This window comes from Corynebacterium lactis RW2-5 (assembly GCF_001274895.1).
Classification (GTDB): Bacteria; Actinomycetota; Actinomycetes; order Mycobacteriales; family Mycobacteriaceae; genus Corynebacterium; species Corynebacterium lactis.
On record NZ_CP006841.1, the window covers coordinates 2,645,099 to 2,702,769 of the forward strand.

Consider the following 57,671-nt stretch of genomic DNA (forward strand, 5'->3'; position numbering starts at 1 on the left):
CGCCCGCGAGAGGCACGTCTACCATCCGCAGTTCGCCCAGCTCATCGGCCACGTCAATGACGACCTGGTTCCGCTTGCCCTTGTCCACGTACTGCACCAGGCCGCGCACGCCCCGGCGCAGCAGTTCCAGGTCATCCGGGGTAATGCCTTCCCACCACTCAGGGCTGACCGCCTGCTCCAGACGCTCGGATTGCTGCGCGATTGCCGGCACGTTCAGCTTCGTCAGCAGGTTATTGGCGATGTGCTGCACTCGCCCACGCTTGTTGTCGCTGATCTCCTTGCCCTCTGCGAGCGCCACCTGCATGGTGACAATCAGCAGGTCAAAGCGCTTGGCAAACTCATTCTCACCCGCGCTCTTAAAAGGCAGGTGCGCGAGCCGCTGCTCCATCTCAGCCAGGTCCGCCGAGGCCAGGTTGTCCCAGCTCGCTTCACGACGGTACTTTGCCAGCACCGGGCGATCCACCGGCCGGACCAGCGCACTTGTGTCCGGAACATCATCCAACTGCCGACGTAGGAGGGCTTTGGTGTCGTGGGCCAGGGGGCCGTCGGCAAGCGAATCGAGCATCCGCAGGCGCTGGGTGAAGAGGCGCTCGGACAGGGATTTTTGGCGGGAGCCTGCGGTTTCGGTGTAGGAAATCTCGCTGGTGAAATAGTCAAGGTTGCCGCAGTAGTCGAAGACGAAGAACTCGGTTTTGTGCTGCCCTGGGCCGAAGAGGTTCTCGCACAGGCGGGTGCCTCGGCCCATCATCTGCCAGAACTTGGTTTTGGAGTAGACGGGTTTGAAGAAGACAAGGTTGACCACGGAGGGCACGTCGATGCCGGTGTCGAGCATGTCCACGCTGATGGCGACGTCGATACTGCCGGGTTTGGTAGAGCCGAAGTTGTCGATCAGCGTTTGGGCGCGACTGTTGTCGTGGGTAATGACGGCACAATTAAGTACCGGGTTGATGTCAACGAGGTGGTCGAAGATGAGCTCCGCGTGTTTCTTGTTGCGGGCGAAGATGATGGTTTTGCCCAGGCGATCGGCGCCTTCGACCTTGATGCCGTTTTCCAGCACCTGGCGCAGCACCAGCTCGATGGTCGAGTGGTTGAAAAGCTTGGCATTGATCTCATCTGCGCTGGCGCCCTCGGGGGCTTCGATTGGGTTGCCGTCATCGTCGGTGCCCCAGTCGAGATCATCGAGCTGGAGTTTTTCTTCGTCGCTGAGTTCGTCGAAGTTGATTCCGCGACGCAGGATGAGCGTCTCGCCAGCATAGGGGCGGAAGGGCACAAGGTAGTTGTCCGCGACGGCTTCGGCCAGGCTGTACTCGCCGGTGGGTTTGCCGTCTTCGAGGTGGAAGAGGCTGTAGGTGTTGTGGTCGACTTCGTTACGCGGGGTGGCGGTAAGGCCAAACAGGAGAGAATCGAAGTATTCGAAGATGCGCTTGTAGCGGCGGTAGATACTGCGGTGGGCTTCGTCGACGATGATGAGGTCGAAGGCGTAGGGGCTGAATTCGGTGCCTAGCTGGGAGATAATGGTCTGGTACGTGCAGACGTACACGGACCCGATGCTGCCGGGGTTGTCGAGCAGGTTGACTACTCCGGACTCGCCGTAGAGGGCGTGGAAGTTCTTGGCAGCCTGGTTAACCAGTGCTTTCCGGTCAGCGAGGAAGAGCACGTTCTTCGCCCAGCGGGCCTGCTGCATCATTTTGGTCAGGGCGATGGCGGTGCGGGTTTTGCCGGTGCCGGTGGCCATGACTAGCAGTGAGTGGCGGTGCCCGGCTTCGAAGTGTTCGGTCACTGCGCGGATGGCTTTTTGCTGGTAGTTGCGCCCGGCGATCGACTGGTCGATGTCGGTTTCGCTTAACGGCGCGCGCAGGGTGCGGTTGTGGATGATGCGGTAGAGCTCGTCGGCGGTGGCGTAGCCCTCGACGCTGCGGGGTGGGTAGCCGTGGCCTCCGGGAAGGTTGGCGGCATCGTCCCAAAGCTTCACGACGTGCCCGTTAGCGTAGTAGATTAGCGGGCGCTGACCATACTGTTTTTCCAGGTCGTCGGCGTATTGGCGGGCCTGCTCGCAGGCGGCACTGGCCTCAATCGCGGGCTTCTTGGCCTCCACGACAGCCAGCGCTTTGCCGTCGCTGCCGTAGAGCACGTAGTCCGCGCGTCCCGACGGCAGCGTGACCTCGTAGCGCACATTCCCCGCCGCTGGGGTGAATCCGGCCTCCGCCAGCATGGGGTCGGTGATGTCCCGCCGGGTCTGGGCCTCGCTGATCGCGTAGCTTGCCGAGGTATCCACCTGCCCGGCGTTGCTCTGCGCCACGACGAGTTCCTGGCGGGCGTTTTCCAGGGCCTGCTCTAGCTGACGTTTGAGTTCTTCGTTGGCGGCCTGGAGCTCGTCGATGCGTGCTTGGCCTTCGAGGGCTTCGGCGCGGGCTTTGCGGAATTTTTCTTGCTCACGCAGGTGGGATTGGCGCTCTAAGAGACGCTGGGCGCGTTCCTTGGATAGCAGCAGCGCGGATTCCTTCGCGGCATTGTCGCGTGCGGCAAGTTCGGCGGTGAGTTTCTTTAGTTCCGCGTTTCGCTGTGCGTCAGTGGCGGTGTTGTGCTTTGGGGCTTCGAGGAGGATTGACTTGTCGAAGGGCGCTGCAGGGAGTGCCTTTTTGCCTTGGCCTGCGACGTTAGCAGCCGCCCAGGCGAGGAGATCGTAGAGGTGCGCGACCACGTTGATGGCTACTTCTGGCGCGAGGTACTTCGGATTGTGCGCCGCGAGGTTTCCGATTTTGCGGATTGCGTGGACCTTGGACTGGATGATGTCTGGCACGTTGCGTCGGAACTGCGGGCTGCGGGTGAGGTCGCTGAAGGTTCCCTGATCTGCAGGATCCGAGGGAGCCGTGCCGCCGAAGAAGGCGCCGATGTGGCGGACGACCTGCTCTGCGACGAAACGTGTCTGAACGGCTGCTGCTCGCGGGTTGGAGACTGCCGCTTCCTCCGCGTGTCGACAGTCCATGAGTAACGCGGGGAAGACGGCGCCGACGAAGCCGAAGTTGCTGGGCTTCGGCTGGCGGGCGTGGTTGGCCGAGGAACTGCCCGAAGCGGGCGTGCTGTCAGACGGCGTCGGAGGAGTCATCGGCGTCCTTTTGGTCAATCGGGTCAACGTCAACCATTGGTCGACGAGGCTATCTATTCAACAGGGTTTAGTTTAATCACCCAAAGGGATTCCACTGGTTGCGGTGTCGAATGAGTGTCCGAGGGATGTGAAGTTTTTGGCGGTGTCCCTTTCAGCGAGTAGAGGATCACATCCGAAACATACAATGTAATGATGCTGCACGCGTTTGTTGACGAGTCGGAGTCAAAAACCGACTATTACTTCCTCTCGGCTTTGATTCTCGACGACCAAGGTCTGTCTACACTCAACACGCGCTTGGCTAATTTGCTCGCGGAGGAGACTGTCTCAGATCACTTAGCGGGAGTTGAAGAGCTACATGGATATGAGATGATGCAACAGAAGGGCGACTGGAAAGGCGTTCCCTTTAGGCTCGCTACGAGCATTTATCGCAGGGCACTTACCATCACCAATGAATGCAGTCTTGCGCTCTACATCGAGGGAATCGACCGCAACCGGCTCTCCCGCAAGTACGACCGGCCGTACGATCCACGCGATCTTGCTATCAGCTACACGCTTGAAAGAATTAACGAGTTCAGCCAACGCAATGGGGATACAGCCAGCGTGTATCTTGATGATCATCACACGGCCGACGAAGCTAGGAAGAACTTCGTAGCCCAACAACAAAATGGCACTTTTGGTCTTAAGTCTTCGAAACTTGAGCAGATTCACTCTTTCGACTTCTTTGACTCAAAAGAGCATTGGGGCCTTCAAGCGGCTGATTTATGCACATACATCGCAAACCGTCATGTTGTTCAGCCATCTTCGAATCCGAAAGTCATTAAACTGCAGAACATTTTATGGTCGCAGCTAGAAGATGTTGTTTCCGCAGGTCGACTTCGTATATGGCCGTGAATCGCAAAATCCCGTAAGGCAAAGCCTTGACGGGATTTTGGAGATGCGGAGTTGCCTACAAGTGGACAATCTCTGCAACTCGGATTCTACGTTAGACACCCAGCCAACATCAACAGGGCTCACGTCTAAAACCGAGATGGCCCGGGCTGAAAAACTAGACCATCTGACTTGAGAGTGTCTTCCGTGACAGCCCCGGTTGGGGCAGGAAGACTGGAGAGCATGAAGAAGTTCTCGAAGCACACACCCGAACAAATCGTGGTGAAGCTCGACAAGGCCAGGTCCTTGAAGGAATCTGGCAGCACCGTGGCAGAGGTTTGCCGTGAGCTTGGCATCAGTGAGGCAACGTATCACCGGTGGCAGAGACAGTACGGCGACATGACTCGCAGTGAAGCACGGCGGTTCAAGGAGCTGCAGGAAGAAAACGAGAAGCTCAAGCGGTTGCTTGGGGAGGCTGAACTCGAAAAGTCGCTGCTTAGGGAGTTAGCAGAGGGAAAATTCTGACCCCGGCACGCAAGTACAAAGCGATTGACCATGCCCTATCGTTGGGGTACTCAGTGCGCTTGGCATGCCGCGTTGTCGGGGTTTCCCGCGGGGCGTACTACAACGCCCGACGCCACACAACCGGGCCTTCTGCCACCGACAAGCACGCCTCGTTGCGCAGCTGGTTGGTGACCTTCGCTGCATCCCATCGTCGCTGGGGCTACCGCCGCGCGTGGGTTAAGGCTCGTGAGGCCGGGTTTGACTGCGGCCGCGATGTCGTGCGCCGCATATGGCGCCAGGAGGGTCTGCGGGTGTTTCCACGCAAGGCTCCCAAGCGGCGGTGTCTGCCCCTATCCACCCCTCGGGTTGAGCCAGCTGCGTGTCCCGGTGATGTGTGGGCATTGGACTTCCAGTTCGACACTGACTACCACGGTAAGACGTTTAAGATCTGCAACGTCATCGATGAGTTCACACGTGAGCACGTGGGATTCGAGGTCGGGCGGTCTATTACCGCCGTGTCAGTCATTGAACTGTTGAGCAATCTTGCTGCCTCCAGCGGTGGCCGTCCGCGAGTGTTGCGCATGGATAACGGCCCTGAGTTCATCAGCCACGAGCTGAACAAGTGGGCGGACAAGGAGGGCACTGTTGAGGCGTTCATACCACCAGGAAGGCCATGGCACAACGGATTCGTGGAGTCGTTTCACAACCGCCTCCGCGATGAGCTACTCGAAGACGAGATGTTCGACGACCCGGCCCACGCCAGCCACTGCCTCAGGTTGTGGTCGAAGGGCTACAATACGTGTCATCCGCACTCAAGCTTGGGCTTTGTCCCGCCAGCGCAGTACGCCAAACAATGGCACCTAACCCAGGGAGGCCCTCAAGCCGCCCGGTCCTAGATTTCAGCCCGCTCCAATTCCAAACTGGAAAAAGAACGGCTGTTGCACTGTTCCTTTTGAACTCTTTGGACCGATTAGAGCTTCTCGAACAGATGTGGGTACCGGCGTTTCATTGCTGAACTCAGTTCTGGATCTACTAGCAGCGATACCAGCTGGGATAAAGCATCATCTGGATGATTCTCATCAGCTTGATTCAGGATTTCGGCGAGCTGAGCCTGGAAATTGTTATTGAGTTCCTTGATGTCTTGGAGGGTCTCGCGCCCGGCACGAGTGAGGGCGTGAAGAGTCGCCCGTTTGTCCTGGTTGGACTGAGAGGCAACAGTTAGGCCTTTGGCCGCCAGGGTTGCCAGCAGTCTGCTAGGGCTTCCCGATTCGCAAATCAAATATTCTCCGACTTCTCGAGTACTCATAGGGCCGTGCGCACCGACAATTTCGATAGCCTCAGCCTGCGAGCTGGTAACTCCAAGTTCAGATAGCTTGGCGTTGAGTTGGCGACCGCCTTGGCGTTGGAGAGCCAAAATGAGGTAGCGAAACTCTTCAGGATGTTCTGCGAGGGTATTCATAAAGGCGCTTATTTGTTGTCGAGGATGCGTGCGAGACGGTTGAGACGTTTGTCAGGGACAAGGGATGCCTCGTGGTCACCTATGACGGTGCAGAGAAATCCACGTTGAGTGACGGTGTGAGTAACTCTAGTACTACCTCCTTGAGGCTTAAGCGTGAAGGTGGAGTGTTCAACGAGCCCGGGGATAGTGATGCCGAACTCCAAACAGTGGTGGTTTGGTTGGGCATAAGTAAGGGTTCCTTTGAGAAGCTTTTGGACGGTAATGGGGTAGGCCCCATTGGGCCCTGCAGGGCCAACATGAGTAAAGGCCGGATTCCAAGTGGGGAGTTCTTCGACTTCAAGCAGCGCTTCAAGGATGCGTTCCGGGTGATGATTCAATATCGCAGTTGCAGCGGTTTTCGTTATATATGACACGTCATGAGGGTATCCCATCTTTGACGGCGACAATACACCAAACCACCATTAAACCCCTGTTAAATAGACCTTAACGCTCGAAATTTGACGAATCTAGTTCCCCGGTAGACAGATTACGGGAAACATGTATATATATTATTGACACACCATGCATGTTGTGTCATGTATATTGTTTCCCGAAAGGACAACTCATGGCTCACGCACTAACCACCAGTCCGTACCCCGGCGGCACTAAGACCATCAAGCGCCTCAACGCTGAGATGCAACTGTCCAGCATCGAATATGTTGTGTCCATCTCTTTCCCTTTTTCGAAGGCTCTGGAAGCTCACGAGCAGGCTGTCGAAAGCATTCGGCCGTCAGCCCCTCGAGGTGACGTACGTAGGCGGAAACTCAGCGAGGCCGTCGCAGTTTTGAACGGATCGAAGAAATAAAAGGGCACGAATCATGTTCATTTCTTTTGTACAGCGACACGCCAAGCTGGTAGCGCTGATTTGGGTGGTGCTATTTGCACTCGGAGGTCTTGGTGCAGCGCATCTCAACGATTCAGTGAAAGCTGGCGGATTCAACGACCAAAATGGTCAATCAATAGCGGGCCAAGATGTCAACCGTCAGGCATTTGGTGATGCCGAAAATGAATTGTCGGTAGTTCTTAAGTCAGACAAGGAAATCACCGATTCCACCCTGGATGCCGTCGAAGCCTCGATCAAGGACCTTCCAAACATCGATAAAATTGTCGACGGACGGCAGGTGCCACAATTGGTATCTGGTTCTAAGCAGACTCAGATTATCCAAGTGGGCGTGAGCGCGGACAATACCACTACTCAAAATATGGTGCCCGATTTACGCGACACTGTCTCCAAGGTCGTCGATGACACACAGGTAGAAAGCCATGTCACAGGCACTGCCGCCCTTGACTATGACCTCAACATCCAATCTCAGCAGGATGCACTTCATGCAGAAATGATTGCCTTCCCGCTTTTGATTTTCGTGCTGTTGATTATTTACCGAGCAATAGGCCCTACGCTGGTCACACTGACCATTGCAGGAGTCTGTTTGGTAGGCACTCAAGGCATGGGCACTGTGCTCTCGAAGTCTATGGATGTCTCAAATATGTACATCACCGGCGCCTCTCTCATTGGCCTGGCAGTGTCTGTTGATTATTGCCTGTTCCTCATCGCCCGGTACAAAGAGAACTTGCTCAATGAGCACAACAAACCAGAAGCGTTGCGTCTGGCAACACACACTGCAGGGCATGCAATTCGTTTTGGCGGGCTGAGTGTAATTGCGGCGCTGTGCGCACTGTTTATCGCCCGCAATATGGTGTTTTCCTCAATTGCACTAGCAGGCATCATCGTGACCACCATCGCACTATTGGCACTGTCAACCCTGGTCCCGGCAATGATCACGCTGCTAGGAGACAAGCTATTCTTCGGCAGGCTACCAGGCTTTCGAGACGTCGCCAGCTCGTACAACGAGAAGACGTCGGGCCTGCTAAAGATTGCGCTGACGAAGCCTGCACTCGTTGCGCTTGCTGTTGTTATTCCTCTGGTTGCATTTGCCACACCGCTTAGCGCGATTAAGTTGCAGGTCCCGGTGGCTAGCGCCTCAATCCTTCCAGAGAATATGGATAGTCGTGCGGGCATTGAGGCCATCGAATCCGAGCTTGATGCACGTGAGCTCTTTCCTACCTCCGTAACCTTCAAGGGAGCCGACGGCGAGTCTGTTACGAATGTTCAAACACGCGCCGCCGCGCTAGCCAATAAGTTGGATGAGATTACGACTGCTGATCAGGTACTAGCCCCCGGCACACCGCAAGCTGAATTCTCTCCATATCCGCTCACCGGTTCCAAAGACGGCGTGAACTATGCCCGCGTCATAATCACCTCCACCGGACTTCCGGATTCCGATGAAGCTCATGACATGATTCACGACATCACCGAGCTGACCAAGGACGATGCCGGCGTGTACGTCTCCGGTGCGACTGCGCAGGGCAGCGACTTTGATCGTCTCGTGGAAAAATCCATCCCCTGGATTATTGGTGTGGTGCTCGCTATTTCCTTGGCACTGCTGGGCTGGGCATTCCGCTCATGGCGCTTACCACTGCTGGCACTGCTCCTCAATGGGCTAGTGGTCTCTGCTGCGATGGGACTGCTCTCAGGGCTGTGGCGGGTATTTACTGGTGAGTCGATTAATTCCGTAACACCCATCGTTATCTTCGCCATTGTCTTTGGTCTGTCGATGGACTACATGGTCTTGATGGCCTCTCGCATGAAGGAAGAGTTTACCGCCGGCGCTGATCACACCCAGACCATTGCTCTCGGCGTGACGAAGACTTCCAGATTAGTAATTTCTGCAGCAATCATCATGATTGGTGTGTTTCTGTCATTCATGGTCGCCGAAATCAGCATCGTTCGCGAGCTCGGCCTTGGCTTGGCGATGGCCGTGGCAATGGATGCGCTGATTGTACGTCCCCTGCTGCTCCCGTCAGTATTGAAACTGCTGGGTTCTCGCGTGTGGGGATCTCCTCGAGCCGAGGCTGTGCCGCAATAGATGTAAAGGCTGTAGTCTTCTGCTGCCCCAAATGAAGGTCGGCGGAACCAGACGTGTTGGCTTAGCCTTAGTCAGCAAAACCGATAAAGGTCGATAGCAATCGGCGAATTCCCTCGAACCAAGCTTCCCACCCAACTTCCCACTCGACATAACACTGTGGGAAGTTAAGTGGGAAGTTAGGTGTTATGTTGGCCTCAAACCGGATTTACCTGCATTTTTACCCATCTTCCCCCCTGTATCATCCTGTAATTCCATCCCCCCCCACACTCAGCGAGAAGTTCCTTGCCCGGCAATCATCCGATAGCGCTGCTTCGGACTCCGCACAGGCTCAGTTCGCTCGACCAAACCTTCATCGATTAGCGCGTTGACAGCTTTCTGGACAGCGGTGCGACTCAACTGGGTTTTCTCCACGAGCTCAGTCGTCGAGGAAGAGGATTCCCCCTCCAGGATTGCCAGTACATGATCTCGCGCAGTCGTGTATCGCTCCTGCGTAGCAACTCGTCGCCGTCGGAAAATGATAGTGAAGCTGTCGAGCCGATTGATGTACTCAGGTTTGGGCATAAGCGCATCTTGTAAGGACTGGTTGATCGTCGCGATGCCCGTGCCACGGTTTTCGGCCACACGCCCTGCTTGTTTTCCCTCACTCGGCAGGGAGACTTCCTCCAAGAAGCTGGAAATCCGCTGGTTGCGGGTAGAGCTGACGCCCGGCTCGCCCAAGTGCCGGACCGTTACGCCTCCATACAAGCCACCGGGGCTCGTAATTTCGAGGCGATCGACAAACATATTGATTTGCACCTGGCTACCCTGCGCCGACGGCGAGTAATCGCGGTGCATCAGCGCGTTTACCAGTGCTTCGCGTACTGCAATCGGTGGATAGTCAGGGAGATCAGTCCGGAATTTTTCCCCGATCATGGCGCCGGTGCGCATGTTTCTCTTCACTATGTCGACGCCGGCGTCGACAAGCTCAGGAATGGTACCGGTCAGTGTCGCGCTGTCGAGAAGTCGCAGACCAGTGGTGATGGCGCCTTTGCTCGTGCCCGGAAAGAGCGCGAATGTCACGGTCAACCGTGGAAAGAACTCTTGGGGATAGTCACCCATCACTAACAGGGCAGCCAAGGTGGGGCTGTCATCCTTAGTAATTCGGAGCCGCCTTAGCGCTACTTCGCGTCCATCCTTGAAGGTCTTGGGGCGGCGCTGCTTTTGGGTTTGCAGATAGTCTTCGAGCGCGTCAGGGGCCAAGTCATCCACCGTGGCATCAACAACTGGCTCTTCATCCCATTTTGGCTGGGTGTGCTCTTCGATTAGCTTGTCAATTTCATAGTTAGAGAGTTTGGTATCCCCCTCCCCCGTCCGGATGTAGCTGCCGCCGTACCTCCCCTGGTCGGTCACATAGCAGGGCTTATCGACGGGACTGAACTCCTCGATTTCTGCGACGACAATGCTGGTTCCCTCGAAGGGAAGTATCGAAATTTCTGGCCTTACCGGTGGCGTTAGTTGGCCGCAGCGGGTCTCGAGGGCATCTTGATTCTTGAGTGCGTCGAATTTTTCAACGGGGATAAAGCCAGATTTTTCGTCGAGCCCGACGATGATTACCCCGCCACCGGCGTTGGCAAATGCACTGAGAGTCTCCCGAATAGACTTGCCGACGTTGCTTTTCACTTCGACAGACTGAATATCCGAACCCACCAAACGTAGGTTCGCGATGATTTCTTTCAGGTGACTTTGGTCCATGATGGCTCCGCCCAACAAGCTTCACACTCAACTTCCCACTTAACATAACACTGTGGGAAGTTAAGTGGGAAGTTAGGTGTTATGTTGTACCCAAACCGGTTTTACATGCACTTTTATCCGCTGAGGCACAGATTTCGAGCCCGACTCGACCACAGGATTCTCGGCCAATGCTCGCGACGCACCCAACGCGGCCAATCACCAAACATGGTTACGCCTTAAACATGTTCACAAAACGTGTCGAAATTTTCGCGATTCTTCGACACGTTTCCTGGATATGGTTACGCCGTAACCATATGTATTCATCACTCGTTATTGCTTCGAAGCTTCAACTTCGACACGAAAAAGACGGGTTAATAGACAACTCCCCCGAGCCTACGAGACTCAGGGGGGTGAGGGATTTTGCACTGACCTACGCCAGTGCACGACGTCGCCATGATAGCGCAGCATCAAGGTAATGAGGCAAAGGTCTCATAGCCACGCAGTTAACGAGCTAGAGCTCTCCAGCGAACGCTCGCGTTGCGAGAGACTGATGGAGTTCCTGGAGAAGATTTATTTTCTTGTTCAACGCATCAATTTGGGTATCCACTTCCATGCATGTTGCAGAAAGGTTTAATCGAAGCCTCTCGTCCGTTGGATATGGAATTTCGAAGCTCTTGACTATCTTCAGATTTAGATTCGGCTGGGTTCCACCCCGACCGGATGCTCTGAGTTTTTCATAACTCGCTTTAACGAGATTGAAAACGTACCTATCATCAGCGCTTTCGATTGGCGTAATAGCTGCGCAAGCCTGATTCGTTGCCATGTCGCGAGATAGAAAACCCGCACGTCCCCTCGTTGCGCCTTGCCCGTACATGGCAACCAGTGTCGTTCCCGCACGAAACAAACGGCAGTTAGTTTCCTTCAGCGCTAAATCCGAAATATGTTCCTCGGTGTCTGTTATCTCGCTCCCTACGACTTCTCCAGTCTTAACCCAAGGAATTGTCCCTTCGTAGTAGGACTTGTTCTTTCTCAGCGGCGTGGCGCCAGTTGAAACTTCAGCGATTTCATTAAGACTGATGAATTTCGAGCAACTAGTGCTGAATTCGTAAATCACCTGAGAACTAAGCTTTTCAAGAGCAGCAATTTGGTTGCGTAGGCTTTCCAACTGCCGCGCCGAGGCCTCCAAAATCCCCGCAATCCTCTTCTGCTCCTCGAGAGGCGGGAGGGGGATTTTAATTTCTTTGATTTTCGCGGCCGTGGTTGAAGGGTACGAAATCCCAGTGGATCTATTTACGCACTCACCTATAAATGCATCAGTTTGAGTGAAATAAAAGAGATACCCTGAGTCGATTTGCGCTCCGGCTCTCAACACGCAAAAACCGGTGCTTCCAATCTGCTTATGCAGTGATTTTGGTACACGAGCCACAGCGTTCAAGTTGGGGCGGACAGTGGATACCAAAACATCACCTTCGAGAAGAATCTGCTGCGCCCTACTAGGTGCAGATTCTCCTTCAACAAGTACCGTGCGCTCGATTACCTTTGAAGATGCGGACACCGACGAAATATCTACATAATTGAGCTCGTCGCTTCTATCCCACTTTGAGATCCGTTTTTCACATACCTCCCCCAGCTTCACCATCGGCCACTTGCTCATTTTTCGCCCCCTAGCAGCGCCTTCAGCTCCGCCATTCCCTTGGCGATCTCCATATCCAGCGCCTCGATGTCCGCAATAATCTCCATCGGGTCGCGGGTCTCCACGTCCTCGAAAACAATCTCCTTGTACCTATTCATCGACAGGTCGTAATCGTTTTCCGCAATCTCCGCCACCGGCACGCAGAAACTCTGCTCCGTCCGCGCGCGCTCCAGCTCACTGCCCTTACGCTCGGCAAATCGCTTGACGACGTCCGGCAGGTTGTTCTTCGCATGCTGCTCCTCCGTGAGCGTCACAGGCTCCGGACAATCTCCCGGAACCTCCGGGTCCACTAGCCGCGAAAGCGGGGTAACGCCGAGCAAGTGCTCGTCGAGAAGCGCCGTGCGCTTATCGTCGAGCGAGTAGCCGTCGGCAAGCACTTCGTAGAACCACACGCTATCGGTGGCCGGCGAGTCGGTGCGGGTGAAGCACAGAATCGCGGTGGACACACCGGTGTACGGCTTGAAGGCGCCCGACGGCAGCTTGATTACGCCGTCGAGGCTTTGGTTTTCAACCAACTCCTTGCGCAGCGCCTTGTGCACCTTCGTGGAACCGAACAGCACACCCTCGGGGACGATGACGGCGGCGCGGCCACCAATTTTCAGCAACGACAGGAAACGGTTGATGAACAGCAGCTCCGTCTTCTTGGTCTTGCCGAAGGAGCGCAGCTCGGGGTCGATGTTGTCATCATCAGTGGAACCGGCAAACGGTGGGTTGGCAAGGATGAGGTCGAAGTTGCCCACATCCTCCGCGGGAATCTTCGCCAACGAATCGCGGTAGGCGATATTCGGGTCCTTGAAGCCATGCATAAACATGTTCATCGCCGAGATCCGCACCATAGTGGAGTCGAAGTCGTAGCCGTAGAAGGTGCGCCCGGAGAACTTGGCCTGCTTGTCCTTCTTCAGCAGCTCGTCGGCGTGGTGCTCCTTCATCCACAGCGCCGCGTTAACCAGGAATCCGGCGGTGCCGCAGGCGGGGTCGATGATGCGATCGTCGGGGGCCGGGTGCATGAGTTCCACCATCAACTTAATGATGTGCTGCGTGGTGCGGAACTGGCCGTTCTTACCCGAGGTACTCAGCTGCGCCAGCAGGTATTCGTACAGGTCGCCCAGGAAATCCTTATCGCGGAAGTCCAGATCGTTCATCAACGCCACCACGCTGCGCAGCGTGGTCGGGTTCTCGATGCCGAAGGTGGCGGTGGCCATGTGCTTGGACATACCGGTGCCACCCAGATTGCGCAGGTGGTCGAATACGTCGCCGGCGATTACATTACGCAGCGCGACGGGGTCGGTCTCCGCGATGAGATTCTTCCAGCGTAAGCGCTGCTCCTCAGCGTTAAAGATATCCTGCGACTCCGGCACCGGCACACCGATGGCGCGCTTTTTATCGATGTCATCCTGAGCCAGGTCGAGCTGACGCATATAAATCAGGTACGTCATCTGCTCGATAACGCTCATCGGGTTGGTAATTCCGCCCGACCAGAACACGTTCCAGATGGCGTCGACCTTTTTCCTAAAATCTGCCGTAGTCACGCCGCTAACTCTACTGGCGACGGCGGATTGAGCTGTGGATTGGCCTACCTCTCAGAGTCAGAGTCGAACGAACGTCCAAGGGCTGGCATTGAGCCAGCACCGCAAACCCTACGCCCCGAGGAACCCTTCAATGCGCCCCTTAGCAGTCTGCAGGTTGCGGTCCCATGTCGGCCAGTCGTGAACACCGGCATCTTCGTATTGGAAGGTTGCTTCCAATCCTTCTGCACGTGCCTTGCGCTCGAACTCCTGGGTGGACAGATGCGCAAGCCGCTCAAGGGCAATGCCGCCGACGCTTGGGCGAGCGTCGTAAAGCGGGGCGGGATCTCCCGGCACACCAGGCTGTCCCGCAGAGGAAGTAATCAGCAGATCCAGACCCCTCATCTTCTCAATGTTCAGGTAGGGATCGTTGCGCTTACGCTCCGGAGAGAACGGGCCTCCCCACATATCGAGGGAGTTGTAGCCGCCGGCGCTAAGCTGCGCGGCTGTAATCGCGGTGTTCATGCCCGGCGCGGTCGTGTGCAGATAGCCGGAGAATGCGATCGCCTGTCCGAACTGCTCACGGTGGTTGTACGCCAGCGACAAGGCAGCCGACGCGCCCATAGACAGGCCCGCAATCGAGTTGCCGGTGCGCGAAATTCCGAACTCGTTCTCCAGGTACACCGGGAGTTCCTGCGTCAGGAAGGTCTCCCACTTGTAGTTGAAAGGCCCACGCGCGCTTACCGACGGCCTCTTCCAATCGGTGTAGAAACTCGCGGTGCCGTCACCGGGCATAACCAAATTGACGTTGGAGCCCTCGAAGGTGCGGGGAGCGTTGCCCTTGGCCACCCAGTCCGACTTGTTTTCCGGGGCCCGGAGACCGTCGAGGAGGTAGAGGGCCTTGTCGCCGCCGTTGGTGGAAGCCACGATCTGCACAGGAATATCACGGCCCATAGCGGGCGAAAATACCTGGCAGGTCTGGGTGTAGTACTGGTACGCATCCCACTGGCAGCCCGGGCGCAGGGCACCTCGGTCACCTGCGGCGGTGGCGGTAGGTGCTACGGCAAAAGCTGACGCGGCAACCGCAGCGGCGGATACCATCGCTGCTGCTTTACGATGCTAACCACGAATCCCCGAGAACTTCTTCACGCCCGTTTTCTCCTCACATTTCACTGGCCTTTTTTGCAGACAAAACATACTAGCCGCATACTACGGGCTCCACACAGACCAGGACAAGAAAATCCGGGTTAAATAAACCCGCGCTGGTCTATCTCAAGCCCGGATTGCGTCCTTTTGCCGGCACCACCGCGAGGGCCACCGCAAAGACCACAATCAGCAGCACGCTCCACCAGGCGGTCGCGGACGCGACAAAGGGATTCGACGACGTCGACAGCGCGTAGACATCGAAGGGGTAGAAGAACACCACCGATACATAGGGCCACAGCGCCGCCACGCATCCGGCAGTCACCGCCGCGCCGATAAGAACGCCGGGCAGGGTGGCCGTCGGCAAGTGGAAGCGGGAAAACCAGGTCAGCAGGCCGAGCCCCGCGGCGATAACCAGGGTGATAGCCCACAGGTAGTAGTGGTGCCAGGCGAATGGGGAAACCACGCACGCGGCCAGCCCAATCAAGCTCAGGGCGATGGCCACCTCGCCGAGGCGCAGCGCCCGGCGCGCCGCGAAGGCAGCGGCAGCAGTCACGAACACGGCCAGGACCAGCCACAACGGCGTGCTGTCGATACCGAAGTCCCTCATCAGCGAGACCTGGATGGACTGCGAGGTGACGTTCTTCAGGCCACCAAAGCGGGTCGTGTCGGTCAGCACTTTCGACCAGTACTCCCCGGACTCGGGCACGAACGCGAATCCGAGCGCGACCGTGACAAAGAAGGTGACGCCGGAGGTGATTGCCGCCCTCCACCTGCGCTGCAACAGGAATAGCAGCCCGAAGAACGCCGGATACACCTTCAGCGCCGCCGCGAGCCCCACGCCGATTCCGGCCCACCAGGAGTCCTCACGCCAGCCGTTGGCGCGGATTGGGTCCCAGTGCCTGCCTCCGAGGAAATCCAGGGCGACAAGCCCCATGACCAGCACGTTTACCTGCCCCCAGTAGAAGCTGGAGCGCACCGGCGCAAACGCAAACGACGCCGCAACCAGCAGCACCGCGCACAGCACGCCGCCGATCCCCAGCCTCGGCAACACCGATGCGCCCCTCCCCCGCTTTCCTACGAGCACAGCGGCCACGACTGCAATCAAAATCAGCAGCGAGGCGACCTGCCAGATTGTGCTCGCAACCCCGAGGGGCAGCTTGGCGTAAAGGGAGGCGAGCCAGGCGGCAAAGGGCGGATAGGTGAAGGGGAGCTTGTAGCCCTGACCCCAGTTCGTCACGACAAAGGGGTCTTCATACACGCTCAGCCCCTCGCCCAGCGAGCGGCCCGCATAGTAGTAAACCTGGAAGTCCATCGGGGTGCCGAACAGCGAAAACATGTCAGCCTTGCGCACCGTCTGGTCCGGCTCGATGGTGATTTCCGGGTAGCTCGCAAGCGGCTGAGTAATCCTGGGGTCCAAGTTGGCGCGAAGTACCGCAACTATCACGCCGACCAGGACTGCGACGACACCCGCGATGATCCCCCTGGACAGTCGGCGCGTTACTGTACGTGCAGCTGTACGCGTTGTCGCACGCACTGCCGCACGCGCCTGTGCGCCTCCGTTCACGTCCGCCACCGTTAGCCCCGCTTACCTCATTAATTGCATTAAATCCGTAGCTAACCTAGCGCATCGGCCGACACCGCGCGGGCTTCTTTCGCTCCCCTCCAGGTGATAATTGCGCCAGCCGCCGCGATGAGTACGATGCCCACTGCCATAGACCATGTGACCTGGTCCCCCGAAAACGCCCAGCCCAAGATCGCGCCTATCACCGGGTCCAGGGCGAAGAGCGTGCCGACGACCGCCGCCGACACAATTCCAGCGGCGATGGTGTCCATAACGTAAGGAACAACGGCGCCAATGAAGCCAGAGATGACGATGATGCCCCACATTGAGCCGTCGACAAGCGGTGCAGCGGGGACGGAGAAAGGCGCGAGTACTACCGCGGCAACAACCACAGACAGTGCTAGGTCGGACATGCCTCCTCCCTCAGTGTTGCCCATACGGGCGGAAAAGAGCGTGTAGGTGCCGAAGAAAATCGCACCGACGGCTGCGTAACCAATGCCTACAATGTCAAGGTCATTAGAGGGCTGCGCGATTAGAGCCACTCCGACAAATGCGGCGATGGCCCACAGTCGGGAGCGCCACATCTTCAAGCCCAGGAAGGACACGACGCAGGGGCCGAGAAAGTCGATGGTGACGGCAACGCCCTGGGGCAGACGCGCAATGGCCTCGTAAATCATCATGCTCATCATGCCCATGGCGATGCCATAGACCACGATGTTGATGACTCGGGCGCGGGTCATGCCGGTTAGCTTCGGGCGGAATAGCGCCACCATAATCACGGCGGCGGCGGTCATACGCAGGCCCGATACACCCGGCGCACCGACCGTGGAGAGCATATCCGTGACCAGCACGGCCGCGGCCTGGGTTCCGATTGATCCGATCAGAACCAAAACGACAGGGGCCACCGGCAAGGTGAGAAACCTGTTCACACCCCGCAGCAATGGCCCCTGGATATTCTCGCGCGACACGCGAGCAATACTAGTGCCCGCGCTCCTGTTCGATGGCGACGCCCTCGTTGAAGAACGGCGCAATCTTGTTGTCGTACATGGACAGCGCGGAGCCGATGGCCATGTGCATGTCCAAGTACTGGTAGGTACCCAGGCGGCCGCCGAAGAGGACCTTGTTGTCGCGGGCCTCTGCTGCGGCGAGCTTGCGGTAGGCCTCCAGGCGCTCGCGGTCCTCCGGGGTGTTAATCGGGTAGTAGACTTCGTCGCCCTTGTTTGCGAAGCGGGAGTACTCCTTCACAATGACGGTCTTGTCCTTGACGTACTCGCGCTCCGGGTGGAAGTGACGGAACTCGTGGATGCGGGTGTAGGGAACCTCGGCATCGTTGTAGTTCATCACGGAGGTGCCCTGGAAGTCGCCGGTGTTCAGCACTTCCATCTCGAAGTCGAGGGTGCGCCAGCCCAGGTCGCCCTCGGCGTAGTCGAAGTAGAGATCCAGCGGGCCGGTGTAGACAACTGGAGCCTCCGGGGAGGCCGCGCGTAGATTTTCGCGGACGTCGAACCAGTCGGTGTCAACGACGACGTCGATTTTATCCGCGCTAGCCATCTTCTCCAGCCACGCGGTGTAGCCGTCGACAGGCAGACCCTCGTAGGTGTCATTGAAGTAGCGGTTATTAAAGGTGTAGCGCACAGGCAGGCGAGTGATATTGCCGGCCGGCAGGTTCTTCGGGTCAGTCTGCCACTGCTTGGCGGTGTAATGCTTAACAAACGCCTCGTAGAGCGGCCGACCAATCAAGGAGATTGCTTTTTCCTCAAGGTTTCTCGCCTGACGCGGATCCAAACCGTCGGTCTGGTCCTTAATCAGCTGGCGGGCCTCATCCGGGGTGTAGTACTTGCCGAAGAACTGGTTAATCAGGCCGAGCCCCATTGGGAACTGATACGCGGTGCCCTTGTACATCGCGAATACGCGGTGCTGGTAGTCGGTGAAGTCGGTGAACTGATTGACGTAGTCCCACACCCTCTTGTTAGAGGTGTGGAATAGGTGCGCACCGTATTTGTGCACCTCAATGCCGGTCTCCGGCTCAGCCTCGGAGTAGGCGTTGCCGCCGATGTGGCCGCGACGCTCCACGATCAGGACGCGCTTGCCCAGCTGGGAAGCGGTGCGCTCAGCTACGGTCAGACCAAACAGACCGGAGCCCACGACAATGAGGTCGTATTCCTTCGCCTTGACTTCGTCGAGGGACTTGGCCACGAAATTGCTGGTGGTGTTCTCTTCGCTACTCACGCCATAAAACTTATTCGATTGCGCGGAGTTTGGGGTGGGCACACGCGGGGACGACACTGCGGACGACGCGCCAGATTAGGCCGACTGACCACACCGTTTAACAAATTGCACGTTTGTTATACGTGTCAACACTAGATTTTTTTAGTCACACTGGTAACATTCTTCTCAGCATTTTCAGTTGCGCAGCAACTTTTCCCATCTTTTTCCCAGTTTTTTGGAGCTTTCACCGTGCCAACTCGCCGTCGCATCACTGCCCCGTCGATGGGCCGCCGCACCTTCCTCTACGGCCTCGCCGCCACCGCCGCAGCAGCGCCGCTCGCATCATGGGGAATCCGCCAGGCTCCTACACTGGTCGAGTCCTCCGGCGCCGCACCGATCGCCGCCCGTCTGTCCACCGCTCCGCTGGCTGACTCCGTGACCATGCTTATCGACGACGCTGCCGTCGGCACGCAGTCGATCGCGGATGCACTGCACCCGCTGCGTGGCTTCGTCAAGGACATCACCCGCGACGAGCCCTTCTCCCAGTTCGCGCTGACCTGGCCGGGCGAGCTGAATCTGGAGCTCTACGTCCGCGCCGAGCGGGAAGACGGAACCTTCGGCCCGTGGTTCCACGCCGACTCCCACGGCCCGATGGGCGGAAACACCAACGCGTCCGGCACCGAGCTGCTCTTCATCGAGCCGACCCGCCGCGTGCAGGTCTCCACGATGGGGCTGAACCTCCTGGAGGGCCTTGACCCCAGCGGCATCGTCGGCCTGGACCGGCTCGACCTGAAGACCCTCGGCCAGAACCTCGAGGGACTGCTCACGGGTGCCGCCGCGCAGGCCCTGAACTCCGTCGAGGCTGTCTTCGTCGACGGCCTCGCGCAGCCAGGTGACGCCATCACTCCGATCGCCTACGATTCCCCAATCGCCGGCGCACCGAAGGTTATTTCCCGCGCTGGCTGGGGCGCCGATGAGTCCATCCGCGGCCTGGATCCGTCGTCGTACAGCACCTTCAAGGGCTCGACGATTCACCACACCGCGGGTTCGAACAACTACACCGAGTCCCAGGCTGCGGGCGTCGTCCGTGGCATCTACGCATACCATGCGAAAACCCTCGGCTGGGGCGACGTGGGATACAACGCCCTGGTCGACAAGTTCGGCAACATCTACGAGGGCCGCTACGGAGGACTGGACAAGAACATCGAGGGCGCGCACGCCGGCGGATTCAACGACGGCACCTTCGGCATCTCCGTCCTGGGCAACTACGACCAGCAACCCATCCCGGCCGCTGCCGTCGCAGCACTCGGCGAAATGGTCGGTTGGCGCATGAAGGTCGCCGGCGTGGATCCGATGTCCACCGCCACCCTCACCAGCGCCGGGTTCTCCCGCGCCCGCTACTCCGCAGGCGAGTCCGTGTCCCTGCCCGCAATCTTCGGACACCGCGACACCGGCTACACCTCCTGCCCAGGCAACCTCGGCTACCAGCAGATGGACGACATCCGCGCCGCCGCAAAGGCCAAATTCGACGGCGGTTCCGTTGCCCCGGCTCCGGGTGAGGACTCAGGAAACGGCACCGCCGCGGAGTCTTCCGATGCGTCGGCTACTCCGAATGCAGCCGACACCACCGGCACCGCGGCGGAAACATCTGCCGTACCGCAGCCCGCCGAAGCCATCCAGCAGTTCATCACCGAAGGCCTGCCGGCCAACCCGACTCAGGTCGCACAGGCTTTCTTCGCCCCTCAGAGCTAACCCAGCTAGAGCCCCTCACCAGCCCCGCCCCTGCTAGGTAAAACTTCCCCTCACACCCAGGAGTTTTGACAGTGTTTAGTCGGTTCAGTCGCCGCCGCATCAATCGTCGCGCAAACGCAAAGAAGTCACTGGTGCTGACCTCTGTGGCCGCGCTCGCCGCAACGCCAGTCCTGGCAATCGGTGCGGGCAAGGCCTTCGAGCTCGTCCAGGACGGTGGCTCCGGCCCCGTTGACGCAGCCGTGAAGACCGTCTCGCTGGCGAAGAGCGCCTCCGTCCTCGTCGAGGACGCGGCAATCGCCACGCAGGGCCTCATCGACGACGTCCACCCGAACCGCGGAGTGGTCAAGGAGATCACTTCCGATACGGAGTTCTCCCAGTTCGCCCTGACCTGGCACGGAAGCGCCGACGTCGCCAGCTTCGTCCGCGCCCAGCGCGCCGACGGCACCTGGTCCGACTGGTTTGAGGCCGACCCCGAGTACCCCGCCGAGGGCAACGGCAACGGCCTAAACGGCACCGAGCTCGTATTCATCGAGCCCACCAAGCGCGTCCAGGTCTCCACCCACGGCTTCAACATCTTCGGCCCCGGCTCCGGTGTGAATTTCGAGGACATTGAGGGTGCCGACAAGCTGGACCTGTCCAAGCTCGACATCAACGTCGGCGACGTCTCCCACGATGGATCTCCGTCCGCCCCGAAGGCAGCCGGAGAGGCCGCAAAGAAGGCAACCGAAAAGGTCGGCGAGGCGGCCAAGGCCGTCGGTGAAACCGTCGAGAGTTTCTACCAGCAGACCCCGGATGCCGCTCCCGAGGACGCCCAGGACGACCCCGCCGCACCGAAGGAGACCGGCACCGTGGTGCCGTCGGCAGGCGACTCCCCTTCGGCCCCCGTGAAGTGGGCAGACATCACCCCGGTCGCCGATGAGCTGCCGCTCGACCAGGTCGACGCAGTGCTTATCGACGGCCAGGCCGCGGCATCGGCAATCGACCCGATCGTGGACGCCAAGAACGTCACCGGTATGCCCAAGGTGATCACCCGCGCAGGTTGGGGTGCCAACGAGTCCCAACGCTGCCAGGGTCCTGACTACGACGATAAGCTGGTCGGCGCGACCGTTCACCACACGGCGGGCTCGAACAATTACACGCAGGCGCAGGCCGCCGGCATTGTCCGCGGCATCTACCAGTACCACGCGCAGACTCTGGGCTGGTGCGATATCGGATACAACGCCCTGGTCGACAAGTTCGGCAACATCTACGAGGGCCGCTACGGCGGGTTGGACAAGAACGTCCAGGGCGCTCACGCCGGTGGCTTCAACACCGGAACCTTCGGCATCTCGATGATGGGTAACTACACCTCCGTGGCCCCGAGCCAGGCGATGATTAACGCCGTCGGCAACATGATTGGTTGGCGCTTGAAGGTCGCCGGAATCAAGCCAAAGGGCTCGATGCAGATGACCTCCGGCGGCACGAACTACTCCAAATACGCCTACGGCACCCAGGTGACCTTGCCACACATTTTCGCGCACCGCGACGTCGGCAACACCACCTGCCCGGGTGATGCCGGATACGCCCAGATGGACTCTATCCGCAATATCGCGGAGAAGAAGTTCAACAACCTGGCCAGCGGAAATACCGAGAACAAGAGCCCGACCGGCGAGAGCAACCTGCAGGTTCCGAAGGACAAGCTCGAGGAGATCGCCAAGGGTGTCGGCATCGACACCGACACGGTGAGCAACAACTCTTCCGAGAAGAATGAGAAGAAGTCTTCTTCCGCATCGTCATCGTCGTCCTCTTCGACCTCGACCACTTCCTCCGCCGAGCCCACCAGCAAGAGCGCTAGCAGCTCGGCTAACAGCTCGGCCACGACTAGCTCGGGCGCGTCGGCAGCTGACAACGAGCCGTCGGCAAGCGGAAGTGCGAGCGAAGGCACAAGCGGAAGCTCCGAGCCGACCACAAGCGCGGACTACGCCCTGGACTACATCTCCGGAGCGCGCTCGATGCTCGCCTCCGCGCTAGGCATGCTCGGCGCACCGGGCCTCGGCTCAACCGCGGATGCTGTCCTCGAGGCTGTCGGACGCAGCGTTGAAAACGGCCCGTCCATCGCTGACCTGCCGATTCTGGTGGAGAAGATCATCTCGATCAACGAGCAGAACGACCTGGCCGCGGAATGGCGCAAGGTCTCCGAGGAGCTCGGCTCCGTACTCGGATATGCGATGTCCGGCATCCAGAACGGCGCGACCGTGTCCAACGGCGACGGCAAGGCGGATCCGCTGCGCTACGTGAAGTTCTCCAACGGTGTCATCACCGATTCCGAAACCACCGGAACCCACGCTATCTGGGGCAAGATTGCCGACGAGTGGGCGAAGCAGGGCTTCGAGATTGGCAAGCTGGGCGCACCGACTTCGACACAGACCGTCGATGGAAACACCGAGCGCGCTGAATTCCAAAACGGAACAATTACGCTAGACCGCAGCACAGGAGAGACCAAAACTGAGCTGAAGTAGCGGCGCCGAGTGGTGCTGAAAAGTTAGTAAGATTGCCCTGCCCTGGCTATTCGATAACCTTGAGTTCACGGAGTCGATTTTCCAGGTCAGGGCCTTCAATCTTTCCGGAGAATTGATAGACAACTAGCGATCCATCAGGCTGTTTAACTCCGACAAAAGTCGAGGCATCACCAGCGCTAACCGCGCGAATCTGCATTCCTTCCGGGGCAGATGCATCAATTGGCACTTCCTCCAGAACGGACTTTCCACCGAAGAATTCTTCGGCAGCCGCCTTATCCTCAACCACCTGCGCCAATTGCAGGCTTGCTACGGGGTTCGACAAGGTAGAACAAGTAACACCCGGAAACTCCGGCATATCACCGGTATAAATGGAAACAGAGTAATTGAAGCAGTTCGGATTAGCATCTCGCAATACCGGACTTATTTGTTCAGGGACTTTCGCGGGAGACAAATGGTCGCCCTGCATAGCGCCCGAACCTGTTTTTGCGCCGCCATTGCTATTGGAAGCTCCATTATTACCGGCTAAATCTGCCGGCTGAGATATTGAGGAATTTGGCGAGTCTGAGCCGCTGGAGAATACTGACTTCTTGACCGAAGTAGCAATCATGGCGGCGACGACAACGACTACCAAAATCGCTACAAAGAGTAAGAGCTTTTTCGGCGTCGACATTTTTTCGAAATAACCCAGCTGCTGGGCATCCGAATTACTTGCTGCATTGCCAGAATTCGATGTCGCCTTATCTTGCTCGCCGGAGGAGTTTGTTTTCTCCAAGTTCTTTTCGCGCAGCGCCGTCACAGACAGAACTGTGCCGCGGCGCTTTGGGGGAGCGGGAAGGGAATCGGGGCCATGAGTTTCTTCCGGCGCACCCGGGTAAATTGTTCCGTTAGGAAGCTGCTGCATTGTCACCACCACCTGCTATTCGCAAGTACCGGCACCACATTGGTGCGAAACTTTTCGGTTTCCCACTGTTCAGCCCGAGCCTGTGCCACCACTTGGCTCCAGGAGTCGTAGATGCCTGTAACGCCCTTTTCCGGTGTCCGACTCAAATCAGCCTGCTTGTAAAAGGTGAAAATCCAGTTCAGTGCGGAGAGAATTCGCCTGGCGCCCCGCTCACCAAATCCATGCCATACGGCACGCGCCTCGAGGCTGTGCAGCTCGAGGTCCAATTCTTGTTCGTTCCTAAAACCGAAGTAGGTCAGCTTTGCAAGCGGGACTTCTTCAACCTTTTCCTTGCCTGTACCCAGGATGAGGCGATCCGTAGTCACGGCACAGGCCGACGAAAAGCCAGGTGCCGTGGTTTGGACGATTTCGAGTGCGATTTCGTTAGGGCCAAGGACGGCGGCCAAATCCTTAGCGAAGTTGGTAACTTCCTCTCCTCCACCACATCTTTCTACTGCGGCTCTGAGAGCTTCCTCTGAGATGCTACGGTTCATGGCCCAAACGATAACACTAATTCGAAAATAACTATCGCCATTTAGCCGACTGGGAGACACGAGCGAATATTTGAGCATTATTCACTTCCGCACGACAATTTTTAAATCTCCGCTCCTATCAGGATTTTATGCAGCAGCGCACTCAAAATCACCTATTTAATTTTTCTCTGCTGCTAAACTCGGCGGCTATGGCAGTGACTACCAAACCGGCAAAATTCCAATCCGAAGTCTTCGAGGTTTTTTCGTGGTCCACAATGGATCCTGACCCGGATCAAGTGCGCCGGTCGAGTTTCGGCCTGCCGTACCGAGATGACAATCCTATTGATGCTCCAGCGAAACTTCATCCGCTATTTCAGGATGAATTGAAACAAATTTTGCGCTCTGCCTGGGGAGTCAACAATGCCGATGATGCCCGGCGAATTGTTGAAAGAATCCTAGGTCCGGGGATGCACACCCCGATTTTTGACGCTTTTCTCCAGCTAGGCGAGGAATTCGTTCGATTCCACCAGTCCAGCGCGTTGGTAGGCGAATCCGAAAAGCTTCTCAACAACCACATACTGTTCCTCGAACAGCTTTTCAGCGCCAATGGCATCCCGCCTACGGATGCGGCCGAATACAAAAAGTGGATTGAGCTGCGCCTCAATCCGGCTTTCACTGCTGTCCTTCCACCTACTGTTCCGCAGACCACTAGAGCATGGGATCTTCTCCGCATTGAAGCTTTCGCAGGACGCTCGGTGTCCTGTGGTTGGATGGAACCCGACGAATACGAAGACATTGCCGCTCGCACGGTCCGCGAACTTCAGGCGTCCTTTGCAACCTGGTCAGATGTCGCACGCAGCTTTTGGTGGGGTCGCGCCATGTGGCTTTGTGATGAAATCCAGGACATCCCTGCCGAGCTCTGCCAATTCAACAAGATTCTCACTGCAGCGCTCAATGACAAGAAGTCCCCGTGGGTTCGAGTCCCTCTGCATCCAGACGCTGACGAGCTTGAAGCAAAGATTTAGCTAATTTCTTCCTAGTCTTCGCTTGACCAGGCTCGGCTCCGCCCGGAGCAAGCGACTGTCGCGCAGGGGCTAGAACCAGCGTTCCAGAACCTGCGCGACACCGTCATCATCATTGGTGGCGGTGATTTCGTTTGCCACCTGCTTGACGGCCTCGGCTGCGTTTCCCATAGCCACACCGGTACCCGCCCAGCTAAGCATCTCGATATCGTTCGGCATATCGCCGAAGCAAACGACATCCTTCGGCGCCGCTCCGACAAGGTCCGCAACGTATTTCAGCCCTGCGCGCTTGGTCACGCCCGGCGCCGACACCTCCAGAAGGCCGTCGGGCATGGAGTAGGTCACGTGCGCGCGCTCGGGATCGATAACGGGACTGACCAGCTCAAAGAGAGCAGCGCTATCCATACCGGAGTTGCGCAGCAGCAGCTTCGTGGCCGGGGCTCCGAGAACTTGCTCCTCGGCCACCTCACCGTGCTCGATGGAGTCCCACGCGTGATCGTAGGACGGCGCGACGACGAAAAGTTCCTCGATGGCATCGTGCGCCGAGTGCCCGGCGCGCTCCGCCGCGATCCCCACTCCACCGACATCCGCGGTCGCCTCGCGCGCCGCGTCGACCACATAGCGCAGCGTCTCCGACTGCAGCGTTTTCGCCGTGATGACCTCGTCTCGGCCAGCATCGTAGATGACCGCACCGTTGGCGCACACGCACAGCGGACGGACGGGAATCTGTTCCAAAACGGGTTCCAGCCAGCGCGCGGGGCGGCCAGTCGCCAGCACGAGCGGGGTGCCGCGGCGCAGCATCCTCGCCACTACCTCCCGCAGGCGCGGGGTGACGCGGTCGCGGGAATTGATAAAGGTGCCGTCGATATCCGAGGCCACCAGCAGCGGGCGGAGCGTCTCGAGTCGAGAGAGTTCTAAGCCGGACTCAGTCACTGTGAACTACTTGTCGCCCTTCTCGAAGCGCTTGCGCAGAATCTCCAGCGCCGCCGCGACACCGCCGTGCTCCGCCGTGTCGACAACCCAATCCGCCGTGCGAATCAGCGGCCAGTCCGCGTCCACCATCACCGCCGGGATGCCAACGTACATCAGCGCCTCTGCAAAGTTCTCGCGGCCTGCGAACAGCATTGCCTCGCCGGGCTTGCGCGCCAGCTCCCTCAGCGCGACCGCAACGGCGTTGGTTACGGACTGCGGGCTGGCATCCTTCTCGATTGCCACCTCGTATGGATCTGCCGCCGAAATCGCAGACAGGTCCGGAACCTGGTCAACTTCATGCGTCACGACAATCGTCGCGCCCGCCTCGGCCTGCTCCAGCAGCGCCTTCGCGGTGGAGTCGGGGATCTGGCCCGCGTCGTCGGCAAGCGCGGTGGCGTAGTCCAGGATGATGGTTTTCGGCATCCCGTGGACCAGTTTTTCGACGCGCTGCGGGAGTTTATCGCGGATTAACTTCGACTGCGCGATTAGGCGGAATACGTTCTGCTGAGTCTGCTCGAAACTTGCGATGGAGGCCTCCTCCAGATGCTCGTACGCCTCCTTGAAGGCCACGCGGATGGAATCGGTCGCCGCGCGGATGGACTCCGCGCCCTCTTTCGCTCCCTCCGCGACCTCGTCGGCCATCTGCTCGACCGACTGGCGGAACTGCGCCATCATCGCGCTGGTCTGCTCCTTCGCCTGCAGGCGGGCGCGCGCCGACTCCTCGCTCATCGCGGCCGTCGCATCGCGCAGCTGCGCCTTCGTCTGGTCACCGAATTCGCGTGCCGACGCGCTGAACTCCCTACCGGACTCCCGCAATTTCTCAGCGAAGGCAGCGAGATCCGTGCGCAGATGCCGGATGCGCTGACGCTCGGCCTCGACCTTGAGATCCTCGGCCTGAGCTTCCTCGAAAGTCGGGGCGCCGCCGCCGAGGCGAGCCGGGACCCAGTACGCACCGGTCGGGAGCGGCCCCTCCGCCGCGGCGTACTCGTCCCAGAGTCGACGGACGCCCTCGTCCATAATCTGGTGGAGTTTCTCAGTGGCCTCGGCAGGGTCGCCCTCAGGGTGCCACGGCGGGAGAACAAGCATGTGGATTGGGGTATTGGTGCGGCCAAGGCGCTTCGGATATCCCTTGGTCCACACGCGCTGGGAGCCCACGATGAGCACGGGCAGAATTGGCTTTCCAGTGCGCTGCGCCATGCGGATTGCGCCGGACTTGAGGTTCTTGACCTCGAAGCTGCGGGAAATTGTGGACTCCGGGAAGATACCGACGAGCTCATCGTTTTCCAGCAGGCGGACGGCGTGCTCGAAGGACTTCGAACCGTCGGTGCGGTCGACCGGGATGTGCTTGAGCGAGCGCATGATTGGACCTGCGACCGGGTGGTCGAAGATCTCCTTTTTCGCCATGAAACGGACGTAGCGGCGGAACTTGCGGAACGGCAGGCCGACGTAGGTGAAGTCCATGTAACCCGTGTGGTTAGTCACGACGACTGCGCCACTGTCCTTCGGGACGTTTTCCATGCCGGTAATCGTGAATTTCAGCCCTTGGGCGAAAAACACGGTTCGGGCGAGTCCGATGACGGCGAAGTACACGGGATCCTTAAACATGAGTTTCACTCTACAATCCCGCGCTGGCCTGCGAGGAGTAAGGAGAAGAGTCGCGCCGGAGATGGCCCGTCGGCTGCGCGGTGCTGAACATAGTTTCGTGGGGAAACAACAGGTATTTGTTTGCAGGAGTGACTGAATTGCAGCGTGGTGAAGGCCTCTCGACCGCCCTTACTGCGCACAAACACACCCCTTTATAGGGGAGTTGGTGACGTGTTTTCGAGACGGCGAAAATCAGCTTTTTCTCACTTTTCCGTCAATACATAAAGCGTTTTTGTGTAACCCTATCGGGCGGCCGCAGCCGACACGCGGGCCGCTTTACACCGTTACACTGGACTTTTTGCAAAGGTTCCCAGGCCCTTGGATCAATCCCCGTTTTTGCCTGTAAAACGTTACTTTTACCAAGCTGAGCAACCGCTGAGCACCTGACCAAATACCCACCTATTTAATAGTTACGTAACCGTAGGTTATCTATTCCACACGGCCCTCAACTTTGTTAGCGTTGGGAAGTGACAGCGGAAGTCTCGACGACCGCAAACCAAATAATTTGGGTCACCCAGCCTTTAACCCGCGCAGGTTATTCGGCGCCGGGACCACCCAAAACTCACTACCTGCTCCCCCACCCCGGGAAGGATTGGAAAATGTCAGCCCCCAAGGCATCTGCCCCCTCCGCAGTCCTCAATAAGGAACAGCACGCAAAGGTCTGGGAGAAGTTCGGCTCCGAGCATTACGACGTCGTCATCATCGGCGGTGGCTCCGTCGGCGCCGGCGCCGCCCTCGACGCAGCCACCCGAGGTCTAAAGACCGCCGTCATCGAGACCCGCGACTTCGCGGGCGGCACCTCGAGCCGTTCGTCCAAGATGTTCCACGGCGGCCTGCGCTACCTGCAGATGCTCGACTTCCGCCTCGTCGCGGAATCCCTGCGTGAGCGCGAACTGTCGATGTCTCACCTGGCTCCGCACCTGGTCAAACCGCTGCGCTTCGTCTTCCCACTGACCCACCGCCTCTGGGAGCGCCCGTTCATGGCCTCCGGCTTCTTCCTTTACGACGTCATGGGTGGCGCCAAGAAGGTGCCGATGCAGAAGCACTACTCGCGCAAGGGAACGCTGAAGCAGGCTCCGGGCCTGAAGCACGACGCTGTCGTCGGCGGTGTCCGCTACTACGACACCCTGGTCGACGATGCCCGCCACACTATGACGGTCATGCGCTCCGCGGCGCACTTCGGTGCCGACGTCCGCACCTCCACCCAGGTTGTCTCCTTTGAGAAGGACGGCGAGCGCATCGTCGCCGCCAACCTGCGCGACACCGACACCGGCGAGACGACCACGATTCGCGGCAGCGTCTTCGTCAACGCCACGGGCATCTGGTCCGACGAGATTGAGAAGCTGGCCGACGTCAAGGGCAAGTTCCGCGTCCACACCTCCAAGGGCGTCCATATCGTCGTTCCGAAGGCAGCCCTCGACGGCTCCGTCGCAATGACCTTCGTGACCGAGAAGTCCGTCCTCTTCGTCATCCCGTGGGGCGACTACTGGATCATCGGCACCACCGACACCGACTGGACGATGAACCTGGCCAACCCTGCGGCCACCCGCGCCGACATTGACTACATCCTCGACCATGTCAACGCCAAGGTCCGTCGCCCGATTACCTACCAGGACATCGTCGGCGTCTACTCGGGTCTGCGTCCTCTGGTGGAGGGCGACTCCGACTCGACCACTAACCTGTCCCGCAACCACGCCGTCGCGCACGTCGCACCGGGCATGGTCTCCGTCGCGGGCGGCAAGTACACGACTTACCGCGTGATTGGCGCCGACACCATCGACGCCGCTATCCAGGACGTTCCCCGCAAGGTTCCGGGCTCAGTCACCGCCGACGTGCCACTGCTGGGTGCCGACGGCTACCACGCCCTGAACAACCAGATTCCGCACTTGGCAGAGTACTTCGGCATCACCGAGAAGCAGGCCGACCACCTGCTCAACCGCTACGGCTCCCTGATCTACGAAGTTCTCGCACCGGCTGCCGAGGACAAGTCCCTGCTGGAGCCGGTCGAGGCCGCTGAGCAGTACCTGCGCGCGGAGGTCCTTTACGCTGCGACCCACGAGGGCGCACTGCACCTCGACGACATCCTGGAGCGTCGCCTGCGCGTCAGCATGGAGTACGCGCACCGCGGTGTCGACAGCGCCCGCTCGGTCGCCGAGCTGGTCGCCCCGGTTCTCGGCTGGGACAAGGAGACGACGGAGCACGAGATCAACACCTTCATCGAGCGCACGGAGGCTACCCTCGCCGCCGAGCGCGAGCTGACCGACCAGGCCGCCAACGAGATTGCATCCAAGGCAGTTGAGACCCGCGCGGACGTTGACACCAGCCTGGACCGTTAGTCCATAATCGGACCGCCAATCCGGACATTGTTGCTGGCAGGGCCGAATCCGGTCAGCCCTGCCGCCGGGGCGCCACTCCCCGGTAGCACTTCCGAGTCTTTACACCTCAGTGTGACCTGGATAACATTGCGGCCACGCTGAATAACCCCGTGGGTAAGGGCGCCGGCGAAATTGAAAAATCTCGCCGGCGTTTCTTTTACCCACACACTTAACCGATTCAGCACATTTTCTACCCCTTGTGCAGATCTTTTTGCCCTGACCCACGACTTAAAAACCGATAAAAGCGAGACCGTTGAGGTCTCGATACGGCGAAACATTTAGCCCTCGACCGAAGCGAGCTATACGCATGGAAACCATCACGGCATCCCAAGCATTTTTCTGGGAATTTTTCGGAACATCAATCCTCTTACTCCTTGGTAACGGAGTCTGCGCGGCCATCAACCTTCGCACCTCAATTGCTAGAAACGCAGGCTGGCTGGGCATCGCCCTCGGCTGGGGCCTCGCAGTCTACGCCGGTGCCTCCATCGCAGATGCCAGCGGAGGCCACCTCAACCCAGCTGTCACGCTCGCCCTCGCCATCAAGGGCTCACTGAGCTGGGGATTAGTCCCTGCCTACATCGCCGGCCAACTCATCGGCGCCTTCGTCGGCGCAATCCTCGCCTGGGCTGCCTTCAAGCAGCTTTTCGATGCCAACGCCTACGACGATGCCGGTACCCCCAGCGGCGCCAACTCGGCTACGACCGGCTGCTTCTTCACGGCTCCCGCCCACCCCAACAACTTCTGGAACGCAGTCACCGAATTCATCGCAACCTTCGTGCTGCTGTCCTTCATCCTCTTCGGCCCCTCCGGCGGCGAGCTCGGGCCGCTGACCTACTTCGGCGTCGCATTCATCGTTGTCGCCATCGGCCTATCCCTGGGGTCCCCCACCGGATACGCCATCAACCCCGTCCGAGACCTCGGCCCCCGCCTGGCCTACGCGTTCATCCTTCCCATCAAGGGAAAAGGTGATGCGAACTGGGCATACGCATGGGTTCCCATCGTGGCACCGATGCTGGCCGCAGCGGCCGTCGGCATGCTTGCCGTAGCCGTCGGTTAAGCGGAGGATGGGAACTAGAAAAGCCCAACCCCGACCACTCCAACACCATTAGGATTTTTCATCATGGATTACAAGAATTACGTCGTCGCCATCGACCAAGGAACCACATCCACCCGCTGCATAGTCTTCAACCATGACGCCGAGATTGTGAACGTCTCGCAGATGGAGCACAAGCAGATTTTCCCCGAGGAGGGCTGGGTCGAGCACGACCCACAGGAGATCTGGACAAACACCCGTCGCGTTGTCGGCGAGGCTCTAGCGGAGCTCGACATTTCCTCCAAGGACATTGAGGCCGTCGGCATCACCAACCAGCGCGAAACCACCATCGTGTGGGACAAGAACACCGGCGAGCCCGTCTACAACGCAATCGTCTGGCAGGACACCCGCACCGGCGATATCTGCAAGCAGCTGATGGGCAACGAAGGGCCTGACCGCTGGCGCGAGGAAACCGGCCTGCGCATCAACTCCTACCCGGCGGCCCCGAAGATCAAGTGGATTCTCGACAACGTCGACGGCGCCCGCGAGCGCGCCGAGGCCGGCGACCTACTCTTCGGCACCATCGACACCTGGCTGCTGTGGAACCTCACCGGTGGCGCCGAGGGCAATGACGGAGAGGCCGCCGTCCACGCCACCGACGTCACCAACGCCTCCCGCACCCTGCTGATGGACCTTGAGACGCTCAAGTGGGACGAGGACATTTGCGCAGAAATTGGTATTCCAGTGTCAATGCTGCCGGAGATCCGCCCGTCGGTAGGCAACTTCGGCCAGGTCCGCTCGCGCGGCACCATGGCTGGTGTGCCGATCACCGGCATCCTCGGCGACCAGCAGGCCGCGATGTTCGGCCAGGGCTGCTTCGAGGAGGGCGACACCAAGAACACCTACGGCACCGGCCTGTTTATGCTGATGAACACCGGCGAGAAGCCGAAGTGGTCCGATCACGGGCTGATCACCACCGTGTGCTACCAGCTTGCCGACGAAAAGCCCGTGTACGCGCTGGAGGGCTCGGTCTCCATGGGCGGCGCCCTAGTGCAGTGGCTGCGTGATGAGCTGCAGATGATTCCGAACGCCGCGTCCATCGAGAACAAGGCCAAGAGCGTCAAGGACAACGGTGGCGTCTACATTGTGCCGGCGTTCTCCGGACTGTTCGCACCGCGCTGGCAGCCGGATGCCCGCGGCGTGATTGTGGGCCTGACCAGGTTCGTTAACCGTAATCACATCGCGCGCGCGGTGCTGGAGGCCGCCGCGTACCAGACCCGCGAGGTCCTCGATGCGATGGTCGCCGAGTCCGGCACTCCCATTACGTCGCTGAGCGTCGACGGCGGCATGACCATGAACGAGTTCCTGATGCAGTTCCAGTCCGACATCCTGGATGTGGATGTCACGCGCCCGAACAACATCGAAACCACCGCCCTCGGTGCCGCCTACGCGGCGGGCATGGGCGTGGGCTTCTGGTCGAGCCTGGACGAAGTCAAGGCGCACATCTCCATTGACAAGAAGTGGCGCCCGAAGATGGAGGCCGCCGAGCGCGACCGCCTGTTCCACCAGTGGAACCGCGCCGTCGAGCGCACCTACGGCTGGGTTGAGGATCCAGAGGCCGAGGAGGCCGCTGCTCCTAAGCAGTAGCTAGAGCGGCAGCTCACTGAGAGCGATTGAAGTGGGCGGTCAACGTGACCGCCCACTTCAGCTTTAGACGAATCCCCCGCCCCCAAGCGTTTTCCGGCGACTTTAGCGCACACTCGTGACTGTAGAGCAGCCGAGAGCGTGGTCTAGAGTCACTACCCAGCGCTACAGTGCCGGAATAGCGTTGCAAGCCACAACAAGCCGCCGCAAAAGCGCCCAGTTACTTCTTCTTAACTGGCTCCAGCACTTCCTTGCCCATCATGAACGGACGCAGCGCCTCCGGAATTACCACGGAGCCATCGGCCTGCTGGTGGTTCTCCAGGATGGCAACCAGCCAGCGAGTCGTCGCCAGCGTGCCGTTCAGGGTGGCGCAGTACTGCGTCTTGCCATCTGCATCGCGGTAGCGAGTCTTCAGACGACGCGCCTGGAAGGTGGTGCAGTTCGAGGTCGAGGTCAGCTCGCGGTACGTGTTCTGCGTCGGCACCCAAGCCTCGGTATCGAACTTGCGCGAAGCCGAGGAGCCAAGGTCGCCACCGGCTACGTCGATAATGCGGTACGGAACCTCAACAGCGGCGAGCATCTCGCGCTCCATATTCAGCAGCTTCTGGTGCTCTTCCTCCGCCTGCTCCGGCGGGCAGTAGGAGAACATCTCCAGCTTGTCGAACTGGTGCACGCGCAGGATGCCGCGGGTGTCCTTGCCGTAGGAGCCCGCTTCACGACGGAAGCAAGACGACCAGCCCGCATAACGGCGCGGGCCCTCGGACAGGTCGATGATCTCATTGGAGTGGTAGCCGGCGAGCGCGACCTCAGAGGTGCCGACCAGGTAGAGGTCGTCCTCCTGCAGGTAGTAGATCTCGTCGGAGTGGGCACCGAGGAAGCCAGTTCCGGCCATGGTTTCGGGCTTGACCAGCACCGGCGGGACCATCAGCTGGAAGCCATGCTCGGTGGCCTTCTGAGCTGCCAGGTTCATCATCGCCAGCTGTAGCATCGCGCCGTAGCCGGTGAGGAAGTAGAAGCGGGAGCCGGAGACCTTCACGCCGCGCTCCATGTCGATTAGACCCAGCGAAACGCCCAGGTCCAGGTGATCCTGCGGTTCGAAATCGAACTGCGGAATCTCGCCGATTTCCTCCAAGACAACGAAGTCGTCCTCGCCGCCAGCAGGGGCGCCGGTGACGATGTTGCCAATCATGTACTGCAGGCGTTCGACCTCAGCTTCGGCCTCCTTCTGAGAGGCCTCGGCAGCCTTGACCGCGTCGGAAAGCTCCTTGGCCTTCGCCAGCATGGCCGGGCGCTCCTCCTTGGAGGCCTGACCAATCTTCTTGCCGAAGCCCTTCTGCTCCGAACGCAGCGCGTCGGTGGAGGCGATAACTTCGCGGCGCTTCGCGTCAGCTTCGAGCAGCTGGTCGACGAGCGCCGGGTCCTCGCCACGAGTCCGCTGAGACTCGCGGGCAACTTCGGGGTTTTCGCGGAGGAATTTGAGATCAATCACGACACCTAGAGTACCTGGTGACGTCGGCAAGCAAAGGAAAGGCGGCGCGTAAGGGGCGCTAAAACCGCTAGCCGAACAGGGCGCCGGCCCCGGAGGTGACCAGCGTGATGCCCAGCGCGAGGAAGATGACTCCCGCCGCCGAGTCAATCCACGGCCCTGCCAGCACCATTCGCTTCACGACGGCATCTGTGGAGACCACGAAGGCGATGAGAGAGAAGAAGGCGACCTGAGAGACGATCAGAAGTAGGGCGCAGAAGACAAGGACCCAGCTCGGCGCCGAAGCGGGAATGAACTGGGATAGCACCGCCGCGAGGAAAAGGACAATCTTCGGGTTCGACATGTTGGTGAAGAAGCCCTGGCGGAAGGTTGCCTTGGGCGATTTCAGCACGGCCGAGCCGATGGCGGGGCTCGCCCCGGCGCGCAGGTCGCGGATGCTTGCGAGCCCCACGCGCAGCAGAGAGACACCCATGTAGACGAGATAACAGCCGCCAACCAGCTGGATGGCACCCATGAGCCACGGGGTCGCGGCGAGGATAGCCGCCATACCGAAGACGGTGAGCACGATCCAAATTGCCGCTCCGAGGCTGATTCCGACGACCGCGGCCATCGCGTGCTTTCGTGATTTGGTTGCCAGGCGCAGGACCAGGAAGATATCCGGTCCGGGCGATGCCATTCCGATGATGTGGACACCTAGCAGGCTCAGGATTGCGGTCCAGGTCAGCACGTTATGAAAGCCTCGTTCGTCAGGGGGTGGTTTCGGTCGGGGAGGCACTCAGGGGTAGCGAGTACCGGACTATTCTAATGCTGTCTGTACTTTCTTCTGCTTGTTCACACCGCGTAAGGCAATGCACAATGGGGACACTATGGCTGATGAATTGACGAACCCGTCCCCGAAGGCGCAGGACCGGGGGTCACAGGACCACGGCCGCGGAAAGAGTGGCTGGGGTTTCCGCGCGCTGACGACTGCGATGCTCGTCGGCGGTGCGGGAATGGCCTTTGCCCTCCAGACCGGAGCGGTCACTATGCCGGGGCAGGATTCGACGACAGCATCGTGGGGGAAGACAACGAGCCCCACCACAACGGTGGTGGATGAGGAGGTTGCGGCCTTCACCAGCGCTCAGCGCGGCAACTGCCTGAACTGGAACCTCGCCGATGACCTGAAGATTTCCGGATTCCGCGTTGTGGATTGCAATCAGGCCCACGCGTATGAGGTGGCCAAGCGCCTGAAGATGTCCGAGGCGGAGGAATACCCCGGCCAATTTGGCGAGGAAGCTCAGTACCCGACACAGGAAAATCTCGTGGCATTGCAAAACGGTGTCTGTCGCCAGGCCGTCACAGAATATCTAGGCGGTAAATACGACGGATCGGGACGCTTTGTCTCTGCACCTATCATTCCGCCGCAGAGCCAATGGGACAAGGGCGACCGCACCATGCTGTGCGGCATTCAGGTTGTCGATCAAGACGGTGCGACCTCGGAGATTACCGGGCACGCTGCCGGGCAAGATCAGGCCCGCGTGTTCGAGCAGGGTAAGTGCGTCACCGTGAGCGAAGACAACTCTATTGAGCAGGTGGACTGCAAACAGGACCATCTGATGGAGTCGACTGGCATTGTTAATTTGCGCGACCACTTCGGCGAAACCATCCCAAGCGAGCAAGAGCAAAACGACTTACTCTCCCAGGAGTGCGTGGCCCTGGCGCAAAACTACCTCGGCGGCGACGACGCGCTGTACAACTCGACTCTGATTCCATTCTGGACCTCACTCACACCCGAGGCCTTGGGGTCAGGCTCGCGAAGTGTGAACTGCTGGCTAATCAAGGACAACGGTGCTGGCGGATTCTCGACCCTCAACGGCCATGCCAATGAATCCTTCACTATCGACGGCGCACCTCCCGCGGCTCCGCCACCACGAAACCCTCTTCGCGAGGAGCAGGGAAGTACTCCCGGCGCGGCTCCCAACGCGGCTCCTGGTCAACCGGGAGTCACGCAGTAGCGATTGCAGTGTGTGAGGTCCACCGTGTTTGAGGTCAACGACGAGCGTTTCGACGAACTGGTCGATGCAGCCATCGACCGTATCCCGCGGGAGTTTTTCGACCAGCTGGACCAGGTCATCATCCAGGTTTCGCCTTTCAACCCGGATGTACCAAGTTTGCTGGGCCTTTACGAGGGAGTTCCCCTCACTGAGCGTCAGGCCAACCACTGGGGTCCGCCGGATGTCATCAGCCTCTACCGCGACATGCTGTGTCGCATTAGCCACAACGAAGACGAGCTCATCGAGCAGATTCGCGTAACTCTCCTCCACGAGATTGGGCATTTCTTCGGTTTAGACGAGGATGACTTGGACCGGCTCGGCTACGCCTAATTCAGGCCGGCCGCCTCCCGTCACCCCATCGCCTGTCACCCCACAGCCCTCTCACGTACCCTGTGGTCGTGAGCGAAAAATTCGACGCCCCGCAGCAGCCTGGCGGCCCGCAGCCCGAAATTAGGATTGGCGACCCCGACCGCCACCAAGCGATGGATCGACTGGGAAACTACTTTGCCGATGGTTATCTGGACGTCGACGAGTTCAACGAGCGGACCGAGGCCGCAGCAATCGCGCAGAATAAGCCCCAGCTGGACCGCCTTTTCGCTGATTTGCCGGATACCTCCAGTGTTTCCTCTCACTCAACATCGGCCGAGGTGGAGCAAACAGATGCTGAGCGAGAGCTCGAAGGGCTACTCCAGAAGGGCGAAAAGCTAAAGGTTGTCGACGGCCTGGCATTCGCCATCAGTATCGTCACCATTGGCCTGCTGATTTTCACTGAAATCGACGATGCCTGGGTCGGATTTATTCTGGCCATTGCCCTCGCCGTGGGCGGTCGCATGGTTCTGGGAATCAGCGATGACGACGAAGATATCCTCGATGAGCTCTCCGAGTCTGAGTCGAAGCGCCGCGCCGAGCGTCTTCGCCTGGCAGCCAAGAAGCGCCGGGAGATAGCGCAGCGCGGAAACCACTAACTTTTCGTCACCTAACTCTGCGCCTACTTAGTCGTTACTCCGGCAGCGGGCTCTCGCCCCAACGCTTCACCGCCCAAGCCCCCGCCTCAATACCGGCCTGCTCGCCGGCAGGCTTGCCGACGGCCCCCGCTGCCGGCACCAGCTCGATGCGTTCGGTGTTGGGAATGCGATTGCGAAGGACATACTCCGGGTCGATACCGGTCAGGTACTGCGATACGACACGAATGGCCGCGCCGTGACTGACAATGACCACATCGCGTCCCCGCACGGCCGCGTTGTCGACCAATTCCTTTAGCGGCGGAAGGAAGCGTTCCAGCACGTCCTCGCCGGATTCACCGCCGGGCAAGCCAAAGTCCCAGTTTCCTCTAATCCACTCGTAGAAGGCCTTCATGTAGCCTATATGAGCGTCGCGGTCATTACGGCCTTCCAGATCGCCGGCCTGTATTTCATGTAGTCCGCTCTGGTGGCGCAGGCGAATGCCGTTTTCTCCGAGTAGATGCAGTCCGCCAACGGCGCCAGCACCGGTCTGCCGGGCGCGCAGAGCGTGAGAGGTAACGATCTCACTGATGCGCATGGCACCTGGAAGCAAAATGCGACCGAGACCACGCGCCTGAGTCACGCCAAGATCGGTCAGCGAAGCGCCGGGCAGGGCGGTGTCGAGGTGCCGACCGACGTTACCGGTGGTTTGGCCGTGGCGGATGAAGATGATGCGCTGCCCCTCAACGCGGTCGATTACCTCGAGGTGGTCCGGGCGGTCGTCGAGAAATGGCGACTGGCCAATCGGGCCTTCGGATGTGTAGTTACTGCTGATAGACATGTCCGTAGATCACCTACGTCCTTCCTTGAGACCGTCGACCCAATCGATTGACGCGGTCAGATCCGGTGGCGGGGTCATGACGCTGCGGCGACCGCCTTCCGCGACAGGCCAGGACCCCAAGAAGCGCAGGTCCTCGGCGTATTCGTGGAGGGAGGCCAGGGCCGCGGCGACCTGCGGGTCATCGACGTGGCCATTGCAGTCGATGTAGAAGCGGTAGAGACCAAATAGCTCGCGAGTGGGCCGTGACTCGATGCGGGTCAGGTTGATCTCGCGCACGGCGAACTCGTTCATGGCGCGCATGAGGGTGCCGGGCTGGTTCGGCAGTGTGAACGATACCGAGGTGCGGTCGGCGCCAGTACGGGGCGTCGGCACGCCGGGGCGGCCGACCAGAAGGAAGCGGGTGCGGGCACCACGAACATCGGCGACCTCGGTGGCCAGCGCTTCGAGGTTCAATAGCTCACCCGCGCGAGCAGGGGCTGCGCAAGCATCGTGGATACCATCGGCTACCTGGTGCGCGGCCGCCGCATTCGAACTGGCCTGGTGGACCTCCACGCCCGGAAGGTTGGCATCCACCCACTGCTTGACCTGTGGGTACGCCACCGGGTGCGTGGTGAAGGTCCGGACTTCCTCCGGCTTCGTGCCGGGCCGCACCAGGATGGAGAACACCACGCCGACCTCGGTCTCGCGGAAGACCTGCAGCTCAGGGCCCGCAGCGAGCGCGTCGAAGGTGGGGGTGACCGGGCCGTCAACGCTGCTTTCGATGGCCACGCACGCGAAGTCGGCCTCACCGCGACGCACGGCACCGAGCGCCGCCGCCGGGGAGGTCACGGGCACGGCCTGGACTGCGGATTCGCCGGCGGGATCGATCTCTCCCGCACGCGCCATATTCCACAGCGCCTGCTCGGTGAAGGTTCCTGCGGGGCCCAAATAAGTCACGGTCGTCATAGTCACAGATTAAAGGGCTTTTAAACTTGATGCATGACCTTGCCCTCCGACACCTCCGCCCGCGCCCTCACCGCCGCCGTCCGAAGCGGCCAGCTGCGCGCGGTCGAGGTCGCTCGGCACTTCGCCCCGCTTGCCGACGCCGCCTCCCGCGCCCCCGAGCAATCCGGCGTGGCTGCGTCCTTGGCGGAGCGTGCTCTGGAGCGCGCGGTGGAGCTGGATAAGTCTGGCGTTTCTGGTGGTGGCGCGCACTCCTTTGAACTTCTCGGCCTCCCGGTGGCGGTAAAGGATCTATTCACCATCGAGGGCGTGGACTGCACGATGGGCTCGGCACGCCTTTCATTCCGAGCATCCGAGACCTCCGAGCCCGTGGCCAAACTCCTCGCCCGCGGTGCCGTGCCGACCTGCACGACGCACACCTCGGAGGTCGGCATGACCGCTTACACCGAACCCATAGATCTGCCTGCCCCGCGCAATCCCTACTTCGGCGCCAAATCTCCTGCGGGCAACGACCCGGCACTGACTCCGCCACTGACGCCCGGCGGCTCCTCCGGGGGAAGCGCCGTCGCGGTCGCCACCGGTGTCGTTCCGGTGGCGCTTGGCTCGGACGGCGGCGGCTCCATTCGCGTCCCCGCCGCCTGCTGCGGGCTCGTCGGGCTCAAGCCCTCCCACGACATCACTCACGGGCACCTGTCCACACCGGCGTTTCTCACCCGTTCGCTTTCCGACGCCGCCCTGCTGGCAGGCGTCCCCTTCCCCTCAAGTGACGGGCCTGCTTCCGTGGGCCAGTCGGCTCCGGGAAATCGGCAGCGTACGTCACGCCCACTTCGCATTGGCGTGACGGTGGAACCGTTTCACGCTGAGGTAGGCGTCGATAAGCGATGGGCTAACGGAGTGTGGGCGGCGGCCGATGCGCTGGCGAACGCCGGGTACGAGGTGGTGGAGGTGCCCGGGCCCTACGATGCGGAGGGGCCGGATGCTTTCGAGATTTTCCGGCGGACAATTACACGGTTGGCGGCGCGGCTTCCGGAGGCCGACTATTCGCAGATGGTGCGTTGGATTCGTGAGTCCGGGCGCGCGATTGGTGCGGAGGAGGCCGCGCGGACGCATGCGCAGCGCATGGAATTGCCGGGGCGAATTCGGAGGCGTTGGGACGTCGATGCGGTGATCACGCCGACGCTGGCCTTCGACCCGCCTCGAATCGGGCATTTTTCTTCGCTTAAGCCGTGGGAGGACTTCGAGGAGCAGACGCGCTGGACCCCGTGGTTGTCCCTGTGGAACCTGACTGGCTGGGCGAGCCTATCGGTGCCTGTGGGTGCGCGGGCTTCTGCTGAGTCTACTGCTGGGTCTGCGCACTCTACGACTCCCACAATGCCCGCTACCAGCATCAATATCGGTGCAGTGCGCTGTGGGGAGGCGGAATTGTTACGGGTTGCTCGCGATTGCTGGGAGGTTTAGCTGCAATTTGTAGCCGCCTACAGCCGCTGCTCTCCTCGCCGTGGACTTTAGCGCTCGTTTGTGACTGTAGAACAGCCGAGAGCGTGCGCTACAGTCACAAACGAGCGCTAAAGGGCCGCATGGAATGGCTACTACCCCGCGTACTTCTCCGCAATCTTAAGCGCCTGCCCCGCGTAGCCGCCGCCGAACAACGCGGCGTGCATGAGAACCGCATAGAGAAGGTGCAGTTCGCGGCGCTGCGCGAAGCCCGGCACCGGATGCACCGTCTCGTAGCCGCGCAGAATCTCGTCGAAGTGCGATGCCCCGAACAGAGTCAGAAGCGCCAGGTCCTCCTCGCGATGCCCACCGTGGGCGGCCGGATCAATCAGCACCGCCCCGCCCGCATCCCACATGAGGTTGCCCCACCAGAGGTCACCGTGAACGCGAGAGGGTTTCTCCTCGGTATCGAAGTCGCCGTCGGTAAGCCTGTCCACCAACCGGTCGAATACCTGCAGCTGGCGCGTGCTGTAGCTGCCCTCCACCTTGGCCAGGGCCGGGAGGATTCGGCCTTTCGCCCAGTATTCTCCGAAGCTGCCGCGCGGGGTTAGGTCCATGCGCAGCGGCTCGTCCAGCGGGCCGAAGAAGCCGTGACCGTCCCAGCCATCGGGGCCCACGCCCCACGCCGCAGCACCCATGTCATGCGTGATGGCCAGCGCTTTTCCGAACTCGAACGCCGCCTGCGGGTCGGCGCTTGACGATTGCACGCGGCGAAGTCGCAACGCATGTCCGCGCACCCCGAGCACCTCCACGACCCTCGCCCCACCGTGGCCCTGCCCCTCCCGGAGCCAGTCCAGCCCCGCGGCCTCGCATGCGAAGAAGTCCCGCGGCGCCCCGTGCCTCGTTTTGACGAAGACCTCCGGCTCACGCACGGCCTGGTTGTTTTCCTCTCTTCTGGCGGACATGCCTCCACTGTAGGCCTCCTCGGCCGGGCAGCCCGGCGCGCCCGCTTAGCCGAGGTAGTGCCCGCGCTACCCGCGCAGTATCGCCACTTGGGTTCCCGCTAAGCAGCGCCCTTGCCTATTGTTAATTGCTATGGAAGGTAACTTCGATGACGCGCGCATCGCCCGCGACCGCTACGGTCGCCCGCTGAAGGACCGCTATGGTCGCCCAATCTACCGCCGCGTAGACGGGGATAGCCCCGCGCGCCCGAAGTCTTCTGGCCAGCACGCTTCACGACGCCCCCTCCCGCCGCGCCCGGAACCGCGGCAACGGGCCTACGGGGCCGAGCAACGTCGTCCCCAACAGCAGGAACAACGCCGACCGGAACATCATCGCCCGGAACCGCGACCGGCGCAGCGGCCCATGAACGAGACGCGCATCCAGCCGATTCCGGCGGATTATCGGCAGCAGCGCCAGGACCCAGGGCGCTCCCGCGCCGTCGGCGACGATTCCCGTTTCCCTCCCCGCGGCTACAACCCGGATGCGGGATATGGCCAGGGCTACGCCCAGAATTACGACCAGGCTTCCCCACAGCCGGAGCAGCAAGGCCGCGCATCGCGTCGAATGCCGCGCCCCTCACGTATGCCTCGTTTCCGCATGCCAAGGATGCGGTTCAAAGCAATCGCGCTAATCGTCGTTCTCATCCTCGTCGCCACCATGGCGATTGTGGACCTGCGGCTGACCCGCGTTGATGCCTTCTCCAATCTGGAAAACCGCCCCAGCAACACGATGGCTTCGAACTGGCTGCTCGTCGGGTCGGATTCCCGTGCGGGTCTAACCGAGGAGCAGGCTAACCAGCTCTCTACGGGCAGTGGCGACTTTGGCCAGCGCACGGACACGATCATGATTGCCCACATTCCACTCGTCGGAAAGCCAAAGCTGGTGAGTATTCCACGTGACTCCTTTGTGGACATCCCCGGCAACGACAAAAACAAGATCAACGCCGCGTTTTCCTTCGGGGGACCGCAGCTGCTGGTCGATACCGTCGAGAAGAATACTGGCATCCACATCGATCACTACGCGGAGATTGGATTCGGCGGATTCGCGGGCATTGTCGACGCGGTCGGCGGCGTCGAGCTCTGCCCCGCCGAGCCGATTAATGACCCCCTGGCCGGCTTGGATATCCAGGCGGGCTGCCAGACTCTCGATGGCGCGACGGCGCTTGGATACGTGCGCACCCGCGCGACCGCACAGGGCGACCTCGACCGAGTGCAGCGGCAGCGCGAATTCATGGGCGCACTGATGGGCCGCCTGACCTCACCGTGGGTATGGCTGAACCCGTACCGGATGATTCGCCTGATGGGTGCTGGTACAAAGGCGGTCTCCGTAGGCGATGGTGACCACGTATGGCACCTGACCTGGCTGCTCGGGCGCATGGCGCTGGGCTCGGACTCTCTGACGGTACCGACTGCAGGCAACATGGACACCGGCTACGCCGGAAACGTCCTGCTCTGGGACGAGCAGGCGACCCCGGCGTTCTTCGATGATTTAAAGTAGGGGCGCGGCTAGGCACACGACTCGGCCTAGGCCTGCTTTCCTGTATTTCCTGTAATTACTGTTTTTGCCAGCTTTTTGTAGCAAGTAGCGTGAAATTGGGTCTTACTTCCTACAAAAAGCTGGCAAAAATCTACCGCTTGCCCTTCCGCGTATGACGCGCCTAGTTACGCAGCGTCACCTGGCGGGACACGATGGTCTCCCGGGACTTGCGCTCCTCCGCGGTCAGCGGCGCATCGGAGGCCAGGGCCTCCGCAATGCGCTTGTCGGCGGCCTCGATGGCGGAAACCCAGTGGTCGTAGGGCTTGGTGTTGTCCAGGTCCCACACGGGAACCAGCAGGCCATCGGCGCGGAAAACGCCGGCGAACTTGGTGCCCTCGCCGAGCGACAGGTTGTCCGCAGCGTGAATGCGGGCCAGGGCGTCCAGCAGCGGCTTCTCCGCTTCCTGACGGATCCAGCGGATGTGCGCGGGCTCGCCCGGATCAATCCACCACACCGCACCGGAGGCCTTGACATCCAGGCGGTACGACGGCAGCAGCGCATCGTTGGCGACGGCCAGGTTCTGCTCAATCATCGGGGTGCGCTCGATGCCCTCGGGCAGCCACCACTCGAAGTCCTGGTGGACGACCATGTTTTCCAGGTCGACACCGGTCAGGACGTCGGCAAGCGGGGCGGCCTCGCCATCGGTGGCGGCGGCGAGCTGCTGGCCGGCCTCCGCGTCGGAAGCCCACGCAAGCGCGCGCGACAGGTCAGCCGCACCGTCGTTGGTGCGCGCCTGGGTCTGCAGCGCCACCAGCGCGTCGCCACCCTGGTCGGCAGCGCGGGTCAGGGCCGCGACGCCGCCCGGCAGGACGGTGCAGATCTTGATGGTGCGCTCGGCACCGGAGACGGTGACCGGTACGGTCACGGCCGGGGCGAACTCGCGGATCGCCACGAGGTCAGCCTCCGCGTCGAAGCCGGCGAACGGGCGCGGGTTGCCGACCAGCGCAGCGCGCTCAGCAGCACGGGCCGCGAGCTTCGCCTGACGGCGGCTCATGCCCTCGGGTACCTGGTTATTCTTCTTACGAGATTTCTTTCCCACAGCAACACAGGATACCGGGTCAGCTCTCCCCCGCTTACCGACGACCCCCTACGCCGCAGCACACATTTCGTCCTCGGGGAGCTCTTAGCGGTAGTAGTCGTCGACGAAATTCCCGGCGGTGCCTTCGAAGGGGCTGTTCTTCGCGTGGCTGCCCGGGTCCTCGATCCGCTCCGGCTCTACCGAGGCATCGGGCGCCTTGATCAGTCCCTTCGACCAGAACGCGGGCGCGTTTTCCTCGTCGCCGCGGGCAGTGGGAATCGCCCTGACCAGGTCTTCCGGGGCAAGTGCGAGAGTGAGCAACCGTGCCGTCATGGCGGTGGCGGCGAAGGCCAGGACGGTAACAATGCCCGCCTGAAAGTGCGTCCGCGCAATATCGGCGAGAACGAACCACCCAATGGCAACCGGCCACAGCAGACAGGTTGCGTACCAGACGAAACGCCCGGGCCCCATGGCCGCTGAAACTCCCGATTCCGCCAGCGCGATGATGGGGCCGGGAATGTTTCGCACCGGCCACATGTGCATCGTCTGGATGTCCGCAGCCGAACGCGACAGTCCGGGGCGCACGTAGAGGGCGCGATCGCGCAGGGTCTGCAGCACTTGGCGCGCCGAGAAAGCCATCACGACCAGGCAGATTATCCCAACGAAAGCGGCCAACCACGCGCCGAACTGACCGAGAGCGGCCACGAGCAAGTCCTGGCCCGGCGTCTGGACGCCCAGCCAGGAAAAGAAGGAATATAAGCCGGCCGTGATTGCTCCGGCGACGGCCCAGCGGTAGGTGCCGTCGGCGCGCCTGCTCACCAAGGCGTCGGCCGCCCAGCGAGGAGTGGCCATGTCGATTCGAGTGACTGCGGGCGGCAGCGCCCACCGCTGTGCCTGCGGCGGCTGCGCTTGCTGCGGCTGCTGCTTCTCGGGCATCGAGCTCACTTCCCCACTCCGACGGCTTGAACCTAAACAATCCTACGTCGCGCTCCGCCGCAAACAGAGCCCGCCCGGACCCGCCCGATCCCTGCCAGCTGCTCTAGTGCGACCAGCTACGAATCTTGCGCAGCATGATGCGGCTCTTGCGCTGCGAGCGCCCCATCTTGCCTGCAAGGTTGTTGAGAATGCCGATGGCCTCCGTGATGTGTGGCCCCTTGTTCAGCATCACGCACTCGGCACGCAGCGCGAACGCGGCATCGGTAATCTCGGCGCGGGACGGCAGGCCGGCTTTCGCCATATTCTCCAGAACCTGCGTGCCCAGGATGGTTGGCATGCCCGCGGATTGCGCCAGCGTCAGGATCTGCCCCGGCACCTCTCCCATGCGGTCGAAGCCCAGCTCAACGGCCAGGTCACCACGGGCGATCATCAGCCCCGACTTCTCCCGGCGCATGCCCGTGATGATAATCTCCGGCAGGTTGGCGAATGCCGGAATCGTCTCAATCTTGAGCACCACTCCGAGCTCCCGGGCTTTGGCGGCCAGGTCTGAGCGTCCTGCCTCCTCGTGCTCCCGCGCGATCTGGTCCAGCACCTCGTGGACGTATTCGACGTCGCCGGCCGTGCGAATGAAACTCACCGCCGCGATGTCCGCGTTTTCCACCACGAATCGCAGGTTGGCGATGTCCTCATCCGTCAGCGAGTTAAGCGGCAGATCGGTCTCCGGCAGGTTGATGCCCTTGTGCTCCGCCAGCGATTGCCCACTCGGCTTCGTCCGCCGCACCTTCAGCAGCGCGTCGACATAGCCTTCGCCCTCGCTTGCCGACGGCTTCACGTCCACGACCTCCACGACCTCGGCAGCCAGGGCCCCATCGTCGAAAAGCACGGGAGCACCCGGTTTGAGAGCGGCGACCGCGCCGGGGAGCGTGCAGGAAATGCGGGGGATCTCGTCCGGGCTGGTCGGGATTGCGGTGACCTCCTCACGACTGGTGAGGATTAACGAGTCGCCGGTGTGGAAGCGGAGTTTCTGGACGGTGGCCGGGACGCCTCCGGCGCGGGTGACCTCGTAGTTGCTGCGCAGGTGCGTGCCCTCTGCGATGTAGGCGTTCTTATTGCCCTCGGCGAGGACGCCGGTGACATCCCCGTTGTCGTCGCGCTGGATGCGCGTGACTGTGAAGTGGCGCTTGGCGGAGCGGGCATCGTGAAGAGTGATAACGTCATCTACCTGCAGCATCTCCAGCCAACCGGCATCGACCTGAAGCGGCAGGGCGGGGCGGCCGGGCAGCCCACCGGGGACCGGCGCGGGCAGCGAATCCAGGCGCGGGGTCAGCCAGATTTTCGACTTAGAGATAACGGTTCCCGCGTCATCGCGCTCGACGCGTGCGCGGCCGACCTGAGGACCGGGTTCAATGGCGCCGGTGCGCAATTTCGGGCCCGCGAGGTCCATGGAAACTGGAATGCGACGGCCGACCTTCTCGCCGGCAGCGGCGACGTTGGCAATCATGCGGCGCCACTGCTCGGGGCCGTCGTGAGCGCAGTTGATGCGGGCCAGATCCATGCCCGCGGTGGCGAAACCGTAGACCAGGTCGGCATCGTCTGCAGCCTCGGAAGGCAGGGTTACCATGATGTGCGCAGGCACATCCTCGGTGCGCTCGGGTCCGAAGAGCGCGCTGGCGTTACGGTCTAGCTGCAGGTCAGCCTTTTCATCGTCGGTGATGAGGCGGGCCACGTCGATGTCGGAGGCCCGGCCGTCGAGGGCTAGAAGAACGTTCAGAGCGAGCTCTAGCCGACCACGGGTGAAGGACTCCGCGGTGGTCAGGCTGGTAACCCCCAAATCGTGGAGGCTATTTTGCAGCCCGCGAATATCAATCGTGCGCAGGTGGGCGTAGTGCAGCAAATTCTCCGCGTGACGGCGGTGCTGCTCCGAGACCTTTTCCAGCAAATCCTGCGCGGAGGCGCTCACCCCGTCCAACTCCGCGATGAGATCAGTGACCTGACTAATCAGACGATCGATGTTGGGGACGCCGCCTGCTGCGACGTCGTTGGTGTCGGTGACGGCGGGCTGCTCCGGTGCCATAAGGGGATCACTCCTATTTTCCTAACGGCCGTTTTCGGATTGTCCCCTTATTGTCGCCGCTACCGGCGTTTTCCGCATCCGGAGCTTATTTCCAGAACGGGTCCTGAATCTCCTTCAGAGTCTTCACGGACGCGGCCAGACGCTCCTTTTCGTAGTCGTCGAGTTCTAGCTCGATGACTCTGCGGATACCCTTGCGGTTCACAATCGCCGGGGTTCCGATGTAAATGTCCTCCTGGCCGTACTCGCCCTGGAGGTAGGCCGAAACCGGGAGCGCGACTTCCTGGTTCTGGAAGATCGCACGGGTGATTCGAGCCAGACCCATGCCGATTCCGTAGGAGGTAGAGCCCTTGGCATCGATGATGTCGTAGGCGGCATCGCGGGTGCGGATAAAGATCGATTCCAGTTCGTCGTGAAGCTTCGGGTTATCTGCCAGGCGCTTGGCAAGGCTGACGCCAGCGACATTCGCGCTGGAGAGAACCGGAAGCTCGGAGTCACCGTGCTCACCGATGATATATGCGTGGACGCTCATCGGAGAGACCTCGAAGTACTCGCCCAGCATGTAGCGGAAACGGGCCGAGTCGAGAATAGTGCCGGAGCCGAAGACGCGCTCGTGCGGGAGACCGGAGTACTTCCATGCGGCGTAGGTCAGAATATCGACCGGGTTGGAGGCGACCAGCAAGATTCCGTCGAAGCCACTTTCCATGATTGGGTCGACGATGGACTTCATGATCTTCATGTTCTTGTCCACCAGCTGCAGGCGAGTCTCGCCCGGCTTCTGGGCAGCACCGGCACAGATGACGACAAGCGCCGCATCCTCGCAGTCTGCGTAGGTTCCCTGGGTGACCTTGGTGCGCGAGGAAGCCCACACAACGCCGTGGTTGAGATCCATGACGTTGCCGAGAGTCTTCTTCTCATCGATATCGATGATGGCCAGGTGATCGACCGACCCCTGGTTGACAAGCGAGTAGGCGTAGGCGACTCCCACGTCGCCAGCGCCGATGAGAACTACCTTGTTGCCTGCGGAAACCTTCATATACCCGTCTCCTTCTTTACCGATATGGAAAACCTTCCATTCGACAGGCTACGCCGAATTCTGAAGATTGGCTCACCCAACCAGTGCCCGTTCCAACAGCAATTCATGTACGTCGGTCGCCCGTTTTTGCCATGATGGACTCATGGGATTCTTGCGTGACGCATTGGCGGCGGCGAAGCCGTTAGGCCGCCAGACCGTCACGCCCGCTATCTACTCCGCTGCATCACAGTCCTTCTCACCTACTCTCACCCACGCGCCTGTCAGCAGGACCCGCCGAATTCAGGCAGCGCTGCGCACAGTCCTAACCGGAACCGGCCGGGGCACCCTCAGGGGTACTCTGCGCGCCGGCATCCCCTCGAACCCCGGGCTCATCGGCGCGGAGGTTGCCTCCTGGGCCGCGTTCAGCCCGTCATTGATGCCCCGCACCTGGACCGCAACGACTGTCGTGACCTTCACTGCGCAGGTCGCCGGCCACGTCACCGGAGTCGCCGTCGGGTACGGCTTCAATCAGGCCGTCAGGGCGCTAGCCGCCTCTCCTCTGGGGCGCTTCGCCCTTCCGCCCCGCCACCAGCGCGTTCTTGCCATCACCTGGCACGGAACTATGGCTACCACAACCATTGCCCTGTGGCTGAAATCCATCTCGCAGCAGCGTGAGATTGGCCGTCTGGTGGGCAAGGACTCGGAGTCGTCGGCACGCGCGCAGCTGGGGGCGACGCTCACGGCGAGCGGACTGTATTTGGCGACCCGAGGCCTAACCTTCGCCGCAAACTGGGGCTATGACCTCATTCGGAAAAACCTGCGCCCCTGGCTACCTCGAGGCCTGGCACCGGTCCTCAGCGGCGCCATCGTAGGCGGCACGCTGGCCGCGAGCGTCGACCTTTTGGTGGTTCGACGGACGCTCGAGAAGATTTCCGCCAAGTCGCGCTACTTGAATACTCTCGTCCTACCTGGGCGGACTCAGCCCTGGGAGCCGGAGCGCTCCGGCAGCCCCTGGTCCCTGGAGCCCTGGCATGCACTCGGCGCGCAGGGGCGTGTCGTTGTCGCTGAGGGCCCTCGCGCACGTGATCTCGCGGCGGTGGCGAAACGCGACATCACGCAGGTCCAGGAGCCTATTCGCATTTACGCGGGAAAGGTCAACGGCCGCAGCCTGCGCGCCCAGGTCGAGCTGACGATTCGGGAGCTTCACCGCACCGGCGCTTTCCGACGCGATCACCTCGTCGTCCACACCACCACCGGCACGGGCTGGGTACCCTCATGGTCCTTGCAGGCAGTGGAATTCCTAACGCTCGGCAACTGCGCCCAGGTTGCACTGCAGTACTCCGACCTTCCTTCCCCCGTGGCGTGGCTGACGGACCACGAAACGCCTCTCGCTGCAGGTAAGGCACTGATTTATCGCATCCAGCAGGAGCTGGAGCGAATGCCCGCCGACGACCGCCCGAAGCTCTACGTCGCGGGCGAATCCCTAGGTGGCTTCGGCGGCCTCGGGGCGTTCGCAGATGCACAGGACATGCTCGCCGGCGTGGACGGCGCCGTGTGGAGCGGCACCCCGCAGTTCGCGCCAATATGGAAAGAGCTGACCTCCAGCCGGGATGCGAACTCGCCGCACATCGCACCGGTTATCGATGGGGGCCGCAACATCCGCTTTGCCACTCGCCCTGAGGAACTTTTCCATTCCTTCTATGGCGCCGACCTCGGCGAATGGGAGTTTCCGCGTATCGCATTCCTCCAGCACGCGTCCGATCCCATCGTGTGGTGGGACTACCCGCTGGCGTGGCGTCGCCCTGCTTGGCTCGCCGAGCGCCTCGGCCGCGATGTCCTGCCCGCGATGCGTTGGTTCCCCTTCGTTACCTTCTGGCAGGTGCTTATCGATGGCGTCGCCTCTGTCGACGTTCCAGGGGGTCATGGTCATCGCTACGAGCAGGAGATGCTGCCCGCGTGGGCCGCAGTCTTAGGGGTTCCGCTTGACGACGACCTTGGCGGCGCCGCTGGCATGCGCTTTGCGCGTATCGCGAAGTGGATCAAGAGGACACAGCCGCCCCGGGCCTAGGATTCCTGGTGACACGGGAAAGGCGAGCTGCCGTTGGATTCGCTCCACACTTTTATTCGGCCCAAGTTATCAATTTGTTGCTATTTTGTAGCCTTTTCCACCGTGCGATAGCGGCGCATTGGCATTACGGTTGAATCTAGATAGTTAAGCAATCGACCCTTAGGGAGCATTGATAATGAGCATTTTCGACAAGGCCAAGGAATTTGCTAAGAACAACCCGGACAAGGTTGACCAGGGTGTCGAGAAGGCTGGCGACGCTTTCGATTCCAAGACCGACAACAAGTACGCAGACAAGACCGACAAGGCTCAGGACGCCCTGCGTAGCAAGCTCGGCGAGTAATTAATGTTCGGCCTGACGTCGAACAAACCCTGGAGCCTCACTAACTCCAGGATCACACCCCGCGGGACATTTTCAGCATAACACTGAAAATGCCGCGGGGTTTTGGTGTCCACCTAGCGAGAGAGCTAAGCACCACAACACAACGATTTTAATGATACATCAACACTAAACCGGGAGGCGGGCTGACGCAGATCAGCCCGCCTCCAACCCATTTGGGGAGGTTCCGACCTGCGGATTTAAGATTTTCGTGCGCAATCTATTTCGTAATTAGTTGCGCATTTTCTCATCTGGAGTACCATCGACCGCACAAACAAAATCAATTCATTTCAGGAGGATTTCCAAAATGGCTAAGTACGAACTTCCGGAGCTGGACTACGCTTACGACGCTCTCGAGCCGCACATCTCGGGCGAGATTATGGAGCTGCACCACTCCAAGCACCACGCTAACTACGTCAACGGCGCAAACGCTGCTCTGGAGAAGCTGGCTGCTGCTCGCGAGTCCGGCGACTTCGCTGCTGTTACCGGCCTGTCCAAGGACCTGGCTTTCAACTTGGGCGGCCACACCAACCACTCCCTGTTCTGGAAGCTGCTGTCCCCGAACGGTGGCGGCCAGCCGACCGGCGAGCTGGCTGAGGCCATCGATCGCGACTTCGGTTCCTTCGAGAAGTTCCAGGCTCACTTCAACGCTGCAGCCCTCGGCCTGCAGGGCTCCGGCTGGGCCGTCCTGGGTTACGACACCGTCGCTGGCCGCCTCGTCATCGAGCAGATGACCGACCAGCAGGGCAACCTCTCCATCAACCTGAAGCCGATTCTGCTTCTGGATATGTGGGAGCACGCTTTCTACCTCCAGTACAAGAACGTCAAGGCTGACTACGTCAAGGCTGTCTGGAACGTCTTCAACTGGGACTACGCTGCAGAGCTCTTCGCTGCTGCTAAGTAAGCGCGCGTAGGCCGTTCGCATCCCAGCCTCGCATCAGACGCAATAACCGGCTTTCGGGTTCCCCCCGAGCGCCGGTTTTTTGCTGTTTCCTCCTCTACCTGCTGCGCCGTGCCCTAGCCTGGCACTCATGAGCGCCGAACCCGCCACCAGCCATGTCACCGTCCGCTTCGAGCATCTGCTTGACGACGCCGCCAAAATTGCCGTTGTCTCACTGTCCCGGGCGGAAAAGCTAAATGGCCTGACGCTGGACATGCTGAAGCAGCTTTCCGAGGTTGCCCGTGAACTAGGTCGCGATCTCGACCTGCGCGGCGTGATTCTGCGCGGTGAGGGCCCATCATTCTGCGCGGGCCTAGATTTCGCCTCCGCCTTCGCCAAGCCGTCGAGGATTGTCACTGGCTTCATCCCAGATGTCCACGGTACGAACCTCTTCCAGAGGGCCTGCTGGGATTGGCGCCGTCTGCCCGTGCCGGTCATCGCTGTTGTCCAGGGCCACTGCTATGGCGGCGGGCTGCAGCTGGCCCTCGGTGCCGATTTCCGCATCACCACTCCGGATGCAAAGTGGTCAATTCTGGAGACGAAGTGGGGCTTGATTCCGGATATGAGTGGCATGCGCACCATCTGCGATGAGGTTGCCCCGGATGCCGCGAAGTGGCTGACCATGTCCGGTGAGGAGCTGGACGGCACCGCAGCAGAGTCGATTGGCCTGGCCACATGGGTGGCAGTTGACGCCGACGCAGCACTGGCAGAGGCCAAGCGTCGCCTGGAGCAGCTGGCGCTGCGCTCACCCGACCAGCTCGCGGCGACTAAGGCACTGTTCCGGGATACCAACGCCAGCCCGCGGACAACTTTCCGCCGCGAGCGCGCCCGGCAGCTGGTGCTCCTGGCCAGGAAGAACACCGCGATTATCCGCAAAGCCGCGATGAAGAAGGCCACCCCGGTTTTCGCCCGGCGCGGAACCTGGCTCCGCTAGCGAAAGGACGCCCCGCTTCCGCTCCTCTCGCCTATGGAATCGGCAGATCCTCTCCGTGCGGCAGGTCCTTTACTGCCAGGCCGGATTCGAGCCAATCGCGAACGTGGGCGACGGAGCGGCAGTCGTCGCCGTTGTAGCGCAGCAGCATCGCCCGAGCCTCGTCCGGGCCCAGCCCAGAGAAGGCCTGCTCGCTGACATATTCGAGGTCGACTCCCGTCGCGATGCGGTAGAGGTCCAGGGATGACTCCCCATCAACGTCGGCGTCGCGCCAGTGAAAACCGGACCACGGCGCCACGACCTTCAGCCTCATCCCCACCGGGGAGAGGATCTGGCGCCGGGTCACCTTCAACATGTCGACCCACTGCTCTGATCCGATGAACTCATCGACCTCCTGCCTCGTTGGCACGACCACGGTCCGAGCGGGCGCGTCCACGTCGACCCCATCCGCCCCGCTTGCGCGCTCGGGCAACTGAAATTCCTGGCCAGCAAAGCGCGTCGCGGTACGGCGCAGCCAATAATTCTCACCCTCGGCGGCCCAGCAATAGGCGCGGAAAGTCTTGCCTTGTTCCGCCGCCTGCTGCCGACGTCGGCACAGGTACTCCCAGAACAGCGCAAAGTTTCGGGCCTCCGCGACACCGCCCAGCCCGTCGGGTCCCGGCGGCTGCCATGTCACAAAACCCCGGTACTCCTCGCCCGGCACCCAGGTTCCCCACAGGTACGCGCCGTCGCTGGGATAGGCCTCCATGTCGATGTCCATTTCCACATCGGCACGTGGCGCCGATGTCTCCCGGACCTTCCGCAGTGCCGGGACGTCGGCAAGCCTGGCTCTGGCGAGCCAACGCTGTTCCGGGCCAGCGGCGGGCGTGGAGTCGTCGGCGCGCGCGAGTGCGGTGACCGTGTCGATGCCCGCCTCCCTCAGCAGGCGCGACTTGTCGCCGGGAAGAAGCAGCGAGATGTCGTCCGCGCGCGAGAGCTCCTCCAGGCATCGCTGCTGGTAGCGACAATTCTTGCACTCGCGGATGCGGCGGGGTGCCAGGGGCCACTGTCCCCATTCCCACCTCGTCGCAGGCTGCGTCTTGCGATTCAGCGTTCCCGCCACCACGTCCCGCGCGTCGCGCAGCGCCATGCGGTACGACGCCACCCGTGAGCCCTCCGTCGCCACGACAATATTGCGCGCGTCGAGCCCCATCCCCGTCACGCTAAGCGCGCCGACCAGGCCACTCGACACTCCCAGTCGGTGCAGCAGCGCAGCCGCCTGGCCAAGCGCCACCGCGTCCGGCCCGTGATGCCGCAGCTTCCGGTCAGTCACCTCGACCAGCGATTGGCGCACGGACCTGCTGAGGACCCCCTGCCTCCCGAGCCGCTCCACCGAGAGAAGCCGCGCTCGCACCGACTCCGCAACCGCGCGTGCCGACGGCCGCCCCTGCTTCTTCGCGGGCCGGGGACTGGACAGGAGGTGCCTGGTTACAAACAGGACCGGCATGTAGGTAGGACCCGGCGTAGACGGAGAATCGTCAATCTTGACGAGCAAGTCCGGGGTGCAGACCTCGTCAATTCCCGCGTATACGCCGTTCGGCCCCGGACGCTCATGAGCAAGGACAGCACCGGCAATGACTTCTTCGCCGCGGGCCAGGGCTTCCAGGGTCTCCAGCTGCGCATCGGGGCCCTGTTCCACCTGGTAGAGCCCGGGAATGGATGCAAGGACCGTCGGCAAGCGGTGGCGCGGGGGCTCAGCGTCGGTGAGCATGCGAGAACCCCGGGAAGCGGAGGCAGCTCGGGAATCTCGAGTGCGGCCAGCCTGAATGTCGAGGCCGAGTCGGTACCGGCAACCGATGAGATCGGCGCTGCGCAGGGTCGGGCGGTCAGCGCTGGGAAAGAGTTCATTCACAATGTGAATTAGCGTAACGCCACTTGGGGCGAAGTTTCACGTTAAGCTTGGCAGAAAAGCACTGTCATGCATCAACGCGAGTGTCTACACGCATCCGCGAGTAACAAAGCGAAGGAAAAAATGAGCTTCTTGGGTGAATTTCGTCAGCGTCGGCGCGAGGCTGCCAAACTGGTCAAGGCTGCAAAGGCCAAGGCTAAGGAGGAAGCACGCCAGGACGCCAAGCTGAAGCGCAAGGCGCAGAAGGAACAGGCCAAAGCCGACAAGCGCGAGCAGAAGCACCAGCACAAGCTAGAGATTAAGGCTGCGGCCGACGAGGTTCGTCGGATGGAGAAGCTGAATAAGAAGGAGCTCAAGCTCGATAACCGCGCGCTGAAGCGCGCCGAAAAGCTGCGCAAGGCCCGCGCGAAGGACGAGAAGAAGGCGCTCGCCGCTAAGCACCGCTACCAGATGAAGATGGCGGAGAAGGTCCTCGAGCAGCAGAGGTCGCACGGATTCTCCAAGGACAAGGCAAAGTCGTGGATTGGCGGCGGCCGCCTGCTGGTGCCGGTGCTAGTTCCGCTGGCCTACCGTGCCATCACCGCGGTTCAGCGTCGCAACCAGGAGGTCGAGGCGAAGAAATTCGGCGTCTCGGGTAGCGATGTAGCGCGCTTCCAGGGTTACGGCGCTCCCCTGCGCGCCCGCATCGAGGCGACCCGGGAGTCGCTGAAGGAGCTGGGCCGCAGCGGCACCCCGGGCACTGACGGATTTATTAAGGATGCGAACTCCAGGCTGAATGTGATGGAGGATGCCATCGCTTCCGCAGAGAAGATGACGCCAGATCAGCGCCGCCGTGCGCACCAGTCGCTGACTGCAGAGCTGGACGGGCTTGACCGCCAGATCATCAGCGAGCTGGGTGTCTAAATAGCTGGGGATTCCTCGAAAACTCGAGACATGGGTGCGCCCTGAGTTGAGCGGCAACTGTTCTGAGAGAGTCCAATCGGGGGCATTTTCACAGGTATTTACCCCCATTTTGCGGTTTTTCACTTGTTCGAATGGAAATAGTCGCGTAATAGAACTGTAATTATCTGTATGCTGTTCTCAGAGAATCCTCATACTTCGGCCTGCCACAAGGCCACCAGCTCCCAGGCCTCCGCCGAGACTTCAACCAGCTCCGCCCCATTCGCCCCGTCTCGCCGCTCGGTCCTCCGCGCCGGCGTCACCGGTGCCGCAATCGGCGCAGTAGGACTTTCCTCGTCCGCGACGGCATCTGCGTCCCCGTTTAGCCTTACCAGCCCGGGTTTCCTTTCCCCCGAAGCCCCGAAGGAGCAGGAATTCCACGTATTCCAGCACGGCGTGGCCTCGGGCGATCCCCTGCCGGACTCGGTCCTCATCTGGACCCGCGCTACCTCACACCCCGAGGACACCGCCGGGGCGGGGCAGGGCACGCCTGTCGCCCTAAAGTGGGAGGTCTCCACTGATGAGGGATTCTCTTCAGTTGTAGCATCGGGCTCCCTGAACACTGACCCGAACGCGGACAACACAGTAAAGGTCGACGTCAAGGGTCTCGCGCCAGAGACCAGCTATTTCTTCCGTTTCGCCGTCACCGATGGTGATTACAAGGGCGAGGTTTCGCCGGTAGGACAGACCCGCACCTCTCCGGCTGCCGGTTCCTCTCCAGAAAAACTGGGAATCGCCCTGACCTCCTGCGCAAACTGGGAAAGCGGTTATTTCTCCGCTTACCGCGATATGGCCAATAATGCCGACATCGACATCATCATGTGCGTTGGCGATTACATCTACGAGTACCCGCGTGGTGAATACTCCGGCAAGGGACCAGTTCGCGACCATCAACCCGCCCACGAAACGATTTCCCTGGCAGATTACCGCCTGCGCTATGCCACCTACCGCACGGACGCGGACCTGCAGGAGGCGCACCGTCTCAAGCCGTGGGTAGTCACCTGGGATGATCATGAAGTCGCAAATGACCAGTTCAGAGACGGGGCCGAGAACCATGATCCCAAGAAGGAGGGCGATTTCTACGCTCGCCGCGACGCCGCGATTCAGGCATACCTAGAGTGGCTCCCGGTTCGCGCGACGGTGTTTTCCAAGGGAGGTCACCTCTATCGCAATTTCCAATATGGCGACCTCGCTGATATCACCATGCTGGATTTGCGGACCTACCGCGATGAAGCACCCAAGTTTAAAAACCTTCGACCGGTCGACGACGAGAGCCGTTCCATGATGGGCTCGGAGCAGTTTAATTTCCTACTGGGCCAGTGGCGTTCCTCCACTGCGAAGTGGCGCCTGGTCGGAAATTCGGTGATGTTTACTCCCGTTCTGATTCCGCCAATGGATCCGGAAGCTACCCGAGCGGTCACCGAGTTGCTGGGCATCCCGCAGGACGGTCTTCCGTACAACACCGATCAATGGGATGGCTATGCAGCCGAACGCCGCAAGCTAATCAAGATTATGGGAGATGAGGGGTTCGACAACGTCGTATTCCTCACTGGAGACATCCACAGCTCCTGGGCCTGCGATGTTCCAAATGTTCCGGGCCAATACCCCGATGCCGGTGTTGCCGCGATGGAAATCGTCTGCACGTCGGTAAGCGCCCCGAACATCGACGACATTGTTCTTCTCCCCCAGGACAACCCAATCTCGCAGGTCGCAACCGACGCGCTGCAGATCGCTAATAAGTACGTGAAGTACCTGGAATTCGACCGCCACGGGTACGCTGCTGTGTACGTAGGCCGCGACGACATCCACGTAGATTATCGCCTGGTCGAGGTTAAGGAAGTCCCGAACCAGCCGTTGTACACCGCCGCCTCTTACCGCGGCGTACGCGGCCAGGGAATCGCTCGCATCGACTAAAAGCACTGGTCACGGCTGCGCTCACTGCGCTGTTCACGGCTTGCTGCTCGCCTATTGAAGGTACAAAGATGGGTTCACGCTAGTATCTGCGTGAACCCTTTTTGTATCCCCCACAACTATTCCCGATGCCAAAATACGACTCTATTTCATTTTGGACAGGCAAGAAAAATGTCGCATATAATGCAATTAATATCAATCACTCACTAGCATTCCCACCCATGTAACAGTTAATCTGCTGTCAATGCTATTGTTTTGCATGGCTTTACATACGCGAATATAAATCAA

At 60.6% G+C, this 57,671-nt stretch carries 45 protein-coding genes (1 of these 45 cut by a window edge); 21 read left to right on the forward strand and 24 right to left on the reverse strand.

What is annotated here, in order from left to right; genetic code table 11:
- Window positions 1-3,106, reverse strand: the 5' portion of a protein-coding gene (locus CLAC_RS11630; RefSeq protein WP_082313419.1) for a DEAD/DEAH box helicase family protein. 527 nt of this gene lie to the left of the window's left edge; 3,106 of the gene's 3,633 nt are visible here — the first part of the coding sequence; it begins with the start codon at window positions 3,104-3,106; the stop codon falls past the left edge of the window.
- A gap of 189 nt (window positions 3,107-3,295) precedes the next feature.
- Between CLAC_RS11630 and CLAC_RS11640 the strand changes: the two genes are divergently transcribed.
- Both CLAC_RS11640 and CLAC_RS11650 read left to right on the forward strand, forming a co-directional pair.
- Window positions 3,296-3,997 (forward strand): DUF3800 domain-containing protein, encoded by a 702-nt coding sequence (locus tag CLAC_RS11640; RefSeq protein ID WP_053413057.1) that lies wholly within the window; start codon window positions 3,296-3,298, stop codon window positions 3,995-3,997.
- Between the two features lie 219 nt (window positions 3,998-4,216).
- Window positions 4,217-5,373, forward strand: a protein-coding gene (locus tag CLAC_RS11650) for an IS3 family transposase (RefSeq protein WP_425388798.1) whose coding sequence is annotated in 2 segments (ribosomal slippage) — window positions 4,217-4,493 and window positions 4,493-5,373 — 1,158 coding nt in all. Because the reading frame shifts where the segments join, the coding sequence is not laid out codon by codon here.
- A 74-nt stretch (window positions 5,374-5,447) separates the two neighbouring features.
- Here CLAC_RS11650 and CLAC_RS11655 read toward each other — a convergent pair.
- Window positions 5,448-5,936, reverse strand: coding sequence for a MarR family winged helix-turn-helix transcriptional regulator (locus tag CLAC_RS11655; RefSeq protein ID WP_053413058.1), 489 nt, complete (start codon window positions 5,934-5,936; stop codon window positions 5,448-5,450).
- An 8-nt stretch (window positions 5,937-5,944) separates the two neighbouring features.
- On the reverse strand, window positions 5,945-6,367 hold the full coding sequence (locus CLAC_RS12515) for an SRPBCC family protein (protein ID WP_082313421.1): 423 nt from the start codon (window positions 6,365-6,367) through the stop codon (window positions 5,945-5,947).
- 173 nt (window positions 6,368-6,540) lie between these two features.
- Here CLAC_RS12515 and CLAC_RS11665 point away from each other — a divergent pair, with 173 nt between their 5' ends.
- Both CLAC_RS11665 and CLAC_RS11670 read left to right on the forward strand, forming a co-directional pair.
- Complete coding sequence (locus CLAC_RS11665) at window positions 6,541-6,780, forward strand: hypothetical protein (protein ID WP_053413060.1); 240 nt, start codon at window positions 6,541-6,543, stop codon at window positions 6,778-6,780.
- Between the two features lie 13 nt (window positions 6,781-6,793).
- Window positions 6,794-8,899 (forward strand): MMPL family transporter, encoded by a 2,106-nt coding sequence (locus CLAC_RS11670; protein WP_053413061.1) that lies wholly within the window; start codon window positions 6,794-6,796, stop codon window positions 8,897-8,899.
- A 267-nt stretch (window positions 8,900-9,166) separates the two neighbouring features.
- On the opposite strand, the gene CLAC_RS11675 is transcribed toward CLAC_RS11670, so the two are convergent.
- The 7 genes from CLAC_RS11675 to glf all read right to left on the reverse strand — a co-directional run bounded on the left by CLAC_RS11675 (window position 9,167) and on the right by glf (window position 18,710).
- Entirely contained in the window at window positions 9,167-10,630 is a 1,464-nt protein-coding gene (locus CLAC_RS11675) for an ATP-binding protein (RefSeq protein ID WP_053413062.1), read from the reverse strand.
- 490 nt (window positions 10,631-11,120) lie between these two features.
- On the reverse strand, window positions 11,121-12,263 hold the full coding sequence (locus CLAC_RS11680; RefSeq protein ID WP_053413063.1) for a restriction endonuclease subunit S: 1,143 nt from the start codon (window positions 12,261-12,263) through the stop codon (window positions 11,121-11,123).
- Complete coding sequence (locus tag CLAC_RS11685; RefSeq protein ID WP_053413064.1) at window positions 12,260-13,831, reverse strand: class I SAM-dependent DNA methyltransferase; 1,572 nt, start codon at window positions 13,829-13,831, stop codon at window positions 12,260-12,262. Before CLAC_RS11685 ends, CLAC_RS11680 begins: the two co-directional genes overlap by 4 nt.
- A 108-nt stretch (window positions 13,832-13,939) precedes the next feature.
- Window positions 13,940-14,908 (reverse strand): alpha/beta hydrolase, encoded by a 969-nt coding sequence (locus CLAC_RS11690; RefSeq protein WP_245621892.1) that lies wholly within the window; start codon window positions 14,906-14,908, stop codon window positions 13,940-13,942.
- Between the two features lie 166 nt (window positions 14,909-15,074).
- The gene (locus CLAC_RS11695; protein ID WP_156324854.1) at window positions 15,075-16,517 is read right to left on the reverse strand and encodes a glycosyltransferase 87 family protein; all 1,443 of its coding nucleotides are present in this window, start codon (window positions 16,515-16,517) and stop codon (window positions 15,075-15,077) included.
- 50 nt (window positions 16,518-16,567) lie between these two features.
- Window positions 16,568-17,482 carry an EamA family transporter gene (locus tag CLAC_RS11700; RefSeq protein WP_245621893.1) on the reverse strand — a complete coding sequence of 305 codons (915 nt, stop codon included), beginning with the start codon at window positions 17,480-17,482 and terminating at the stop codon, window positions 16,568-16,570.
- A 10-nt stretch (window positions 17,483-17,492) separates the two neighbouring features.
- The gene (gene glf / locus CLAC_RS11705) at window positions 17,493-18,710 is read right to left on the reverse strand and encodes a UDP-galactopyranose mutase (RefSeq protein ID WP_053413442.1); all 1,218 of its coding nucleotides are present in this window, start codon (window positions 18,708-18,710) and stop codon (window positions 17,493-17,495) included.
- Between the two features lie 261 nt (window positions 18,711-18,971).
- Here glf and CLAC_RS11710 point away from each other — a divergent pair, with 261 nt between their 5' ends.
- Together CLAC_RS11710 and CLAC_RS11715 are read left to right on the forward strand one after the other, a co-directional pair.
- Window positions 18,972-20,474 (forward strand): N-acetylmuramoyl-L-alanine amidase, encoded by a 1,503-nt coding sequence (locus tag CLAC_RS11710; RefSeq protein WP_053413066.1) that lies wholly within the window; start codon window positions 18,972-18,974, stop codon window positions 20,472-20,474.
- Between the two features lie 71 nt (window positions 20,475-20,545).
- Window positions 20,546-22,972 carry an N-acetylmuramoyl-L-alanine amidase gene (locus CLAC_RS11715; protein WP_053413067.1) on the forward strand — a complete coding sequence of 809 codons (2,427 nt, stop codon included), beginning with the start codon at window positions 20,546-20,548 and terminating at the stop codon, window positions 22,970-22,972.
- A 46-nt stretch (window positions 22,973-23,018) separates the two neighbouring features.
- Here CLAC_RS11715 and CLAC_RS11720 read toward each other — a convergent pair whose 3' ends face one another.
- Both CLAC_RS11720 and CLAC_RS11725 read right to left on the reverse strand, forming a co-directional pair.
- Window positions 23,019-23,873: a hypothetical protein gene (locus tag CLAC_RS11720; RefSeq protein ID WP_053413068.1), complete on the reverse strand. Its 855-nt coding sequence runs from the start codon at window positions 23,871-23,873 to the stop codon at window positions 23,019-23,021.
- 2 nt (window positions 23,874-23,875) lie between these two features.
- A complete protein-coding gene (locus tag CLAC_RS11725) occupies window positions 23,876-24,406 on the reverse strand; it encodes a hypothetical protein (RefSeq protein ID WP_156324855.1) in 531 nt (176 codons plus the stop codon).
- 188 nt (window positions 24,407-24,594) lie between these two features.
- Between CLAC_RS11725 and CLAC_RS11730 the strand changes: the two genes are divergently transcribed.
- Window positions 24,595-25,410 carry a DUF1266 domain-containing protein gene (locus tag CLAC_RS11730; RefSeq protein WP_169750347.1) on the forward strand — a complete coding sequence of 272 codons (816 nt, stop codon included), beginning with the start codon at window positions 24,595-24,597 and terminating at the stop codon, window positions 25,408-25,410.
- Window positions 25,411-25,479: 69 nt separating this feature from the next.
- Here CLAC_RS11730 and CLAC_RS11735 read toward each other — a convergent pair whose 3' ends face one another.
- Both CLAC_RS11735 and CLAC_RS11740 read right to left on the reverse strand, forming a co-directional pair.
- Complete coding sequence (locus CLAC_RS11735) at window positions 25,480-26,340, reverse strand: Cof-type HAD-IIB family hydrolase (RefSeq protein WP_053413071.1); 861 nt, start codon at window positions 26,338-26,340, stop codon at window positions 25,480-25,482.
- Window positions 26,341-26,346: 6 nt separating this feature from the next.
- Window positions 26,347-27,984 (reverse strand): 1-acyl-sn-glycerol-3-phosphate acyltransferase, encoded by a 1,638-nt coding sequence (locus tag CLAC_RS11740; protein WP_053413072.1) that lies wholly within the window; start codon window positions 27,982-27,984, stop codon window positions 26,347-26,349.
- A gap of 638 nt (window positions 27,985-28,622) precedes the next feature.
- Here CLAC_RS11740 and CLAC_RS11745 point away from each other — a divergent pair.
- The 3 genes from CLAC_RS11745 (at window position 28,623) to glpK (ending at window position 33,078) form a co-directional block, all read left to right on the forward strand.
- On the forward strand, window positions 28,623-30,359 hold the full coding sequence (locus tag CLAC_RS11745) for a glycerol-3-phosphate dehydrogenase/oxidase (protein WP_053413073.1): 1,737 nt from the start codon (window positions 28,623-28,625) through the stop codon (window positions 30,357-30,359).
- A gap of 346 nt (window positions 30,360-30,705) precedes the next feature.
- Window positions 30,706-31,455, forward strand: coding sequence for an MIP/aquaporin family protein (locus CLAC_RS11750; RefSeq protein WP_211255357.1), 750 nt, complete (start codon window positions 30,706-30,708; stop codon window positions 31,453-31,455).
- 63 nt (window positions 31,456-31,518) lie between these two features.
- Window positions 31,519-33,078 (forward strand): glycerol kinase GlpK, encoded by a 1,560-nt coding sequence (gene glpK / locus CLAC_RS11755; RefSeq protein ID WP_053413074.1) that lies wholly within the window; start codon window positions 31,519-31,521, stop codon window positions 33,076-33,078.
- A gap of 217 nt (window positions 33,079-33,295) precedes the next feature.
- Here glpK and serS read toward each other — a convergent pair whose 3' ends face one another.
- Complete coding sequence (gene serS, locus CLAC_RS11760; protein ID WP_053413075.1) at window positions 33,296-34,564, reverse strand: serine--tRNA ligase; 1,269 nt, start codon at window positions 34,562-34,564, stop codon at window positions 33,296-33,298.
- Between the two features lie 67 nt (window positions 34,565-34,631).
- The gene (locus tag CLAC_RS11765) at window positions 34,632-35,288 is read right to left on the reverse strand and encodes a LysE family transporter (RefSeq protein ID WP_245621894.1); all 657 of its coding nucleotides are present in this window, start codon (window positions 35,286-35,288) and stop codon (window positions 34,632-34,634) included.
- Between the two features lie 139 nt (window positions 35,289-35,427).
- Between CLAC_RS11765 and CLAC_RS11770 the strand changes: the two genes are divergently transcribed.
- From CLAC_RS11770 to CLAC_RS11780, 3 genes are all read left to right on the forward strand, one after another.
- Window positions 35,428-36,555: a septum formation family protein gene (locus CLAC_RS11770; RefSeq protein ID WP_053413076.1), complete on the forward strand. Its 1,128-nt coding sequence runs from the start codon at window positions 35,428-35,430 to the stop codon at window positions 36,553-36,555.
- Window positions 36,556-36,579: 24 nt separating this feature from the next.
- Complete coding sequence (locus CLAC_RS11775; protein WP_053413445.1) at window positions 36,580-36,924, forward strand: metallopeptidase family protein; 345 nt, start codon at window positions 36,580-36,582, stop codon at window positions 36,922-36,924.
- 68 nt (window positions 36,925-36,992) lie between these two features.
- Window positions 36,993-37,559, forward strand: coding sequence for a DUF1707 SHOCT-like domain-containing protein (locus CLAC_RS11780; RefSeq protein ID WP_245621895.1), 567 nt, complete (start codon window positions 36,993-36,995; stop codon window positions 37,557-37,559).
- 34 nt (window positions 37,560-37,593) lie between these two features.
- Here the strand turns inward: CLAC_RS11780 and CLAC_RS11785 are convergent, their stop codons facing one another.
- Window positions 37,594-38,376, reverse strand: coding sequence for a histidine phosphatase family protein (locus CLAC_RS11785; protein WP_053413077.1), 783 nt, complete (start codon window positions 38,374-38,376; stop codon window positions 37,594-37,596).
- A gap of 9 nt (window positions 38,377-38,385) precedes the next feature.
- Window positions 38,386-39,321, reverse strand: a complete 936-nt coding sequence (gene pheA, locus CLAC_RS11790; RefSeq protein WP_053413078.1) for a prephenate dehydratase — start codon at window positions 39,319-39,321, stop codon at window positions 38,386-38,388.
- A 33-nt stretch (window positions 39,322-39,354) separates the two neighbouring features.
- On the opposite strand from pheA, the gene CLAC_RS11795 reads away from it, so the two are divergent.
- Window positions 39,355-40,776 (forward strand): amidase, encoded by a 1,422-nt coding sequence (locus CLAC_RS11795; protein ID WP_053413079.1) that lies wholly within the window; start codon window positions 39,355-39,357, stop codon window positions 40,774-40,776.
- A 131-nt stretch (window positions 40,777-40,907) separates the two neighbouring features.
- On the opposite strand, the gene CLAC_RS11800 is transcribed toward CLAC_RS11795, so the two are convergent.
- Window positions 40,908-41,717, reverse strand: a complete 810-nt coding sequence (locus tag CLAC_RS11800; RefSeq protein WP_053413080.1) for a fructosamine kinase family protein — start codon at window positions 41,715-41,717, stop codon at window positions 40,908-40,910.
- 130 nt (window positions 41,718-41,847) lie between these two features.
- On the opposite strand from CLAC_RS11800, the gene CLAC_RS12520 reads away from it, so the two are divergent.
- The gene (locus tag CLAC_RS12520; protein ID WP_156324856.1) at window positions 41,848-43,251 is read left to right on the forward strand and encodes an LCP family protein; all 1,404 of its coding nucleotides are present in this window, start codon (window positions 41,848-41,850) and stop codon (window positions 43,249-43,251) included.
- Between the two features lie 160 nt (window positions 43,252-43,411).
- On the opposite strand, the gene CLAC_RS11810 is transcribed toward CLAC_RS12520, so the two are convergent.
- The 4 genes from CLAC_RS11810 to CLAC_RS11825 form a co-directional block, all read right to left on the reverse strand.
- Window positions 43,412-44,329: a DUF5926 family protein gene (locus CLAC_RS11810; RefSeq protein WP_053413081.1), complete on the reverse strand. Its 918-nt coding sequence runs from the start codon at window positions 44,327-44,329 to the stop codon at window positions 43,412-43,414.
- An 84-nt stretch (window positions 44,330-44,413) separates the two neighbouring features.
- Complete coding sequence (locus CLAC_RS11815; protein ID WP_053413082.1) at window positions 44,414-45,244, reverse strand: hypothetical protein; 831 nt, start codon at window positions 45,242-45,244, stop codon at window positions 44,414-44,416.
- 103 nt (window positions 45,245-45,347) lie between these two features.
- Entirely contained in the window at window positions 45,348-47,318 is a 1,971-nt protein-coding gene (locus tag CLAC_RS11820) for a pyruvate kinase (RefSeq protein ID WP_082313425.1), read from the reverse strand.
- Between the two features lie 85 nt (window positions 47,319-47,403).
- Window positions 47,404-48,351 carry an L-lactate dehydrogenase gene (locus tag CLAC_RS11825; protein ID WP_053413083.1) on the reverse strand — a complete coding sequence of 316 codons (948 nt, stop codon included), beginning with the start codon at window positions 48,349-48,351 and terminating at the stop codon, window positions 47,404-47,406.
- A gap of 142 nt (window positions 48,352-48,493) precedes the next feature.
- Between CLAC_RS11825 and CLAC_RS11830 the strand changes: the two genes are divergently transcribed.
- From CLAC_RS11830 to CLAC_RS11840, 4 genes are all read left to right on the forward strand, one after another.
- On the forward strand, window positions 48,494-50,398 hold the full coding sequence (locus tag CLAC_RS11830) for an alpha/beta-hydrolase family protein (protein ID WP_082313426.1): 1,905 nt from the start codon (window positions 48,494-48,496) through the stop codon (window positions 50,396-50,398).
- A 175-nt stretch (window positions 50,399-50,573) separates the two neighbouring features.
- Window positions 50,574-50,738: an antitoxin gene (locus CLAC_RS12525; protein WP_082313428.1), complete on the forward strand. Its 165-nt coding sequence runs from the start codon at window positions 50,574-50,576 to the stop codon at window positions 50,736-50,738.
- Window positions 50,739-51,081: 343 nt separating this feature from the next.
- Window positions 51,082-51,678 (forward strand): superoxide dismutase, encoded by a 597-nt coding sequence (locus tag CLAC_RS11835; protein WP_053413084.1) that lies wholly within the window; start codon window positions 51,082-51,084, stop codon window positions 51,676-51,678.
- A gap of 127 nt (window positions 51,679-51,805) precedes the next feature.
- Window positions 51,806-52,648, forward strand: coding sequence for a crotonase/enoyl-CoA hydratase family protein (locus CLAC_RS11840; RefSeq protein WP_053413085.1), 843 nt, complete (start codon window positions 51,806-51,808; stop codon window positions 52,646-52,648).
- A 31-nt stretch (window positions 52,649-52,679) separates the two neighbouring features.
- Here the strand turns inward: CLAC_RS11840 and CLAC_RS11845 are convergent, their stop codons facing one another.
- Window positions 52,680-54,536, reverse strand: coding sequence for a ribonuclease H-like domain-containing protein (locus CLAC_RS11845; protein WP_053413086.1), 1,857 nt, complete (start codon window positions 54,534-54,536; stop codon window positions 52,680-52,682).
- 120 nt (window positions 54,537-54,656) lie between these two features.
- On the opposite strand from CLAC_RS11845, the gene CLAC_RS11850 reads away from it, so the two are divergent.
- Window positions 54,657-55,436 (forward strand): DUF6474 family protein, encoded by a 780-nt coding sequence (locus tag CLAC_RS11850; RefSeq protein WP_053413087.1) that lies wholly within the window; start codon window positions 54,657-54,659, stop codon window positions 55,434-55,436.
- Window positions 55,437-55,604: 168 nt separating this feature from the next.
- A complete protein-coding gene (locus tag CLAC_RS11855; RefSeq protein WP_053413088.1) occupies window positions 55,605-57,386 on the forward strand; it encodes an alkaline phosphatase D family protein in 1,782 nt (593 codons plus the stop codon).
- Window positions 57,387-57,671 lie beyond the last annotated feature (285 nt).

Bases quoted from the DNA above. Each gene is read 5' to 3' on its own strand.
- CLAC_RS11690 (WP_245621892.1), bottom strand. From the start codon at position 14,908: ATGGTATCCGCCGCTGCGGTTGCCGCGTCAGCTTTTGCCGTAGCACCT.
- CLAC_RS11795 (WP_053413079.1), top strand. From the start codon at position 39,355: ATGACCTTGCCCTCCGACACCTCCGCCCGCGCCCTCACCGCCGCCGTC.
- CLAC_RS11840 (WP_053413085.1), top strand. From the start codon at position 51,806: ATGAGCGCCGAACCCGCCACCAGCCATGTCACCGTCCGCTTCGAGCAT.
- CLAC_RS12525 (WP_082313428.1), top strand. From the start codon at position 50,574: ATGAGCATTTTCGACAAGGCCAAGGAATTTGCTAAGAACAACCCGGAC.
- CLAC_RS12515 (WP_082313421.1), bottom strand. From the start codon at position 6,367: ATGGGATACCCTCATGACGTGTCATATATAACGAAAACCGCTGCAACT.
- CLAC_RS11740 (WP_053413072.1), bottom strand. From the start codon at position 27,984: ATGTTTAAGGATCCCGTGTACTTCGCCGTCATCGGACTCGCCCGAACC.
- CLAC_RS11825 (WP_053413083.1), bottom strand. From the start codon at position 48,351: ATGAAGGTTTCCGCAGGCAACAAGGTAGTTCTCATCGGCGCTGGCGAC.
- CLAC_RS11675 (WP_053413062.1), bottom strand. From the start codon at position 10,630: ATGGACCAAAGTCACCTGAAAGAAATCATCGCGAACCTACGTTTGGTG.
- CLAC_RS11830 (WP_082313426.1), top strand. From the start codon at position 48,494: ATGGGATTCTTGCGTGACGCATTGGCGGCGGCGAAGCCGTTAGGCCGC.
- CLAC_RS11785 (WP_053413077.1), bottom strand. From the start codon at position 38,376: ATGTCTATCAGCAGTAACTACACATCCGAAGGCCCGATTGGCCAGTCG.
- CLAC_RS11665 (WP_053413060.1), top strand. From the start codon at position 6,541: ATGGCTCACGCACTAACCACCAGTCCGTACCCCGGCGGCACTAAGACC.
- glpK (WP_053413074.1), top strand. From the start codon at position 31,519: ATGGATTACAAGAATTACGTCGTCGCCATCGACCAAGGAACCACATCC.
- CLAC_RS11820 (WP_082313425.1), bottom strand. From the start codon at position 47,318: ATGGCACCGGAGCAGCCCGCCGTCACCGACACCAACGACGTCGCAGCA.
- CLAC_RS11850 (WP_053413087.1), top strand. From the start codon at position 54,657: ATGAGCTTCTTGGGTGAATTTCGTCAGCGTCGGCGCGAGGCTGCCAAA.
- CLAC_RS11730 (WP_169750347.1), top strand. From the start codon at position 24,595: ATGGCAGTGACTACCAAACCGGCAAAATTCCAATCCGAAGTCTTCGAG.
- CLAC_RS11770 (WP_053413076.1), top strand. From the start codon at position 35,428: ATGGCTGATGAATTGACGAACCCGTCCCCGAAGGCGCAGGACCGGGGG.
- CLAC_RS12520 (WP_156324856.1), top strand. From the start codon at position 41,848: ATGGAAGGTAACTTCGATGACGCGCGCATCGCCCGCGACCGCTACGGT.
- CLAC_RS11835 (WP_053413084.1), top strand. From the start codon at position 51,082: ATGGCTAAGTACGAACTTCCGGAGCTGGACTACGCTTACGACGCTCTC.
- CLAC_RS11745 (WP_053413073.1), top strand. From the start codon at position 28,623: ATGTCAGCCCCCAAGGCATCTGCCCCCTCCGCAGTCCTCAATAAGGAA.
- CLAC_RS11750 (WP_211255357.1), top strand. From the start codon at position 30,706: ATGGAAACCATCACGGCATCCCAAGCATTTTTCTGGGAATTTTTCGGA.
- CLAC_RS11655 (WP_053413058.1), bottom strand. From the start codon at position 5,936: ATGAATACCCTCGCAGAACATCCTGAAGAGTTTCGCTACCTCATTTTG.
- CLAC_RS11855 (WP_053413088.1), top strand. From the start codon at position 55,605: ATGCTGTTCTCAGAGAATCCTCATACTTCGGCCTGCCACAAGGCCACC.
- pheA (WP_053413078.1), bottom strand. From the start codon at position 39,321: ATGACGACCGTGACTTATTTGGGCCCCGCAGGAACCTTCACCGAGCAG.
- CLAC_RS11680 (WP_053413063.1), bottom strand. From the start codon at position 12,263: ATGAGCAAGTGGCCGATGGTGAAGCTGGGGGAGGTATGTGAAAAACGG.
- CLAC_RS11725 (WP_156324855.1), bottom strand. From the start codon at position 24,406: ATGAACCGTAGCATCTCAGAGGAAGCTCTCAGAGCCGCAGTAGAAAGA.
- CLAC_RS11815 (WP_053413082.1), bottom strand. From the start codon at position 45,244: ATGCCCGAGAAGCAGCAGCCGCAGCAAGCGCAGCCGCCGCAGGCACAG.
- CLAC_RS11800 (WP_053413080.1), bottom strand. From the start codon at position 41,717: ATGTCCGCCAGAAGAGAGGAAAACAACCAGGCCGTGCGTGAGCCGGAG.
- CLAC_RS11640 (WP_053413057.1), top strand. From the start codon at position 3,296: ATGATGCTGCACGCGTTTGTTGACGAGTCGGAGTCAAAAACCGACTAT.
- CLAC_RS11720 (WP_053413068.1), bottom strand. From the start codon at position 23,873: ATGCAGCAGCTTCCTAACGGAACAATTTACCCGGGTGCGCCGGAAGAA.
- CLAC_RS11670 (WP_053413061.1), top strand. From the start codon at position 6,794: ATGTTCATTTCTTTTGTACAGCGACACGCCAAGCTGGTAGCGCTGATT.